The following is a 57,671-nucleotide window of genomic DNA, read 5'->3' on the forward strand; positions in this document are numbered from 1 at the left end:
GCGACCGTCGACTGGGCCACCGCCTCGGATGCGCCGACGGCTCTCACCTTCGACCCGGTCCGCGGCTCCAGGCTGCGGCTGACCCTGACCAGCAGCGCACCCGGCACGCCCCAAGGAGCGGTCCGCATCACCAAGCTGGAATCCTGACCGGCTGGACCGGCTGGACCGGCTGGACCGGCTGGACCGGCTGGACCAGCAGGAACCGGCTGACCTGCTCACCGGCTGGTCTCCCTCGGCGCCGAGGCGGGACCGGCCGGTCTGCACCGCCCGGCCCGGCCCGCCATGCTGGAACCGCCTGCTCCGGTCTGTTCCGGGCCGGGCCGGGCGGTCCGGTCCGGAACAGACCGGTCCGGACCGCCCGGCCCGGCGCTGCCGCCGTCCGAGCATCCCGCGCCCGAGGCGCCTCAGCCCGCGTCCGCCGCCTCGAAGGTCACCTTCGCCGTGTCCACCGTGCCCGCGCCGCGCCCGGGTGCGCTCTGCCACGACCAGTACAGGTTGGTGTGGGCTATCACCTGCTCCGGCGCCGGAGCGCCGTACTTGCTCAGGTCCTCCGTCGTGTGCGCGTCGCCGACCAGTGTCACGTCGTAGCCCCGTACGAAGGCGCCGTGCAGCGTCGAGCGGATGCACGCGTCGGTCTGCGCCCCGGTGACGACGACCCGGCCCACCCCGCGCTCCGCGAGCACCGACTCCAGCTCGGTGTCCTCGAAGGAGTCCTGGTAGTTCTTGTGGACGAGGGGCTCGGCGTCGAGGCGGACCAGTTCCTCGACGTACTCCCAGTTCTCGCTGCCCCGTTCGAGGTCGTCGTCGGAGTGCTGTACCCAGACGACCGGCACGTCCTGCGCGCGGGCCGCGTCGATCAGGGTGTGGATGTTCGCGATCACCTCGTCGCGCCGGGGCGCGCCCGCGACCACGCCCTTCTGGACGTCGATCACGAGCAGGGCGGTGTTCGGTCGGCCGGGCAGGGTGGTCATGGAGACCTCCGGTTCCTCGTCAGGGGCGTGATCGGTGCTCGGACGGTCCACATTAGGGCGCACCACTGACAACGGCCTCGAAGCCATCTCGTCAAGACCGTTGACGGGGTGTCATGACTCCAACAACCATGTCCTGCGACCCCGCTCTGGGAGCGCTCCCACGAGATGGCACCTCCATCTCGAAGCGAGCGTCCCGCACCTCCCCGAGGAGCCTGGACGTGAAACGACGCAGAACCACCCTGCTGTCCCTCGCGGCCCTGCTGGGCGCGGCGCTCACCGCGCTGCCCGCGCAGCAGGCCGGTGCCGACGAGGTCGAACAGGTCAGGAACGGCGGCTTCGAGACGACCGCCGACCCGTGGTGGACCAGCAATGTCACCGCCGGTCTCACCGACGGCCGGCTGTGCGCGGACGTGCCGGGCGGCACCGTCAACCGCTGGGACTCCGCCGTCGGTCAGGACGCGATCACCTTGGTGAAGGGGTCGTCGTACCGGTTCTCCTTCAGCGCCTCCGGAGTGCCCGAGGGGCATGTGGTGCGGGCGATCGTGGGCCTCGGTGTCTCCCCGTACGACACCTGGTACGAGGCGACCCCGGTGCTGGGCGAGTCGGGAGACGCCTACACGTACACGTTCACCTCGCCGGTCGACAGCACCCAGGGGCAGGTCGCCTTCCAGGTCGGCGGGAGCGCCGATCCCTGGCGGTTCTGCCTGGACGACGTGTCGCTGCTGGGCGGGGTGCCGCCGGAGGTGTACCAGCCCGACACCGGGCCACGCGTGCGCGTCAACCAGGTCGCCTATCTGCCCGCCGGACCGAAGAACGCCACCCTGGTCACCGACGCCGCCGCGAAGCTGCCCTGGCAGCTCAGGAACGGTTCCGGGGTGACGGTCGCGCGCGGCTGGAGCGTGCCGCGCGGCCTCGACGTCTCCTCCGGACAGAACGTCCACTCCATCGACTTCGGCGGCTACCGCACCCGCGGGACGGGCTTCACGCTGGTCGCCGACGGCGAGACCAGCCGCCCCTTCGACATCGGCACGGCCGGCTACGACCAGCTGCGGCTGGACGCGGTGAAGTACTACTACACGCAGCGCAGCGGCATCGCGATACGGGACGACCTGCGGCCCGGTTACGGCAGGGCGGCAGGCCATCTGGACGCGGCCCCCAACCAGGGCGACTCCGCGGTCCCGTGTCAACCCGGGGTGTGCGACTACACCCTCGACGTCACCGGCGGCTGGTACGACGCCGGTGATCACGGCAAGTACGTCGTCAACGGCGGCATCGCCACCTGGGAGCTGCTGAGCACCTACGAACGTTCCCTGCTCGCCCGCACCGGCGACCCGGCCGCTCTCGGCGACGGGACGCTCGCCCTCCCGGAGAGCGGCAACAAGGTGCCGGACATCCTCGACGAGGCCCGCTGGGAGCTCGACTTCCTGCTGAAGATGCAGGTACCGGACGGGCAGTCGCTCGCCGGCATGGCCCACCACAAGATCCACGACGAGCAGTGGACCGGCCTGCCGCTGCTGCCGAGCGACGATCCGCAGAAGCGCGAACTGCACCCGCCGACCACCACCGCGACCCTCAACCTGGCCGCCACGGCCGCCCAGGCGGCCCGCCTGTACCGGCCCTACGACAAGGCCTTCGCGGCGAGGGCGCTGACGGCCGCGCGCAAGGCCTTCACGGCGGCCCTCGCGCATCCGGACGTGTACGCCGACCCGAACGACGGCATCGGCGGCGGTGCCTACAACGACGACGACGCGACCGACGAGTTCTACTGGGCGGCCGCCGAGCTGTATCTCAGCACGGGGGAGAAGCAGTTCGCCGACAAGGTCGTGAACTCCCCGGCGCACACGGCCGACATCTTCGTCCCCAGCGGCTTCGACTGGTCCCGCACGGCCGCCGCCGGCCGCCTCGACCTCGCGACCGTCCCGAACAGACTGCCCGGCCGCGACAAGGTCCGCGGATCGGTCGTGCGAGGCGCCGACAAGTACCTCGCCACACTGGCCGGACAGCCGTACGGCATGCCCTACGCGCCCGACGGCAACCGCTACGACTGGGGATCCAGCCACCAGGTCCTCAACAACGCCGTGGTCATCGCCACGGCCTACGACCTCACCGGCGCCTCGAAGTACCGGGCCGGGGCCGTCCAGAGCATGGACTACGTCCTCGGGCGCAACGCGCTCAACCTGTCGTACGTCACCGGCTACGGCGAGGTGAACTCCCATCACCAGCACAGCCGCTGGTACGCGCGCCAACTGGACCCGAACCTGCCGGACCCGCCGCGGGGGACCCTGTCGGGCGGCGCGAACTCGAGCATTCAGGACCCCTACGCGCAGAGCAAGCTCCAGGGCTGCGTGGGCCAGTTCTGCTATATCGACGACATCCAGTCCTGGTCCACGAACGAGACCGCGATCAACTGGAACGCGGCGCTGGCCCGACTGGCCTCCTTCGTGGCGGATCAGGGATAGGGCCGGATCAGGGATGGGGCCGGATCGGCAATAGGCCCTGTCTGATCAGGAGCGTGCAGGGTCGACCACCCTTCGGTACCGCGCGGTCATCAGTTTGACCTGGGGATATTTACGAGTAAGTACCCGCGCGGTACCGTGAAGGGCATGCCAGCCCTCAATGTGGAATTCAGCGATCGCGAGCTGGAGGACCTGCGGCAGATCGCCAAGGAACGCGGTACGTCGATGAAGGCACTCGTACGGGAGGCGGCCGCGGCCGACATCGCGCGGCACCGGGCGCTCCAGGAGGGCGCGGAGGCCTTCCGCAGGTTCTTCGCCTCGCACGCGGACGAGTTCGCCGCCGCCTTCCCCGACGACGAACGCTCCGTGCGGGGCGAGGGGCGGGTCGCCTGACCGATGACCTCCGTCATCCACATCGACGTGCCCTGGCTGCTCCAGCGCCATGAAGAGGTTCTGCCGGAGCAGCCCACCATCAACGACTTCTCGGCGCTGGTCGCCGCCGTCGCCCGGCACCGGGTCGATCCGCCCAAGCTCGGCGTGGACTCCGACCCGGCCTGGCGGGCCGCCGCGCTGCTGCACACCCTCACCCTGCTCAAGCCCCTGCCCTCGGCCAACGCCCGCTTCGCCTGCGCGACGGCGGTGGCGTACATGTTCACCAGCGGGGTCGGTATCGATCCGCCGTACGGCGCGCTCGTCGACCTCGCCCGCGATCTGCTGGACGGGAAGACGGACGTCTACGGCGCGGCGGACCGGCTGCGGTCCTGGCAGATATAGGCAAGCGCAAAGGGTTCAGGGCCGCCGGCCGAGGGCGGGAGGAACAAGGCCGGCGGCCGTTTCGCGCAGGAGAGCCGCCGTCCTGCGCGGGGCCTCCGAGGAAGTGGCCGGTTCCAGCCAACTATGCGGGCCGGTGCGCCGGGAGCGTGCGTGACGCCTTGGTGTGTGTGCGTGTTTCACACGGGGCGCAAGGGTGAATTCCGGCCGGGCCGGCAGGGGTCGTGGAAAGGCGGGATGCCCGGTGTGAGCCGGCCCCGCCTATCGACTTTCTATCAACAAGGCGCAGCTTCAGCCGTCGCCTTGTTGTGCGCGACTCAGTTGTGCAAAGGTGAACCGCCCGTGCGGGGGGTCATGACCAAACCCCCCGCGTTCGTCGGCGGAGGCGAATTCACGCTCCCTGCCGCACCGGACAGGTACGTACCAAAGGAATGCGCTCAGTGCCCACCCCTCAGCCTCCTCGTCCGCCCTACCCTCCGCCGGGCGGGGGTCCCGGAGAATCCGACGAGTCGCTCGCCGCGGGAATACGCGGCGGCGCGGACAGCGAGGTCGCCCAGTCCACCGCTCTGCTGATCGCCCGGCACTGGCGGCCGGTGCACGAGTACGCGGTCATCTGCCTCGCCTCCTCCGGGAGTGTCGCGTCCATGGTCACCGCGGCCGCCTTCCACCAGGTCCTCGACCGGTTGAAGCTGGGCGAGCCGGGGACCGCGCTGCGGCCCCGACTGCTGGTGACCGTGCGGGACATGGCCCGGCTGTGGTCCGCCGACGAGGGACTGTCCGGCGTGCTGCCGGTGCTGCGCAAGCCGGCCGGCGCCCGTGGGATGCGGGCCGCGAAGTCCATGATCCCGGAGAACCGGGTGCTGGCGGAACGCTCGTTCCAGGGCCTTCCCGCGGTCGCCCGCTGTGTCCTGTGGCATGTGGAGGTCGAGGCCGAAGAGGTCACCGTCGCCGCCGGTCTGCTCGGTATGGACACCGACACCGTGGCCGCCGTCCTGGAGCAGGCCCGGGACAAGCTGCGTGAGGGCGTCGTCCGCGCCCACCGGGAGCTCGCGCCGAGCAAGGACTGCCGCTTCTACAACCGGCTCCTCGACGTCCCGATCCGGCGTGGCGGCGACCTCCTGCCGGACGTGCGCAAGCACCTGGACGAGTGCCGCTACTGCCGTGCCGCCGCCGAACAGCTCGGCCACTTCGAGAGCGGCCTCGGCGTGCTGCTCGCCGAGGCGGTGCTCGGCTGGGGCGCCCGCCGCTACCACGACACCCGCCCCGGCCGCGCCAAGCAGCAGACCGTACGGCTCAAGGGCTCCGCACGGCACGGCGGCCGTGGCGGCCGTGGCACCCGAGGCACCCGCGGCAGAGGCGGCAACCTGCTCTCGCGCATCCCCTCGCCCCGCCGGCGGTCGTCGGGGGAGGCGCGCTCACCGCGCGCGCTGTTCACCGGTGTCGGCCTGGCCTCGGCGGGTCTGCTGACCACCCTGCTCGCCGCCGGCATGTGGTCCGACGACGGCGGCGCCGACCCGGCCGCCTCCACCAGCGGCAGCGTCCCCGGCATCGACTCGCAGGCCGCCACCGCCTCGCCGACCGCTCCGGACACCGCCCAACTGCCCACCGCGCCACGGCAGACCAGGCTGCGCAACGCCGCCGCCGACCTCTGCCTGGACGTCCGGGGCGAGGCGCGTGCGGGCGCCTCCGTCGAACTGGCGGACTGCTCCTCCGACGCGACACAGCAGTGGTCGTACGACGACGACGGGCAGTTGCGCAGCGTGGCCGGGCCCGGTCTGTGCGTGGACTCCCACGCGGACGCCGGGGTGGTCATCCTCGGCGCGTGCGTGGACGCCACCGACGCCCGCGGGGACGACGTCCGCTACGACCTCACCGTGCAGGGCGAGTTGCTGCCCCGCTGGGACGACGCGCTCGCCCTCGCGCCGGCCGGTGAGGAGCCGGGCGCCGACGTGGTCGTCAAGGTCCGCGACCACTCCACCGGCCAGCGCTGGCTCACCGACGTCGCCTCCGCCACCCCCGGTTCCCTCGCGGTCACCGGCACGGACGCGCCCGCCTCCGCCCAGCCGGTCGACCTGGCGGACGGCACCGCCTGAGGGACGAGCGACCCGAACCCCGGCGGGCGCGCGGGCGCCCGCCTGCCGTCACCCGGCGTCCTCGACGAGGTCCGCCGGGCCCACGGTCGCCGGGCCGGCGTGGCCGGACAGCGCCAGGGTGAGGTCGAACTCGGCGAGCAGACAGCGGATCACGTGCTCGACGCCCGGCTGCCCGTCCAGGCCGAGGCCGTAGACGTAGGGACGGCCGAGCAGCACCGCCCGCGCGCCGAGGGCGAGCGCCTTGAAGACGTCGTCGCCGGTGCGCACCCCACTGTCGAACAGCACCGTCAGCCGGTCGCCGACCGCCCGCGCCACCCGGGGCAGCGCGTCGGCGGCCGCGACCGAACCGGCGACCTGTCGGCCCCCGTGGTTGGAGACCACCACGCCGTCCATTCCGGCGTCGGCGGCCAGCCGGGCGTCGTCGGGGTGCAGAACACCCTTGAGGACGATCGGACCGTCCCAGTTCTCCCGCAGGAACTCCAGGTCCGGCCAGGTCTTGCCGGGGTCCGCGAACAGGCTGACGAAGTGCAGGACGGCCGCGTTCGGGTCCTCGTGCACCGGCTTGGCCAGGCCCGCCAGGAAGGCCGGGTCGGTGAAGTAGTTGGCGGTGCCCACACCGTGCAGGAACGGCAGATAGGCCTGGTCGAGGTCGCGGGGCCGCCACGCGAGGAGCGGGGTGTCCAGGGTGACCACGAGCACCGTGAACCCGCTCGCCCGCGCCCGCCGAAGAAAGCTGCGGGTCACCTCGCGGTCCTTGGACCAGTACAGCTGGAACCAGCGCTCGGCGTCCCCCATCGCCTCGGCCACCTGCTCGATCGGCGTGCTGGACGCCGACGACAGGACGAACGGCACCCCCTGCGCGGCCGCCGCCCGGGCCGCCGCGGACTCGGCCTCCGGATGCATGATCGACAGCACACCGACGGGCGCGAGCGCGAGCGGCGCGGGCAGGGCACGGCCCAGCACCTCGACCGACAGGTCCCGCTCGTGCACGTCCCGCAGCATGCGCGGCACGATCCGGCGTCGCTCCAGGGCCGCACGGTTCGCCCGCGCCGTGCCGCCGTCCCCCGCGCTGCCCGCCACATAGCCGACCGGTCCGGGCCCGAGGCGCTGTTCGGTGAGCTCCTCGAGCCGGGTCAGGTCGGTGGGCAGCCGGGGGACCGCGCCCGTCATCCCGTTGAGATAGATCTCGTACTGGAAGTCCGCCCAGTGCTTCGCCATCCGTACGTCCCGCCTCTCGCCGTCCCGCGGTTCAGCGTCGTCGCCGTCGCAGGGCGACCATACCGGCGGGTCGGTGGCGGCGGTCCGGCGGTTCAGTCGACGGCCGACCCGGACGGTACGGCGGCGGGTTCGCCGGCGTTCGTGCCCGGACCGGTGATCGGCGGCACCGCCACCTCCACGGTCCTGGCCAGCCGCGCCCCCTCGGGCCCGTACACCGCCCGGGGTTCGGGGAACAGCCGCAGCAACGCCAGGTAGAGCACGGCGGCGACGGCCAGGGACAGCGGCAGACCGATGTCGATGCCGTTCGCCAGATCACCCAGCGGGCCGACGAACTGGCCCGGGATGTTCGTGAACAGCACACCGAGCAGCGCCGACACCCACCAGGCGGTCATGCCACGCCAGTTCCAGCCGTGTGCGAACCAGTAACGCCCGCCGCGCTGACGGCGGTTGAAGACCTGGAGGGCTTCGGGGTCGTACCAGCCGCGCCGGGTGTAGAAGCCCAGCATCATCACGACCATCCACGGCGTCGTACACGTGATGATCATCGTGGCGAACGTCGAGATGGACTGCACGAGGTCCAGGCCGAACCGGCCGACGAAGATGAACACGATCGACAGCAGACCGACCAGCACGGTCGCCTGCACCCGCGACAGCCGCGGGAACACCGACGAGAAGTCCAGACCGGTGCCGTAGAGCGAGGTCGTGCCCGTGGACATCCCGCCGATCAGGGCGAGCAGACACACCGGCAGGAAGAACCAGGTCGGTGAGATCGCCAGCAGCCCGCCCACGAAGTCGGGGGCGGCCGGGTCGACGTACTCCGGGGCCTTCGACGCGATGATGCTCGCGGTCGCCAGGCCGAAGACGAACGGCAGCAGGGTCGCGATCTGCGACAGGAACGCGGCGCCGACCACCCTGCGGCGCGGGGTCGTGGCCGGGATGTAGCGCGACCAGTCGCCGAGGAACGCCCCGAACGACACCGGGTTGGACAGCACGATCAGCGCCGCGCCGATGAACGACGGCCAGAACAGCGCGTCGGTGGCCGCGTCCGCGGAGTCCGTGAAGACGCCCGCGTACGACGCGTCGAAGTCGCCGGCGAAGGCGATCGCGCCGAGGAGGAACAGCACCGTGGCCGAGGCGACCGCGACCTTGTTGACGAACAGCATGAACCGGAAGCCGTACACGCACACCGCGAGCACCAGCCCGGCGAACAACGCGTAGGCGACGGCGTACGTCAGGTCGCCGCGGGAGAGGCCGAAGAGGCGGTGCGCGCCGCCGACCAGGGCGTCGCCGGAGCTCCACACCGAGATGGAGAAGAATGCGATCGCCGTCAGCAGGGAGAGGAACGAGCCGACCACGCGGCCGTGCACACCGAGGTGCGCGGAGGAGGAGACCGCGTTGTTGGTGCCGTTGACGGGCCCGAACACCGCCATCGGGCACAGGATCAGCGCGCCCACGAAGACCCCGAGCAGGGTGGCGGCGAGGCCTTGCCAGAAGGACAGGCCGAAGAGGATCGGGAAGGCGCCGAGCACGCAGGTGGAGAAGGTGTTCGCGCCGCCGAAGGCGAGCCGGAACAGGTCGAGGGGGGTCGCGGTGCGCTCGGCGTCGGGGATGCGGTCCACACCGTGGGACTCGACCTCGGTGAGCGACGGGGGAGACGCGGACGGCGCGGGTTCGGAGGACGGCGGGGTCAAGGGAGCTCCAGCAACAGGCGGTCGACGGTGGAGCGCGGGGTGGCGCGGCACGGTGAACGGCCGTCCCGTCGCGGGGTGGGCGACGCGGGCGGATGCCGTCACTGATCGGGGTCTGCCGAACCTACGGCGTGGGGCAAGACCCCGACCAGAGGATGAATCATCCTTCTTCCGCGTCGGGAGTGGACGAATCCGCCACCTCTCCGTGATCGGAGCCGGAGCCGGAGTCGGAGCCGGGGATCGTGTCCGGTCCCTGGGCCCGCACCCGCTGGACCTGTTCGAGGGAGTCGCGCAGCTCGGTGAGCCAGTCGTCGGTGTGGCGCTGGACCAGCCGCACGCACCAGGCGAGCGCGTCGCTGCGGCTGCGGGCCACGCCCGCGGCGATCAGGGTGTCGAGGACCTGGCGTTCGGGTTGGCGCAGCCGGGTCATGACGGGAGCGGCCACGTGGGTGAACAGAGCGCGCTCCCCGTCGCACACCACACCCCAGGACACCTTCCGCCGGAACCGGTGCTCGGCGTCGCGGGCCACGGCGATCCGGGTCTCCCGGGTGCGCTCCCGGAACTCCTGGATCCGGGCGGTGACGGCAGCCTCCCGCTCGGCGGCCGACGCGTCCTCCGTCAGCCGGGGCGCGGGGATGCGGCCGATCACGGTGATCTCCTCACGGTCGACCGTCACCTCGGCCGGCTCCTCGAAGAGGTCGTCGGGCAGGCGACCCGCGAACCAGCCCCTCAGCTTCTCTTTCTGCTCGTTCGTAATCATGTAATGACCATTACTCCGCTGGTACATGAACACAAGGGGTCGAGAAGAAGTCCGCCGAGAGCGGAACGGCGGGGTCTGTGGAGGGTTCTGGAGGGCTCCGGAGGAGGGATCCGGGGGCGCGAGCGGAATGTTTCAGGCCGATTAACGAAGCTATGGAAATCGGTCATCGAGCCGACCGAAGGGATCATGAAGCGCTTGTTTCCGGCGTTGGAACGTTCGAATTTCGTTACTTCTCGCCACTGATTCAATACGCAAGGTTACTGAAACCCATGGGGTCGATGTGAGATTCGGCGGCGGACTCGGCAGACTCGCGCTCGCCGCGTTCGACACAGACCGAGCCGGACCGGCACACCCCCGAATCGAGCGGAAGGATGCACACAATGCGGAACACCGCGCGCTGGGCAGCGACCCTCGGCCTCACGGCCGCCACCGTCTGCGGATCCCTCACCGGATCCGCGCTCGCCGCCCCGGCCGCAGCGCCGACCTCCCTCTACGCCCCGTCGGCCCTCGTGCTGACCGTGGGCCACGGAGAGAGCGCCGCCACCGTCAACGCGGCCCGGGCCGTCACCCTGAACTGCGCCCCGACGCCTTCCGGCACCCATCCCGCCGCCGCCCTCGCCTGCGCCGAACTGCGCGCCTCCGGCGGCGATATCGACGCCCTGGCGGGCCCGGGCGACGCCATCTGTACGAGGCAGTACGACCCGGTGGTCGTCACCGTCGACGGCGTATGGCAGGGCAAGCGCGTCTCCTTCGAGCGCGCCTTCTCCAACGAGTGCGTGAAGAACGCTGCCGGGAGCAGCCTCTTCGCGTTCTGAGACCGGGATCGCGTGGTCCCCGTGGACGCCGAGAGAGGCTCGTGAAGTGGGGAGTGCGAGCCCCTGACACGGGACCGGCGTGATCCCGATACCCGGAGGCCGGACGGGCGGTGTGGGGCTGCCCGCCGGCCTCCGGTGCGCGCGTTCTCGACAAGCGCGCGCCGGAGGCTCCCTAGGACCGCTCCCGGTGGCTGGTGTCGCACCAGGGATAGCGGCGGCTGCGCCGGCAGGTGCACAGGGCGACCCGGAAGCGGTCGGAGGTGACCGTGGTGCCGTCCTCCAGTTCCACCTCGACCGGCCCCTCGACGAGCAGGGGACCCCGGCGCTGGACGCTGATCCGACAGGGCCTGTCAGCAGGGGAGTTCGGCACGGACGACCACCAGTTCCTCGTTCTCGTCGTCGGCGGACAGCAGGCCCCGCTCCCGCAGCCAGTCCCTGCGCTCGCGCAGGACCGGGCCGAAGGGGATGCGGCGGCGTCGCGTCACGGACGCCTTCAGGCCGGACGTGCGCAGGACCGCCAGCGTGCTCGCGGGGTCACTGAGCGCGGAGTGGACCATCAGCAGCACCCCGCCGGGCCGCAGCAGCAGGGGCGCCTCGAGGCAGATCCGGTCGAGCAGGAGCCTGCCGTCACCGCCGCCGTCCCAGGCCCGGGCCGTTCCGCGCCCCGTACGATCGCCGGCCGGCGCGGGCACGTACGGCGGGTTGGTCAGGATCAGGTCGAAGGACTGTCCGTGCACCGGGGCGAAGAGGTTGCCGCGATGCACGCGCACCGGCAGCCGTTCCCGCCAGGCGTTGAGGCGGGCGGAGTACACCGCGCGCCAGGACACGTCGACGGCGGTGACCCGCGTGCCGCGCCGCGCGGCCTCCAGGGCCAGCGCGCCGGTGCCGGTCCCCACGTCGAGGACGTCGGCGCCCGGGAGCAGCGGTTCTTCGGACAGTGCCCCGGCCAGCAGGGCGGTGTCCTCCTGGGGGGCGTACACGCCCGGGAGTACGAGAGGATTCACGCCGACCAAGTACCCAGACAATCACTAAATATGGGCTTTTGTCTGATCAGGGAGCGGGGTACGCAGGGAGGACTCTCCCGCGCGCCAGGCCGTGAGCAGGCGGGCGGCCAGGCGGTCCTCCAGGTGCCCGGTGGCGTCGAGGCCGAAGGTGATGTCGGGGGCCAGATGCGGTTCCTCGTCCAGCAGGCCGCCGATGACGTCGTGGCGCACCACCTGCTCGTGTACGGCGTCGGCCTCGACGTGCTCGTCGTAGAAGTGCACGGCGGCGGGCCCGGCGTCCGCGCGGCGCATCGCCTGCGCGAGCCGTCGGGAACCGGGCGAGGAGGTGATCTCGACCGCCGCGAAGTGGCCCACGAGGGCGCCCCTGAGGGCCCGGTGCAGGCCGAAGAGGGACATCAGGTTGACCGTGGCCAGCGTCTCGGCGCACGCGGCGTCCAGATAGCGGCCGTAGGTGGTGTCGAGGCCCAGGTCCGTCATCAGGTCCGCGAACAGCCGGGCGTGGACGCGGTCGGGGCGGCCGCCGCCCCACTCGTCGAACTCCACCGCCGCCATCGCCGCCTTGGCCCGGCCCCACAGCCTCGGCAGCACCCACGCGTGCGGGTCCGCCTCCTTGAGGTGGTACAGGGACCGTTGGGCCGCGTACTCGCGCAGCTGCCACAACTCGCCCTCGGCCGCGAGGAAATGGCTGACGCCCGAGCCCTCGACGGGCTCGACGAGAAGCTCCGCGAGCGCGTCCTCGACGGAGTCGTGGACCGGTGTGTCCTCGCGCAGGGCGATCAGAAAGCGGTGCTCCAGCGCGGCCCGCACCCGCAGCAGACCGGGATCCCACTCCCGGTCCGGGGCCACCCCCGCGAAACCGCGGTAGTGCAGCTCGTAGCAGAGGTACAGGGCCAGCTGGAGATCATCGCCGTACGCGGAGGCGCAGGCGACCGTCTCCGCCGCCGGAAGCGCATCCGCGCCCGCCAGATATCCGCGGACGGCCGCGGACACCGGGCCCCGGGCGACCGGCAGCTGTGGTCCATGGGGGTCGTGTGCCATGCGCGCCGGGTACCCCACGGGCACCGAGCCACCCGCCCGCGTCCGGATCACGCGGAGCGCCACTCCGCACCGAACGGCTCACCCGGCCGGACCGGATCATGGCTGCTGACCAGTCCGGGTGCGGCCGAGTGGCCGCTGGGGCCGGCGCCCGGGGCACCCGCAGGCGGGTGCGGATCGCGCGGAGCGCCACTCCGCACCGAACGGCCGTGACGGCTCATCCGGCCGGACCGGATCATGGTTGCTCACCAGTCCGGGTGCGGCCGAGTGGCCGCTGGGGCCGGCGCCCGGGCCACGCGCAGGCGGGTGCGGATCGCGCGGAGCGCCACTCCGCACCGAACGGCCGTGACGGCTCATCCGGCCGGACCTGGCCATGGCCGCCCGCCGGCTCGGGTCGGCCAGAGTGGCGGCCGAGCTGCTCGGTCGAGGGAGGCGATCGGTCGCTGACCGGGCGCCCCCGGCTCAGTCGTCCCGTGACTCCGGCGGAGTCGTCGGCCGGTGACTGAGGGTGTCGGTGGCCTGTCTCGGCCGGGCCGCTCGGACTCAAGAGCGCCGATGCGGGGGTCAGCGAACTCGGTCTGCCGCAGGCTCTCCGGCCGCGCGCTGCGCGGGGGTTCCGGCCGGTGTCCGGGCAGGTGAGGGGCCGTGTTGTGCGAGGCGCAGGGGCACCGGCTCCGGGGCTGCCTCCTCCTCCTCGTCGGTGAGCCGGCTGACCTCGGCCCACCAGGCCGGGCCGTCCTCCATGTGCCGCAGCATGACGCCCTCGCGGATCGCCCACGGGCAGACGGTGACCGAGGTCAGTCCGGTCAGCTTCATCGCCGTGTGCCCGATCACCGCGCCGGCCAGGCTCTGCGCGGCGCGCGGCGCGGAGATGCCGGGCAGTCGGGAGCGTTCGGCGGCGGGCAGGGCGGCCAGGGTGGAAATGGCCTCGCGCAGGTCGCCGCGGCGCAGGGTGCGGTCCATGAAGGGGCCGTGCCGTCCGGGGGCGGCCCCGCACAGCCGGCCGAGCTGCTGGAAGGTGCGGGAGGTGGCCACCGCCGTACGCGGTCCCTCCCAGCGGACCCGGGCGGCCACGTCCCTGAGCTGGTGGCGGATCCTGCGCCGTGCCGCACGGAGGGCCTCCGGGGACGGCGGGTCGTGGTCCGCGAAGAAGTCGTGGGTGAGCCGGCCCGCCCCCAGGGGCAGTGAGGCCACGAAGTCCGGCAACCGGCCCCGGCCGAAGGCCACTTCGAAGGAGCCGCCGCCGATGTCCAGCAGGGCGAGCGGCCCGCAGCGCCAGCCCATCCAGCGGCGGGCCCCGAGGAAGGTCAGCTCGGCCTCCACCTCGCCCGGCAGGGTGCACAGTGCGACGCCGGTCCGGGACCGGACCTCGCGCAGCACCTCGCGCCGGTTGGGGGCCGCCCGCACCACGGCGGTCGCGAAGGCGAGTGGGCCCGCCGCACCCCACCGGTCCGCGGTCCGGGCCGCCGCGGCGACCGCTCGGACGAGCCGTTCCACGGCCTCGTCCGGGATGAGGTCGCCCGGCGCGACCTGCTCGGCCAGCCTCAACCGCCACTTGGCCGTGTGCACCGGCAGAGGGACCCCGCCCGCCGCGTCCGCCACCACCAGCCGCACGGTGTTCGATCCCACGTCCAGCACGCTGATTCTCATGGACCGCGAGTACCCAGGGCTAAACCTCCGCGCGTTCCGCCGCTCCGGGACATGACACGGAGGGGCCGCCGTCCCTCGTGGACGGCGGCCCCTCTCCCTGGTACGGCTCTGGCGGAAGGCCCGTCACATGTGGACCACCGGTGCCGCGTCCGCGTCCTGCTGCGGCACCCCGCGGCGGAAGAGCAGGAACGCGATGACCGCGCCCGCCGCGAAGAAGCCGGCCGACCACCAGAAGGCGGTGGTGTAGCTCTCGATGGTCGCCTGCGCCTGGACCAGCTTGTTCGCCGGGTTCTTCCCCACCAGGTAGTCGGCGGCGGCGCTCGCCGCCAGGGTGTTCAGCAGGGCCGTACCGATCGAACCGCCCACCTGCTGCATGGCGTTGACCGTGGCGGAGGCCACGCCCGCGTCCTCGGCGGCGACCCCGCCGGTGGCCATCTGCATGGCGGGCGGCATGACCAGGCCGAGGCCGATACCGGTGATGACCAGCTGCGGCAGCACCGCGCTCACGTAGTCGGAGCCGACGCCGATCCCGGTCAGCCAGGCCATGCCCACCGCGGCGATCGCGAAGCCCAGCGGGATGACCGCCTTCGGGCCCAGGCGAGGCACCAGGGCCGTGGTGCCGACCTGCGCCGCCACCATGAGCGCCCCGACCATCGGCAGGAACGCCAGACCCGTCTTCGTCGGGCTGAAGCCCAGGTTCAGCTGGAGGTAGTACGTGAGGAAGAGGAACACGCCGAACATGCCGGCGCCGGAGATCAGCACGGCCAGGAACGAGGCCGCCCGGTTGCGGTCGAGGAGGATGCGCAGCGGCAGCAGCGGGTGTGCGGCCCGCGTCTGCCACCAGGCGAAGGCCGCGAGCAGCGCTCCGCCCGCGATCAGGAAGCCCCAGGTCTGCGGCGAGTCCCAGTCGTGGGTCTCCGCGTTGGAGAAGCCGTAGACCAGGGAGAACAGACCGGCGGCGACCAGGACCGTACCCGGCACGTCCAGCTTGGAGTTCTCGGCGTCGCGGTGGTTGGACAGCAGCAGCCAGCCGCCCGCGACGGCGACGACGGCGATGGCCACGTTGACGTACAGCGTCCAGCGCCAGTCGAGCGCGTCGGTCAGGATGCCGCCGAGCAGCAGGCCCACCGCGCCGCCCGCGCCGGCGATGGCGCCGTAGACGCTGAACGCCTTGGCGCGTTCCTTGGCGTCGGTGAAGGTGGTGTTGAGCAGCGACAGCGCGGCGGGCGCGAGGAGCGCGCCGAAGGCGCCCTGGAGCGCGCGGGCGGTGACCAGCATCTCGAAGTTGGTCGCGGCACCGCCCAGGGCGGAGACGGCGGCGAAGCCGACGACGCCGATCAGGAAGGCCGTCTTACGGCCGAAGAGGTCGGCTATCCGGCCGCCGAGCAGCAGCAGGGAGGCGAACGCCAGCGCGTACGCGGTGACGATCCACTGCCGGTTGCCGTCGGAGAAGCCGAGGTCGGCCTGGGCCGAGGGGAGGGCGATGTTCACGATGGTGGCGTCCAGCACCACCATCAGCTGGGCCAGGGCGACGACCGCGAGGATCCACCACTTCTTGGCGGATGCTGCGGACGGCGCCTGGTCGGCGCCCGTGCGGGTGCCGTCCGTCAGGGTCTTCGGAGACATGGGGGAACCACTCCAGGGACGTGAGGGCAAAGAACACGTAAACGAAACGGTTTCGTACACATGGAGGCTAGACCAGTTTCTGCGAAACGGCAAAGTTTCGTTAGCGGGAGTGAGCCCGGGCCTCAGGCCAGCTGCCGCCGCACCAGCTCGTGCAGCCGTCCGCCGGTGTCCGCGAGGAGCTGGGCGGGCGGGCCCTGCTGGGCGACCTTGCCGTTCTCCATCACCACGACCCGGTCGGCGTCCATCACCGTCGACAGGCGGTGCGCGATGACGACCCGGGAGGCGTTGAGCTTGCGGGTGCTCTCGATGACCGTGCGCTGGGTCTCGTTGTCGAGGGCGCTGGTCGCCTCGTCGAAGAACAGGATGCGCGGCCGGCGGATCAGCGCCTGGGCGATCATCAGCCGCTGACGCTGGCCGCCCGAGACCGACCCGCTGCCCGAGACGATCGTGTGCAGCCCCATCGGCATCCGCTTGATGTCCTCGGCGAGACCGGCCAGCTCCGCGGCCGCCATCGCCTCCTCCGGCGTGTAGGCCTCGGTGCCGCAGATGACGTCCAGCAGGGAGCCGGTGAACGGCTGGGCATGCTGGAGCACCACCCCGCACTGGCGGCGTACCGCCGACTGGTCGAGCGCCGCCAGATCCTGTCCGTCGTACAGCACACTGCCCGAGACCGGCTTGTCGAAGCCGATGAGCAGCCGGAGAAGCGTCGACTTCCCGCAGCCGCTCGGGCCGACGATCGCCACGAACTCGCCCGGCCGCACCTCGAAGGAGACGTCGTCGAGGACGAGGGGACCGTCGTCGGAGTAGCGGAACGAGAGACGGCGGGCCTCGAGCGCGCCGGTCAGCGGGCCGGGGCGGGTGTTCGCCGTGCGGACCTCCGGCGTCGCCTCCAGCACCGGCCGGATCTCCTCGAACAGCGGCAGCGCGGCCACCGCCGAGACGAAGGCGCCGGTCAACGAGGTCACCGAGGTGAGCAGCATCGTCATGGACGTGTTGAAGGTGAGGAAGTCCGCCGCCGACAGAGCACCCCGCGCCGGACCGGCCAGCAGCATGAACATCAGCAGGGAACACAGCGGCAGATACACCGAGCCCAGCACCGTGTTGAGGTTCTTGATCCGGCCGAGGCGCTGCTGGAGCTCCCGGCTGCGCGCGAACTGCGCCGCCCAGGCCGCGTACGCGTAGTTCTCGGCGGCCGCCACCCGCAGCTTCGGCAGTCCCCGCAGGGTCTGGAAGGCCTGGTTGTTGAGCTTGTTGGAGAGCACCACGAGCCGCCGCTGCCAGCGCACCTGCCACAGCCCGAGCGCCAGGAACACGGACGCGATGACGACCAGCATGCCGATCGCGGCGAGGGCCATCGGCACGCTGTACCAGAGCAGCAGCCCCAGGTTCATCGCGCCGATGGTGACGGACTGCGCGACCGACGGACCGAGTCCCGCCAGCAGCCGGCGGATCGCGCTGATGCCCATGGCGGCACTCGCCAGCTCGCCCGTCGAACGCTCGGCGAAGAACTTCGTCGGCAGCCTGAGCAGCCGGTCCCACACCGCCGGCTGGAGTGTCGCCTCGATCCGGCCCTCCAGGCGCAGCATGGTCAGGTTCTGGAGCAGCATGAACGCCGCCGCCACCACGCCGCTGACCATCACCGCCAGACACACCTGCACGATCAGCCCCTGCTGGGCCTTCGGCACGTACTCGCCGAGCACCTTGCCGGTCGCGATCGGCACCAGCGCCCCGATCACCACCGTCACCAGCCCGCTGAGCAGCAGGTTCGTCAGGTCGCCCGCCGTGCCCCGCATGCTGAACCGCAGCAGCCCGAGGGGGCCGAGGCCCTGCTCCGGCAGCGGACGGTAGAACATGACCGCCCGCGGCTCGAACTCCTCCGCGTTGGCCTTCTCGACCGGGGTCTCCCGCCCGGTCGCCGGATGCACGGCGACATATCCGCCGCGCCGCCACAGCAGCGCGACCGGCGCCCCGGACAGGGCCCGGTGCCCGACCAGCGGGCCCACGTCGTCCCGCCACCAGTGGCCGTCGAGACGTACGGCCCGGGCGCGCACCCGCGAGGCGAGAGCGACCCGCTCCACCGGGTCCAGCCGGTCGCTGTCGGCGCCCATCTGGGACGGCTCGGCGAGGCTGATCCCGGCGGCCCGGGCGACGAGCTTGCACGCCGCGTAGGTGGCGTCGGCGTCGGCGGCCGTGGCGCGCTTGTCCGTGCTCCTGCCGTTCCTGTCACCTCGGCCGCTCTTGCCGATCGACGCGAGCAGAGTCCGGTCGGCCTGGGCGCGGACCGCCTCACCGGCCTTGATCCCGGCGGCCGTGCGGGTCTCGTGGGTGTGCTCCAGCTGCTCGATCCAGCGGTCCAGCGTGGTCAGCAGCCGGTACTGCTGGTCGACCATGCTCTGCCACACCGCAGGGTCCATCAGCAGGTCGGCGGCCGCCTCCGCGCCGTACAACGAGCCGTACTGCACGCTGCCCGGCGGCACCTGCATCCAGAACACGTCGTCGTCCTCCCCCATGCTCGAATTCGCTCGCACGGGGGCACCCCCATCCTCCGCGACCCGCTCGGTGGCCATCGGCGCCTGGAAGAGGATCGACAGACCGCGGCCGACGCCGAGGGCGAGCGCGTACTCCAGGGGGCTCGAAGTCGGCGGCACGTACTGGGGGTTGCCGTACTCGTCGTAGGACCAGGTCTGGGTGTTCGCGGGCTGGTACAGCTCACGCAGCCCGATGCGGTGCACGACGCAGTCGCGCAACGGGCGTGCCACGAGCGTGTGGTGGGGTCCGGTGACCGGACCGAGCAGCAGGGAGCCCGCCTCCAGGCGGCCCAAGTGGTGCCAGTGGCCCTGCTGTTCGGCGTCCACCGCGAACAGGTCCAGCGCGCCCGACGCGACCAGCCACAGCACCTGCGGGCCCTCCAGGTCGAGCCGGCTGAACCCCGCGCAGTCGATCCGCGCGCCCAGCTGCCCCAGCGCGGCGAGCACGACGTCGCCTTCGGACACGGCAGTCATCTCATCGCTCCCTGACCAGCGCCGCGTACGAGCCGCCGCGCGCCACCAGTTCCTCGTGCCGCCCGCGTTCCACGACCGTGCCGTGCTGGAGTACGACGATCTCGTCGCTGTCGCGCACCGTGCTGAGCCGGTGGGCGATCACCACGCACGCGCAGCCGCGACGGCGCAGGTTGTCCATCACCACCTGCTCGGTCTCCGCGTCCAGCGCGCTGGTCACCTCGTCCAGCACCAGGATGCTGGGCCGGCGCACCAACGCCCGCGCGATCTCCAGGCGTTGGCGCTGACCGCCGGAGAAGTTGCGGCCGTCCTGCTCGACCCTGCTGTGGATGCCACCGGGCCGCCGCACGACCGTGTCGTAGAGCGCCGCGTCCCTGAGCGCGTCGACGACGGCGTCGTCCGGGATCGACGGGTCCCACAGCGCCACGTTGTCCCGTACCGAGCCCTCGAAGAGGAACACCTCCTGGTCGACGAAGGACACCGAGGAGGCGAGCGCCCCGCGCGGAATGTCCTCCAGCCGCTGCCCGTCGACGCGGATCACGCCCTCCCAGGGCGCGTACAGACCCGAGATCAGCCGGGACACCGTCGACTTGCCGCTGCCCGAGCCGCCGACCAGCGCCACCTGCTGCCCCGGTCCGACCGTCAGGTCGAAGCCGGTCAGCAGCGGCTTGTCCAGCGGGCTGTAGCCGAAGGTGATGTTCTCCAGCTCGACATGACCGTGCAGCCGACGCGTGGAGTCGGCGCCCGCGCGGCGGTCGTAGAGGGGGTCGGCGCGGAAGTTCTCCACGTCCTTCAGCCGGGCCACGTCCGCCGCGAAGTCCTGAATGCGGCCCGCGACGCCGTTGAGGCGGGTCAGCGGGGCGGTGAAGCGGGTGACCAGAGCCTGGAAGGCGACCAGCAGACCCACCGAGATATGGCCCTCGATCGCCCGCATGCCGCCGATCCACAGGATCAGCGCGCTGTTGAGCGTCGCGAGCGTCGGCGCGACCACGCCCAGCCAGGCGCTCGGCACCCCGAGCCGCTGCTGCTCCTCCAGCGTGGTGGCGTGCTGCCCGGCCCACTTGCGGAAGTACCCCTCCTCGCCGCCGGTCGCCTTCATCGTCTCGATCAACTGGAGGCCGGTGTACGCCGTGTTGGTGAGCCGGGCGTTGTCCGCGCGCAGCTTCGCCGTCCGGGTCGCGCGCAGCCGGATGACGATCCGCATGGCGACGATGTTCAGCAGCGCCACGCCGATCCCGACGGCCGTCAGCTGCGGGTCGTAGGTGTAGAGGAGGACCGCGTACAGGACGACGACGATCGCGTCCACGCCCGCCGACGCCAGGTCGCGGGCCAGCGTCTCGGCGACCGCGTCGTTCGACTGGAGTCGCTGGACCAGGTCGGCCGGGCTGCGCTGGGAGAAGAAGGTGACCGGCAGTCGCAGCAGATGGCGCAGGAAGCGGGCGCTGGAGAGGGTCGAGGAGATGATCCGGCCGTGGTGCAGATTGGCCTGTTGGAGCCAGGTCAGGGCCACCGTGAGGGCCACGCAGGTGCCCATCGAGACGAACAGCACGCCCAGCAGCGAGGTCTGCCGTCCGATCAGGAACATGTCGATGTAGGTCCGGCTGAGCGCCGGCACGGCCGCGCCCACCAGGACCAGCAGCAGACTCGCCAGCACGGCCGCCGGCAGGGTGCCCGCGGTGCCGCGCAGCCGGGCAGGCATCGCGCCCAGCACACCCGGTCTGCGTCCGCCCCGCTCGAAGTCCTCGCCCGGCTCCAGCACCAGCACGACACCGGTGAAGCTGCCGTCGAAGTCCTCGATCGGCACGAAACGCCGGCCCTTGCCGGGGTCGTTGATGTACACGCCCCGGCGGCCGAACCGACGGCCCAGACCCTCGTAGACGACGTAGTGGTTGAACTCCCAGAAGAGGATCGCGGGCGACCTGACCCCGGCGAGGGCCGCCAGGTCCATCTGCATGCCCTTGGCCGTGAGGCCGTAACTGCGGGCCGCCTTCAGCAGGTTGCTCGCCCGCGAGCCGTCGCGGGAGACACCGCACGCGATGCGCAGCTCCTCCAGCGGGATGTGCCGGCCGTAGTGCCCGAGGACCATGGCGAGCGAGGCCGCCCCGCACTCCACGGCCTCCATCTGGAGCACGGTGGGCGTACGGACGGTCTTCGTCCGGCTCTTGGGAACGGTGCGCCGGGGCGGTGCGGCACGCCGCCGGGTCCGCGGCTGCTCGGTGGTGGTCACGGGAGCAGCCAATCGACGGGACGCTGGTCGGCCAGCCGGATCGAACCCGTGGCCATGGTCATGGAGGTGAGGGCGTACGGCGGCCCGTCCGCGGACGACCACGTGTAGCCGCTCTTCGTCGCCGAGGACTTGTCCAGACGGACCAGGACCGCCACCGGGCGGCCGTCCTCGGTGAACTGCTCGCCCAGCTGGCTGTCGCCGAGGAACGCGGCGATCGCCTGCGCCGACTGGGCCGCACGGTCCACCGACTTCACATGACCGCGCAGCACGCCGTACTCCTGCGAGGGCACGGTCTGCACGGTGAGGTCGACGGGCGCGCCCGACGGGATGGAGGCGGCGTTCTCCGCGGGGACGTACACCGTGGCGTACAGCGGGTCGTCGGCGCCGGCGACCTTCTCCACGGCGGCGACGTTCGCGCCGGTGGAGATGATCTGCCCGATGGTGGCGGCGAGTGCGGTGATCCGGCCCGCGGCGACCGTCCGCACCACGGCGTCGCCCTCCGCCGTACGCACCTTCAGCACGGGCGAGCCGGCGGGCAGCCGCTCGCCCTCCTTCGCGAGGACCGCGGTGACCTGGCCCGCGGCGGGGCTCTGGAGGATGTAGCTGCCCTCGCCGTGGGTGAGGACGGCGGGCGCGCTCACCGTGGAGGCGACCGAACCGGTCACCGCCCACACGGATGCGGCCGCCATGACGACCACGGTCACGGACAGCACCAGCCAGCCCTGGGGGCGCGCGAAACGCACCGGCAGGTCGAGTTCCTCCGGCGACTGGAGCTTGGCGAGGGCCTGTTGGCGGAACTGCACGGGCCTACCTAGGGAGTTTCAGGGCACCGATGAGTCCCGGAGCCGGGTGACGGCTCCGGGACTCAAAGGGGTCACGAAGGGTGCGATCAGAGACCGGCGACCAGGTTGGTGACCGGGGCCGTGTTCAGGCCGGTGACGCCCTCGACGGTGCCGACGGCCGTGTTGACCAGGCCGGAGACCGGGGCGATGCCGTCCACCAGGCCGGTGACGGTGCCGACGGCGTTCAGGGACAGACCGCCGGAGACGTTGTCCAGCTCGGCGTCGGAGATCTCGACGGTCTCAACCTGGGGGGTGGAGTTCATGGTGGAACTTCCCTTCACATGGATATTCATAAGGGGGGAGCGGCCCCCTCTGGGGACAGATGACGGCCGCGAGCACGGGCACCGGGCACCCGTTTCCGGGAGACCGCGGTGACCCTGCGGTGCGATGGATCAAAGCAGGTCCGCGGTCGGCGCAGCCAATCAATCCCTGCGTTCACCTGGGAACTTGTGTCACGGGAGCGTGAAACGGTGCAGGCGCGCCCACGGCTTGTCGGCGACTTCTTCACACCATGGGCGGTTCTGCTCGGATGAGCGTCCGGCGGTCTCGCGGCGAATCCGACACTCCCGCCCCAAAGGCGTGGCGGGCGCCGAGCAGTTGTGCAGAACCCCCGCTTCCGGTGACCTGCTTGGGCATTCGATGTGCAGATTCTCCGAAGCGGGGATTCGGCCCGCGGATCTGAACGGAATGTCATCGGTCGACCACGAGACGTGTCGGTCGACACATGCCCGAACGGGGAGCGCATAGCTCGTGCACAGGTTGGCGAACGTCTTCCGGGGTCGGGCTTCGGCCGAACCGCTCGGTTCAGGACATCCGAATCGGTCACCGCGCACCGGAACGAAGTCGGTAGGTGTGCCGTCTTCCTGTTTTCAGGGCCCTGCGAGCGGCCGACACGGTGATCCGGACGGCCGTGTCCGTGGCCGCCGCCGCCACCTGTCCCGGAGGTCTCCCGCCCTCCCGTGCCGGTGCACCTGACCAGGGAGGACGTCGAACCGGCGGTGCTGGTCGACGAGTTCGGCGAGCAGGCCCGGAGCTGGCGCCCGGAGTGCGAAGCCGACCGAAAGGATCTTGTCGGCTTCGGCGGTCGTCATCGCCATATGGGCGTTTGTTCCCGGGGTCGCGAGGTCGGACTCCGGTCATGGCCGATTCACGTTTGAGCAAAGGAAGTTGGCAAACGCGATTGAACGCACCCCTCGACCCCTGCGTACTCATGGCCAACCAGGCGCCGCTGTACGGAGCTGCCGAACCCCGGCAGCCAGACCCCGTCCCCCAGGAGGTCGAGTTTTTTGAGTCACAAGCGAGTTACGAAGCGCAAGGCCATCATCGCCGCAGGCGGTGTGGCTGCGCTCGGAGCGGCAGCCATCCTGCTTCCCCAGGCCAACGCCTCCCAGGACGGCGGTTCCGACAACGCCGCCACGGTGAAGACGCTCAAGGCGGGCGACGCCTCGGACCTCGCCGCACAGCTCGAGAAGCTGCTCGGTGACGCCTTCGCCGGCTCGTACTACGACAGCGAGGGCAAGCAACTCGTCGTCAACGTGATCAACGTCGAGGGCGATGACATCAACATCGACGGCGACGAGAACCAGGTCATCGTGCAGGCCAAGAAGGCGGGCGCCAAGATCCGCCAGGTCGACAACAGCACCGCCGAACTCGAGGCGGCCGCGAAGACGCTGAAGAAGGAAGCGACCATCCCGGGCACCGCCTGGGCCGTCGACCCCAAGACGAACAAGATCCTCGTCACCGCCGACTCCACGGTCACCGGCACCAAGTGGGACCAGATCGAGTCGACCGTCAAGACCCTCGGCACGGGCATGGCGACGATCCAGAAGTCGGCCGGCACCTTCACCACGAAGGTCGCCGGAGGCGACGCGATATTCGGCGGCGGGGCACGCTGTTCCCTCGGCTTCAACGTGACGGCCGGCGACGGCTCCCCGGCCTTCCTGACGGCCGGTCACTGCGGGGTGGCGGCCGAGCAGTGGTCCGACTCCGAGGACGGCGAGCCGATCGCCACCGTCGACCAGGCGACCTTCCCCGGGGACGGCGACTTCGCGCTCGTGAAGTACGACGACCCCGCCACCGTTGCCGCGAGCGAGGTCAACCTCGGCGACCAGACTCTCGCGATCACCGAGGCCGCCGAGGCGACGGTCGGCACGCAGGTCTTCCGGATGGGCAGCACCACCGGTCTCAACGACGGTCAGGTCCTCGCCCTCGACGCCACCGTGAACTACCCCGAGGGCACCGTCACGGGCCTCATCCAGACGGACGTCTGCGCCGAGCCCGGCGACAGCGGCGGCTCGCTCTTCACCCAGGAAGGCCAGGCGATCGGCCTGACCTCGGGCGGCAGCGGTGACTGCACCGTCGGTGGCGAGACCTTCTTCCAGCCGGTGACCACCGCGCTCGAGGCGGTCGGCGCGACCCTCGGCGACGGCGGCATCGGCGCCGGTGACGCGGTCGGCGGCGAGGAAGCCGGTGCCGGTGCGGTGGACGAGAACGGTGACGGCATCGACGACAACACCGGCGAGGCCATCGTCGGCGGCGGCGAGGAAGCCGGTGCCGGTGCGGTGGACGAGAACGGTGACGGCATCGACGACAACACCGGCGAGGCCATCGAGGGCGGCGGCGAAGAGGCCGGTGCCGGTGCGGTGGACGAGAACGGTGACGGCATCGACGACCAGACCGGCGAGGCCATCGTCGGCGGCGGCGAAGAGGCCGGTGCCGGCGCGGACGAGAACGCCGACGGCGGCGCGGACGAGAACGCAGGCGGCCACGACCAGAACGACAACGGCGCGGAGGACGGCTCGGGTGTGAACGAGTCGCACTGACACCGCATCATCTGAACGGTCCGACCCTCCGGCGGGGGTCGGACCGTTCATGTCTGCGCCCGGCGGCGGTCCTCACGCGTCACCCCGCGCCCGCAGCAACAGCAGCGCCACGTCGTCCATCCGCTCGTCCGCGGCGGCGTAGTGTCCCACCAGCTCGTCGGCCAGCTCCGCCAGCGGACGGTCCCCGGCCTCGCCGAGCCGCCGCCCCAGGTCGGCGATCGCGTCCTCGATGTCCACCCCCGGCGTCTCGATGAGCCCGTCGGTGTAGAGGGCGAGGACACAGCCGTCGGTCAGCTCGACCTCCGTCGTCGGATATGTCGCCGAGGCGTCGATGCCCAGCAGCGGACCGCCCGCGAGGTCGAGAACCCGCACCCGGCCGTCCGGCCGGCGCAGCAGCGGCGGGGGATGCCCGGCCCGGGCCATGACGGCCCGCCCCCGGGCCGGATCCAGCCACAGATAGAGACAACTCGCGAACAGGTCGGAGCCGAGGTCGATCAGCAGCCGGTTGGTGCTGCGCATGACCTCCGCCGGCTCCTGCCCCACCGTCGTGTACGCACGGACGGCGGTGCGGATCTGGCCCATCAGCCCGGCCGCGGTCACGTTGTGCCCCTGCACGTCACCGATCACGGCCGCCGCGTGCGGGTGCGAGGGCACCAGGTCGTAGAAGTCCCCGCCGATCTCCATGCCCCGGGTGGCGGGCAGATAGCGGGCGGTCGCCTCGATCCCGGCCAGCGTCGGCAGCGAGTGCGGCAGCAGCGCCGCCTGAAGCCCGTGCGCCAGCTGGTGTTTGACGTCGTAGAGCAGGGCGCGGTCCAGAGCCTGCGCGATCAGCCCGGCGAGGCTGGTCAGCACCGCACGCTCGTGGGTGGAGAACGCACGCGGTTCGGCGTAGGCCAGCACACAGGCTCCCACCGGGCGGCCGGAGGCGATCAACGGCAGGAAGGCCCAGGCGGCGAAGCCGTCGGGGGAGGAGCGCCGGGCCGGGTACAGGCGCTCCAGATGCTCCCGGGAGTCGAAGAACGCCGGGACGCCGTGCGCGACCGCGTGCGCGCCCGGCGTCGGGGAGGAAAGCGGCGTCCGGTCGAACCGCTCCACGACATGCGGGTCGGGGTACCCGTGGTGCCCGAGCACGTGCAGCCGCCCGGCCCGTGCGCCGAGCAGCGCCAGCGCCTGACTGCCCACCGCCGGCGCGATCTCGTCCGCCACCAGCCCCACCACGTCCTGCACGCTCACCGTCTCGGTGAGCGCTCCGGCCATGCTCAGCGCCTGTGACATCGACACCAGCCGGGTCGGCGCGTCCTCCGAGCGGGGACCGGTCGGGCTCATCTCCGACACCGCCCGGGCCCGGCTGATCCGCACGCTGATCCCGGTGGTACTCGGATACAGCCGGAACGACAGCCACTGCGAGGGCGGGCGCAGCGCCACGAACGAGGTGGCCTCCTGGCTGAGCAGCGCGGCCCGGTAGCGCTCCTCGTACAGGGGATCGTTCAGCCAGGGAACCGCAGCCCACAGCTGCGAACCGAGCAGCCCGCCCACCGGGACGCCGAGCAGCTCGGAGGCCGCCTCGTTCGCGAAGCCGATCCGTCCGCTCACGTCGAGCGAGCACATTCCGTACGGCAGCCGCGACACCATCCGTGCCGCCTCGATCGTGCCGAGCGTGTCGGCGACACCGCCCAGCCGGCCCGCGTCCAGCAGATCGGTCTCGGCCCGCACCGAACGGTTCTTCGACGCGGCGCGCTCCAGTCGCAGCGCGAGCCGCTCGCAGGCCGCCGTCAGCTCCTGGCGCTCCCGGTCGGCGAGCTCCGGCGGGTGCGAGCCGGGCCAGGTGACGAAGACCGCGCCGTACACCCGGGTCGCGGTCAGCACCGGCAGCGCGGCCAGCGCGAAGGGATAGGGCAGCACGACGGCGATCCGCGGATAGCGGCGGGCCATGTCCTCCGCCCCGCCCACCCACACCAGCCGCCGTTCGCGCACCGCCTCGGCAACCGGGATCGGCGCGCTCAGACCCACCCGCTCCCAGGGCGCCGCGAAGGACCGGGGCAGCCCCGCCATCACCGCCATCTCCAGCACCGACTCGTCGACGGGAAGCAGGTAGACGGCACCGGAGTGCGCCCCGACGGCGTCCATCATCGACGTCAGTGCCAGGGAGAGCACCGGCTGGCCGACCGGCGCCCATACGGCCGCGGGCGCCTGACCGGACGACATCTGCCCGTCCGACACGGCGACCACCTCCTCGCCCGGCGCCGCGCGAGCCTCAGGGTCCAAATCTGCCCCCTGGCGGCCCGGCGCGCACGGCGAGCGACGCGCCCGCCGAAGGCTGCCCCGTACCCCGTCGGACCACCCTCATGCCCCCTCGGCCGAAGCGCGCGGCGGCGTACGGGCGCCCCGCGTGCGCCCCCGCGCAACCCGATGGCCGGATCTTCGCGCTGAGAAACGGTCCCGGAGCCGAAGAATGGGCACGCGTTCCACACCACGGACAACAGCACGAACAACACCACGGAACCGGCGTACGGCGAGAGCTGAAGGGGCGGCAGTGATCCGCGTACTACTGGTGCACGACGCGTGTCTGGTCAGATCGGTCCTCGCACAGTGGCTGTCCCGGGAACCCGATCTTCGGGTGGAGGACGTCCCGTGGCGCAGCGCGGCGGGCCGCGTCGGGGCGGTGCGTCCGGACGTGTGTGCGGCGGACCTCGACTGCTCCGACGCCTACGGCCTCCCGCCGCTGGGCGACTTGTGCCCGCGGGGTGGCGGCCTGGTGCCGCCGCGTCTGCTGGTGCTCGCCAGCGCGAACCGGCCGGGCCTGCTGAAACGGGCCCTGGAGGCGGGGGCGCTCGGCTATGTCGACAAGGCGGGCACACCGGAGCAGCTGCTGCGCGGCATCCGGAAGGTTGCCCAGGGGGAACGTTTCGTCAATGACTCGCTGGGCTTCGGCTTCCTCAAGGCCGCCGAGATGCCGCTGACCCGTCGGGAGCTGAGCGTGTTAACCCTCGCCGCCGAGGGCGCCTCCGTCGCGGAGATCGCCGGGAACCTGCATCTGTCCCACGGGACCGTGCGCAACTACATGGCGGCGATCACCCGCAAGACCGGCGCCCGCAACCGGGTCGACGCCATCCGTATCTCCCAGGGGCAGGGCTGGCTGTGAGCCGTCCGCCGTTCCTTCTGCTTCCCCTGCTTCCCCTGCTTCCGCCGCTTCCCCTGTTTCCTCCGCTCCTTCCCAGCCGCCGACGAGATCGCGGTACAGGGAAGAGCGTCGCACCACCTCGTCGTGGGTGCCGTACGTGGTCCGCGGCCCGTCCATGACCAGCACCCGGCCGGCGCGCCTGGCCGAGCTGATGCGGTGGGCGACGACGACCAGGGTGCCGCCCGGCCGGGCGGCGAAGGCGCGCTCGGCGCGGGCCTCCGCCTCCTGGTCCAGGTGGCTGGTCGCCTCGTCGAGGAGGGCGAGCGGGGCGTGCGACAGGTACGCGCGCGTGAGGGCGATCAACTGGCGTTCGCCGGCCGACAGCGCCGCCGGATCCACCCTCGCCGCCGGTCCGCCCAGCGCGTCGAGCAGCGGGGTCAGGCCGACCGCCTCGGCCGCCGCGAGCAGTTCCGCCGCGGGCACGGGGTCCGGCCGCAGGTGCGTGAGGTTCTCGCCGAGGGTGTCGCTGAACACGTACGCCTCCTGCGGGATGAGCACGCGCCGAGCGGCCGCGTCGCTGCCCGGCACCGGCCGACCGCAGATCCGCATCTCCCCGCGCACCGGCTCCAGCAGCCCGGCGATCAGCCCGGTCAGCGTGGACTTCCCGACCCCGCTCGGACCCACGACGGCCAGATGCGCCCCGGTGGGCAGGGTGAGCGTGAGGCCGTCGACGACAGGTGCGGAGGCGGGACCGTAGGCGAAGGTGAGGGAGGTCAGGGAGAGCGCGGGGGGTGCGGGGCTCGGCGGGGCCACCGGAGGGGCGGACCGTCGGGGTGGGGCCTGCGGGGTTGCGCTCGGCCGGGGACGCTCGGTGGACGGGTGGTGGCCGGTGGACGGGTCGTGGCCGGTGAGCTGGCAGGGGGCGGCGGACGAGTGGTCTGGTGCTTCACGGGGCCGGGGCAGGGTCGGGTCGGTGCTTGCCGGTCGCCGTGTGGCGGGCGGTCGCTGGGGGCCGGGCGGTCGGTGGTGCCGCGTCGCCGGCCGGTCCGCGCCGTCGGCCGGGAGTTCCGGTGTCTCGCCGCGTGGGGCCAGCCGCCGCAGGACGACCGTCAGACGGGAGCCGCTCGTGCCCAGGCCGTGGACCAGGGCGGTCAGGGCCGGGAGCAGGGACTGGGTGACATAGGCGAGGGCGCCGACGAGAGCGCCGGGGGTCACGCCGTGGTCCAGCAGCCAGGGAGCGCCGGCCAGCAGCAGGACCAGCGGCAGATGACCGCCGAGCGCCAGGCATGCCACGCGGGCCACGCCCCAGTGGGCCAGGGCGCGGGCCGCGCGCAGCTCGGCGTCGACGAGTGCGCCGGTGTCCAGGGCGATCCGGTCCTCCGCGCCGGCCGCCGTGACGTCCCTGAGCCCCGGGCAGACGACGCCGAGGTGCCCCGCCAGAGCCTCGTCGGCGGCGAGGAACGCCTCCTGCCGTCGTGCCAGCGGCCGCAGGGTCACCGCGAACAGGCACACGCCGGCGGCGAGCGGCGGCACGACCACCAGCAGGAGCCGCGGCGCGAGCGCGCACAGGCCGACCAGAGCGCCGGCGGACGTGAACACGAACGAGCGCGAGACCATCACCAGGCCCGCGGAGCTGTCCCGCGCGATCTCCACCTGCTGGGTGAGCCCGGACAGCGCGCCGCCGTCCGCCTCCCGCACGCCCCGCCGCACCACCCGGGTGACCAGCCGGTCCCGCAGCGGTTCCACCAGCGCGGCGACCGCCCCGTACACCCGCCCGGTCCCGTACGCGCCCACGAGCACCCCGAGCCCGGCCACCGCGAGCCACCGCAGCCCCACCCCGGACCGCCCGGCCAGGAACCCGTCGTCCAGCGCCCGCGCCAAGGCGTATCCGAGCAGGAAGGTCTGCCCGGTCTCCAGCACCGACCAGCCCAGCAGCCGACCCAGGGCCCGCCGACGGCCCAGCAGAAAGCGGAGCCCCCTGGCCCCGAGCCCGTCCGCGTCGGACGCCCGACTCACCGCGGTGCCTCCGGGCCGGCCTCGGCCTCCGTCCGCGCACCGGCCTGGGCATCGGCGCCGGCTTTTTCAGCCGTCCCGAACACCGCCCGGTACCCCGCCGTCCGCCACAGTTGCTCATGCGTCCCCACCGCCCGCACCCGGCCCCCGTCCAGCCAGGCCACCGTGTCGGCGCGGGCGGCCGTGGAGGCGCGGTGGGCGACCACGAGGCGGGTGGCGGTCGTGGTGCGGCCGAACACGGACCGGGTGACCTGACGTTCGGTGATCGTGTCGAGGCTGGAGAGGGCGTCGTCGAGGATGAGGAGCCGGCCGCCGTGGGCGAAGGCGCGGGCCAGGCCGAGACGTTGGGCCTCGCCGCCGGAGTGCGGGGCGTCCGCGCAGGGCGTGGCGTAGCCGTCGGGCAGGCGGCGGACGAAGTCGTCGGCGCAGGCCGTACGGGCGGCCTCCCGGACCCGGGCGGGGGAGGCGAGGCCGAGGGAGACGGTGTCCTCGATCGTCGTGCCCAGCAGGGCCGGGCGGTCGAAGGCCTGGGCTATCGCGGCCCGCAGCTCGGCCCGGGGGAGGGCGGGCAGCGGCACGCCGTCCAGCAGTACCTCGCCGGCGTCCGGGTCGGTGAGCCTGCCCGCCAGCGCGGCCAGGAGTGACTTGCCGGCGCCCGAGCGGCCCACCAGGGCCAGTGTCGTCCCGCCCGGTATCACCAGGTCGACGCCGTCCAGCACCGTACGGTCACCGCGGCGGGCGGTCACGCCGCGCAGTTCGAGCCGTCCCGGGCCCTCCCGTGGCAGGCGGCGGTCGCCGTAGGGGGGAGCCGGTTCCGTCAGGACCTCGCCGAGGCGGGTGGCCGCCGTCCGGGACCGGACCAGGCCGGAGAGCTGTCCGACCAGCACGCCGACGCCGGTGGCGAGCACCGCGTAGCGGGACGCGGCGAGGACGTCGCCCGGCGACAGCCGGTGCCGGGTGAGCAGCAGGCCCGCGACGGCGACGACCGCGAGGTGCAGCAGGGGCGCCACCGCGGTCGCCTGCGCGGCGGCCCGGCCCTGGACCCGCCACATGCGCCGGCCCGCCCGGGACAGTTCGGGCAGCGGCCGCAGGATCCGTGCGGTGTCCCGGGCCGCCGTGCCCGCCGCGCGGATCGTGCGGGCCCCGCCGACCGCCTCCGTGAGCGCGGCCGCGATCCGCCCTTGTGCCCGCTGGTAGTCCGCCACGCACGCCGAGGTGTCCCGGGCGAGGGACCGCAGCAGGAGCGTCAGGACCGGCGCACCGGTCAGGAGGACGACCGCGAGCCACGGATCGATGAGGGCCAGCGCCGCCACGGCGCCGACCGGCCCGGCGAGCGCGGCCAGCAGCGCGGCGCGGGCGCCGGGCGCCGTACCGGCCTGGGCGGCGCTGCCGACGACCCGCGCGACGAGGTCCCCGGCGCCGAAACGGGCCGTGGCGCGCGGGCCCACGGCCAGGACGTGGCCGGTGACCCGGCGGCGCAGGAAGGCGGTGGTCCGGGCGTCGAGAGTGCCGCCGAGGACCGTCTCGCACGCGTCGAACAGGGTCAGCAGCAGGGCGAGGGCCGCGCAGCACAGCACCCAGCGGGTCGCGGGGGAGTGGGTGAGCAGCAGGTCCAGGGCCCGGCCGAGGGCCGCGGGCAGCAGCAGCGCGGCGCCGGTCGCCGCCACGCTCACCAGACCCAGGGCCACGCAGCGGGGTCCGCTGTGCCGGGTGGCCGCGCCGAGCAGCTCACCGGTCGTCCGGTCCATCGGCATCCTGCTCCCGCACTTCCTCGGAGGTATAGGGGAGGCCGGGCCACGGGCGGCCCCCTCCCTGAGGAGCGGACCGCCCGGAGCCTTCAGCGTGTGGTGCGTGCCGCGCGTGTCAGAGACAGAGCAGAACGCTGGCCGCGCTGATGCAGGACAGCAGGCTCACGGTGCTGTTGCCGCCGCCGCTGGTGTGCTCGTCGGATTCCATCGTCTGAAGGTCGAGCAGGGCCATGGTGTGTCCTCTCATCGGTTCATCGGTTGGATGTCACGTCCCGTGGGGACGGGTTGCGTCACGACTCCGTCGGTTGGCGCGGAGCCGTGTCATGAGGGCCGCCGGTGCGGCGGCGGGAGGAACGGCAGGTGCGCGGTGGCGCCCGTGCCGTCCGGGTCGAGGGCGGCGGCGAGGGCCAGCAGACAGCCGGCCGTTCCGGTGCCGAGGTCCATGGAGAGCCGCATCATCTGGTGCCCGGGGAAGGCGAGTTGGCCCTGGTAGGGCATCGCGAACCAGCCCAGCGCGGCGATCTGCTCGTCGAGCCGGGTCCGGGTCGCGCCCGGCGTGGTGGTGCGGGCGAGGTGCAGGATCATCCCGGCGCGGCCCTGGAAGAGGCCGGGCTGCGCGTAGAAGCGTGAGGTGGCCGCGGTGAGGATGCCGGCGCGGGCCCGCTCGAACTCCCCCGCGGAGTCCTCGGCATGGGCCGCGTGGTCGTCGAGCACCGCCCCCACCCCCACGCTCCCGTCCCCGAGATACGGCAGGGTCCGCCACCCCTCGTCGACCTCCAGCGCACCGTCCTCGCGCTCCCTGCACGCCGCCAGGTCCCGGCGCACGGCGACGCCGGCCGCCTCAAGGAACCGGCGCTCGCCGGTCGCCTCGTACTGCCTGAGCAGGAACAGCGCGGGTCCGCTCGCGCCCCGCAGCAGCCCGGCCCGGCGCCGCCGGGGCGCGTCCGGCACCGGTTCGGCGAGTCGTCGTACGACGATGTCCGCGGCCTCGGCGGCCCGCTCGCGCAAGCCCGGCTCACCCGTCCGGCGCGCCAGGTCGCCGAGGACGAGTCCCAGTCCGGCCAGCCCGCCGTGCAGGTCCGAGGAGAGGTTCTGCCACCGCTCGCGCAGGATGCCGTCGACCAGGTCCAGCGCCCGCTGCCGGTGCCCCAGCAGGTCCAGCACGTGGGCGACGCCCGCGAGGCCGTCGTACAGACCGAGCGGGGTGCCCGTCGGGGCCGGGGCGGTGTGGTCGAGGAGCCAGCGCTCGCCGTCCTCGTGGCGTTCGGCGCCGGTCACCGCCAGCGCGTACAGCACGCCGGCCGCGCCGTGCGCCAGCCCGAGACCGCCGCCGTCGGAGAACTGGGCGACGTCCCCGGGGAAGAGCCGGTCGTCGCGCTCCGGGGTCGCCGACGCGAGGATCGCCTTGACCATCGAGTCACGGCTGTGCGGCCAGTCACCGGGCTCCACCCGGAAGGCCGGCGCCGACGGCACCCGGGCGGCGACCCGCACCGGCGCGCCGGAAGCGCCGCCGTCCGGGGCGGGCCCGTCCGCGCGGATGTCGCGGGTGATCTCCGCGACCGCCCCGTCCAGGAACTCCCCGGGTACGTCAGGGAACTGCTCGGCGATCACCTCGGCCAGATGGGCCGCCTTGCCCCGGTCCACCACGAACAGCGTGGTGACGGGCAGGAACAGGGCCAGCCGTAAGCAGGCCAGCGCGTACCGGTCGACGTCGGCGCCCCGGCGGTCGGGCGGTGCGAAGAAGCCGGGGTGCGCCACGACCTGGCGGCCGTTCTCCCCGGCGGGGGCCGCCGCCTCGAAGTCGATCAGGCACACCGACTCCTCGTCCGGGGCGACCATGATGTTGAAGACATGCAGGTCGTTGAAGACGATCCCGCGCGCGTGCACCTTCCGCACCGCCCGTTCCACCGCCCCGTGGATCCGTACCGCCCACCCCGTGTACGCGGCGACGGCCCGCGGATCGGGGTCGGGGGAGAGCAGCGGGTGCCGCTCGGCGAAGAAGGAGTTGAGCGGACGCCCCTCGACGAGGTCCATGACCAGGAAGCGGTGGTCGCCGAGGGTGAACCAGTCCCGCACCTCGGGCACCACGCCGGTCCCCGCCAGCGCCTCCAGCGCCCGCTTCTCCCGCTCCAGCCGGGTGATCGCGTCGGCCCCGTCCGAGGCCAGCCCCGCGTGCGGCCGGCCCTCCTTGAGGACCACCCTGCGCCCGTCCCGGGTGTCGGTGCCCGCGTAGACCCCGCCGCCGTTGGAGAAGTGCAGCGCCTTCTCGATGCGGTAGGGCAGTTCGCCCACCGTCGTCGTGTTGCGGGCCGCCAGGTGCGGCTCCAGGAACGGGGGCAGCGTCACCCACTCCGGTACCTGGAAGGAGGGCGCCCGCCGGTCCGGGACCAGGGTTCCCGCGCCGTCGCGCACCGCCGGCACCAGCGAGCCCCGGTCGTCGACGACGTAACTGCGCGCGAACGCCCCGTAGCGGACGTAGAGCGGGCCGTCGGACCAGCGCAGGTCGGTCAGGATGTACGGGCCCTCGAAGCCCTCCAGCAGGGCGCCCAGCTCGCGCAGCACGGTGTGCAGCTGCTCCTCGTCGGACGGGTAGACCGTGACGAACTTGCCGCTGGTGTCGCGGCCCGCGTACTTGGTGTTGCGCAGATGCAGCAGGTGCGGGCCCGGCACGAACTTGAACGGGACGCGGCGCGGGACGCAGTAGTCCCACACGATCGCCGCGATCCGCTCCGCGTTCGCCCGGGTGGCCGAAGCGTGGATCTTCCAGCCCTGGGCGGGGCCCGGGGCCGGGGAGCCGTCCGCGTCGAGCGGCGTCAGGGTCAGCCAGTCGCCGATCCGCGCCGAGGTCCAGCCCTCGGGGACGGGGCGGCACGCCGTGTCGAACAGCGGAGCGGGCCCGTCGCCGGTCAGCCGGTCGGGCGTCTCGTAGAAGTGCGCGTCCGCCAGCGCGTACACCTCGTACCGCTTGTCCATGCGTCCCCTTCCGTGGCCCTTTTCGTGGCCCGGCCAAGAGACTCGCAAGCGGACGAGGGTCGTGGACAGTCACGCCTGTCACGACATCCCTGTGCGGAACGCACGCGTAAAGACATGTTCGGTCCGTTTCGAGCGCGGCCGGCGGCGCCCGTACCCCTTGTCGCCTCCACGAAACGGCCACAGGGGCTGCGCGGGGGCCCCTTTGGCGCTGTAATGGCGGACGTGGTCAGTGAGGGTGCCGCGGAGCGCAGAACGGGGCCCCTGCGTGCCGAAATCGCGCTCAAAACGATCACAGCCGATCCCGTCTCACCTGAACGGGTGAGGCGCACGCTCGAACAGGCGCTCGTCTTCGCGGGCGCGGTTCTCGTCGCGGTCTACACACCCGGCGGGGACGGCGACCTGCTCCGGCTGGTCGAGTCGGCCGGCGTCCCGAGGACCCTGTACGGGCTGCGCGAGAGCTACCCGCTCGACGGCCACTCGCCGGCCGCCGACGCCCACCGCGCCGGACGGCCGGTGTGGCTGGGCCCGGCGGAGCTCGCCGACTGCGCGGAGGCGCGGCGGATGCCCGCCGGGCAGGACGTCCACCTGGCCGTCCTGCCCGTGCACGGTGGCACGGGCGGCTGTCTGCTCGCCGTGAGCGAGCGCCCCGACGGCTTCGGCGCCGACGACCGGGCCTGCCTGGAGCTCGTCGCCGAGGCCGTCGCCCTCCCCGCCCCGGCCGTCCCCGCCGAGGACGAGGAACTGCGCCCCAACGCCTTCAGCCTGGCCATGGACACCGGCCGGGTCGAGGTCGGCGACGCGCTCCTGGAACTGTTCGGGCTGAGCAGGGACCGGTTCGACGGCCGGGTGGAGACCCTGCTCGGGCTCACCGTCCCCGAGGACCTGCCCTCCCTGATGTCCGTCGTCGAGGCCGGCCACATGTCGATCGGCGAGCGCGAGCTGGAGTTCCGCGTCCTCCAGCCCGCCGGACCGCCGCGGTGGCTCAGGCTGCGCGGCCGGCTGCTGCCCGGCGACGGCAGGCCGGCGCGGCTCGTCGGCACCGTCACCGACGCCTCCACCCTGCGCGGCGAGGTCACCGACGTCGGCCGCGTCCAGCGGTTGGCCGCCGCGCTCGCCACCGCGGGCACCGTCAGCGACGTCGGCCAGGCCGTCGTCGCCGCGCTGCGCAAGCCGCTGCGGGCCGACCGGATCGCGCTCGCCGAGCTGGAGAACGACCGGCTCGTGGTCACCGTCCTCGACCCGCCCGAACCCGAGTCCTGGCCCGAGCTGTGGCAGCTGGAGTGGCGCGCCGAGTGGCCCGACGCGCCCGTGCGCGCCATGCCCACCCTCGCCGCCGCCCTGCGCGAGGGCCGCGCCCGGATCTGGCCCGCCGGCACCGCCCTGGAACCTGCCCTCGCCGAGGTCGGCCCCGGCGGCCTCGCCGTCCTGCCGCTGTCCGCCGGCGGACGCATGGCCGGCGCCTGTCTGATCGGCTGGGACGAGCCGCACGACTTCGGCCCCGACGAACGCGCCCTGCTCACCGCTTCCGCCGGCCTCGCCGGTCAGGCCCTGACGCGCGCCCGCGCCTTCGACGCCGAGCACGAACTCGTCGGCATGCTCCAGCGCCAGCTGCTCCCGCGCCGCCTGCCGGAACTCCCCGGCGCCGTCGCCGTCGCCCGCTATCTGCCGGCCACCGCGGGCCTCGAGGTGGGCGGCGACTGGTACGACGTGATCCCGCTGTCCGACCACCACGTCGCCCTCGTCATCGGCGACGTCCAGGGACACAGCGCGGGCGCCGCCACCCTCATGGGCCAGATGCGCACGGCGCTGCGCGCCTACGCGGCCGAGGGCCACCCGCCGGACGTCGTGGTCTCCCACTCCAACCGGCTCCTGATGGAGCTGGAGACCGACCTCTTCGCCACCTGCTGCTATGTCGACGTCGACATGGAGGAGGGCACCGCCTGGTGCGTACGGGCCGGGCACCCGCCACCCGTCCTGCGGTACCCGGACGGATCGACCGACATCGCCGAGACGGACGGCGGCCCGCCCCTCGGCGTGGTGACCCGGGCCGAGTTCCCGATGACCCCGCTGCGTCTGCTGCCCGGCACCGTCATCGCCCTGACCACGGACGGACTCGTGGAGTCCGCCGAGATGGACATCGACACCGGCCTGGACCGCCTCGCCCACGAACTGGCCGTGTCCGACCCCTCCCACCTGGGACTGGTCGCCGACGCCCTGCTCGGCAACGCCCACCGCGGCGACGACGTCGCCCTGCTCCTCATGCGCTACGACGGCATGGCCGTCAAACCCCTGCGCGAGGGCTGGACGGTGTGGCGGGTGCCCGAGGCGGCCCGGCAGGCCCGCCGCTTCACCCGGCGCACCCTGCGCGCCTGGGGCGTGCCCGCCGAGGCCATGGACACCGCCCTGCTCGTCGTCTCCGAACTGGTGACCAACGCCCTGGTGCACACCGACGGCCGGGTCCGCCTCGACCTCGTCCTGATCGACCGCCGGCTGCGCGTCGCCGTGACCGACGCCTCGCCCCGTACCCCCGTCAAGCCGACCAGTCTGAGCTGGGAGGCCACCGGCGGCCGGGGCATCCTCCTCGTCGAGGCCATGTCCGACGCCTGGGGGACGGTACCGGTCAGCGGCGGCAAGCAGGTGTGGAGCGAACTGGCGCTGGAGCACTGAGCCGCCGGACCACTGAGCCGCCGGACCACTGAGCCGCCGGACCACCGAGCCGCCGGGCCGCCGCGTGTCCCGGAACACGAACGGGGTACCCGCCGCCCATGGACACCTTCGCCTCCGCCTTTCTCGCGGCATCCGGAAAGTCCGTGCTGGCCACCGTCGTCTTCATCGTCGTCGGGATCGTTCTCGTCGGCGGTCTGATCTGGGCCTTCCGGCTCGGCATCAAGGTCCGGGCCCGCGAGCCCGCGCCGCCGAAGCCGCACGAACAGCCCCGCAGGCCCGGCTCCGGCCCGGCCCACGAGACCCGCCGGGCCCGCGAGCCCAACGAGATGCCGCCGGCGACGGACGAGAGCGAACGCCTCACCCCGCACGAGCTGCGGCCCACCGGCAGCCGGGACAGCGCCGACCAGCACCGCCCCCGTTGGGATGAACGGTCGTGACCGCGTACATCCAGGAGAAACCGGCGACCCACCGGGCCGAGACCGGCTGGGCCACGGCCCGTCGGCTGCGCCGCGGAACGGCCGCGCCGCGCACCTGTCTGGCGGCCGTCGCCGTCCCCGGGGCGGTCGTCGGGATGCAGTCCGGCCCGGAATGGAACATTGTCAGGGGTGAGGACTGACCGGGCACAGGGTCGGCACGGCGAACGAATCGGTTGCGGCCCGGCGACCGGGGCTGGAGTTGAGGCTCATGAAGGCTCTCGTGCTGTCCGGCGGCGCCGGGACACGCCTTCGTCCGATCACCCACACCTCGGCCAAACAGCTCGTACCGGTCGCCAACAAGGCCGTGCTCTTCTACGGCCTGGAGTCCATCGCCGCCGCCGGCGTCACCGAGGTCGGTGTGATCGTCGGTGACACCGCGGCAGAGATCCGGGAGGCCGTCGGCGACGGCTCCCGGTTCGGCCTCGACATCACCTACATCCCGCAGGACCGGCCCCTCGGCCTCGCCCACGCGGTGATCGTCGCCCGTGACTTCCTCGGCGAGGACGACTTCGTGATGTACCTCGGCGACAACTTCATCGTCGGCGGCATCACCGACCTCGTCGACGAGTTCCGCAGGACCCGGCCCGACGCCCAGATCCTGCTCACCCGGGTCCCCGACCCCCGTGCCTTCGGCGTCGCCGAACTCGACCCCGCGGGACAGGTCGTCGGCCTCGAGGAGAAGCCCGCGCACCCCAAGAGCGACCTCGCCCTGGTCGGCGTCTACCTCTTCACGTCCGCGATCCACGACGCCGTACGCGCCATCGAGCCCTCCCGGCGCGGCGAGCTGGAGATCACCGACGCCGTCCAGCGGCTCATCGACACCGGCGCCCGGGTGCGCTCCACGATCATCAAGGGCTACTGGAAGGACACCGGGAACGTCGTCGACATGCTGGAGGTCAACCGGACCGTGCTGGAGGGCGTCGAGCGCCGCATCGACGGCGAGGTCGACGAGGCCTCCGAGACGGTCGGCAGGGTCGTCGTGGAGGCCGGCGCCCGGGTGGTGAACTCACGCCTGGTCGGGCCCGTCGTCCTCGGTGCGGGCAGCGAGGTCCGCGACTCCTACATCGGCCCCTTCACCTCCGTCGGTGAGAACTGCCGGATCACCGACAGCGAGCTGGAGTTCTCCATCGTGTTGCGCGACTCCTCCATCGACGGAGTGGGCCGCATCGAGAACTCCCTGATCGGCCGGCATGTCGAGGTCACCCCGGCGGCCGGCGTGTCCAGGGCCCACCGGCTGGTCCTCGGCGACCACAGCAAGGTACAGATCCACACATGAACCTCCTCGTCACCGGGGCCGCCGGATTCATCGGCTCCACGTATGTGCGCGGCCTGCTGGCCCGCGACCCCGCCGTGCGCGTCACCGTCCTGGACAAGCTCACCTACGCGGGCAGCCGCACCAACCTGCCGGCCGGGCACCCCCGGCTGGACTTCGTGCACGGCGACATCTGCGACGCCGGCCTCGTCGACAAGCTGACGGCCGCCGCCGACCAGGTCGTCCACTTCGCCGCCGAGTCCCACGTCGACCGCTCCATCGACGGCGCGGGCACCTTCGTCCGCACCAACGTCCTCGGCACCCAGACGCTGCTGGACGCGGCCCTGCGGCACGGCGTCGGCCCGTTCGTGCACGTCTCCACCGACGAGGTGTACGGCTCCATCGAGACCGGCGCCTGGACCGAGGACCACCCGCTGCGCCCCAACTCCCCGTACGCCGCCTCGAAGGCCTCCTCCGACCTGATCGCCCTCTCCTACCACCGCACCCACGGCCTGGACGTCCGCGTCACCCGCTGCTCCAACAACTACGGCCCGCACCAGTTCCCCGAGAAGGTGATCCCGCTCTTCGTCACGAACCTCCTGGACGGCGAGCAGGTCCCCCTCTACGGCGACGGACGCAACGTCCGTGACTGGCTGCACGTCGAGGACCACTGCGAGGCCGTCGACCTCGTCCGTACGAAGGGCCGCCCCGGCGAGGTCCACAACATCGGCGGCGGCACCCAGCTGAGCAACCGCGAGCTGACCGGTCTGCTCCTCGACGCCTGCGGGGCCGACTGGGACCGGGTCGAGTACGTCGAGGACCGCAAGGGCCACGACCTGCGCTACTGCGTCGACTGGACGAAGGCCCGTACCGAGCTCGGCTACCGGCCCCGCCACGACTTCGCCACCGGTCTCGCCGAGACGGTCGCCTGGTACCGGGACCACCGCGACTGGTGGGAACCCCTGAAACGCAAAGCGCGGACGCCATGAGATGGCTGGTCACCGGCGCCGGCGGGATGCTCGGGCGGGACACGGTGGAAGAACTGGCCCGGCGCGGCGAGGACGTGACCGGCCTCGACCACACCGGCCTGGACATCACCCGGCGCGAATCCGTGGCCCGGGCCTTCGCCGCGCACCGGCCCGACCTGGTGGTCAACTGCGCCGCCTACACGGCCGTCGACGACGCCGAGACCGACGAGGCCCGCGCGCTGCTGGTCAACGGCGAGGGACCCCGGCTGCTGGCCGCCGCCTGCGCCGCGCACGGCGCCCGCCTGGTCCATGTCTCCACCGACTACGTCTTCGACGGCGCGGCCCGCGCCCCCTACCGGGAGGACCATCCGCCGTCCCCCCGCACCGCCTACGGCCGCACCAAGCTGGCCGGCGAGCGGGCCGTGCGCGCCGTACTGCCCGATGCCGGCGTGATCGTGCGCACCGCCTGGCTCTACGGCGTCCACGGCCGCAGCTTCGTCCGCACGATGCTGGAACTGGAGGCCCGCCGCGACACCGTCGACGTCGTCGACGACCAGCGCGGCCAGCCCACCTGGAGCGCGGACGTCGCCGCCCGCATCGCCGACCTGGGGCCGAAGGTCGGCGGCGGCGCGGCGGGCGTCTTCCACGCCACCGCGGCCGGCGAGGCCACCTGGTACGACCTGGCCCGCGAGGTGTTCCGCTCCGTCGGCGCCGACCCGGACCGGGTGCGCCCCACCACCGGCGACGCCTTTCCCCGCCCCGCGCCCCGGCCGGCCTGCACCGTCCTCGCGCACGGCCGGTGGCAGGAGGTGGGCCTGTCGCCGCCACGGGACTGGCGCGCCGCCCTGGGGCGGGCACTTCCCCTGATCCGCAAGGCGTCCTTCGACACGGTGTCCCTCAAGGAGTCCCTTCGTGAAACGCCATGAGTTCCTGCGGGAACTGCACAAGGCCACCGCCAACCGCAACTACCTGGAGATCGGCGTCAACGACGGCCGCAGCCTGCGGCTGTCCCGCGTGCCGAGCATCGCGGTCGACCCCGCGTTCAAGGTGACCTCGGAGATCCGCTGCGACGTCCACCTGGTGAAGGCCACCAGCGACGACTTCTTCGCCCGCCGCAACCCGCTCGCCCACCTCAAGGGCGGCCGCCACCCGCTGCGCAACCTCGCCCGGGGCCGCCACCCCCTCGGCCACTGGCGCCGCACCACCCTCGACCTGTCCTTCATCGACGGCATGCACCTGTTCGAGTACGCGCTGCGCGACTTCATCAACGTCGAGAAGCACTCCGACTGGTCGAGCGTGATCGTCCTCGACGACATGCTGCCCCGCGGCGTCGACGAGGCCGCCCGCGACCGGCACACCACCGCCTGGACCGGCGACGTCTACAAGCTCATCGAGATCCTGTCCCGCTACCGCCCCGACCTGGTGGCCGTCCCCGTCGACACCCAGCCGACCGGCCAGCTCGTCGTCTTCGGCGCCGACCCCCGCAACCCCGTCCTGCGCGAGAAGTACCACGAGATCATCGCCGAGTTCGACCTCCCCGACCCGCAGAAGGTCCCCGAGGCGGTCCTGGAACGGGTCCGCGCGGTACGGCCCGAGACCCTGCTGCGGGCGGGCTTCTGGAAGCCCCTCGTGCGGGCCCGCAACCGGGGTCTCGACCGCTCGCGGGGCTGGGAGCCGCTGCGCGGAGCGCTGGAGCGGGCGGCTGTCAGCCGCTGACCCTCAGCTCCTGGTAGCGGTCCCGGCAGGAGGCGTACGAGGGCAGCAGCCCCGACGCCTCCGCCCGGGCCAGCGACGGCGCCTGCGCGTCCTTCGGCGACAGCACCGGCTCCACGCCCCGCGGCCAGTCGATGCCCAGCGCCGGGTCGAGCGGGTGCACCCCGTGCTCACGCTCGGGCGCGTACCCGGTCGAGCAGAGGTAGACCACGGTGGCCTCGTCGGTGAGGGCCAGGAAGGCGTGCCCGAGGCCCTCGGCGAGGAACACCGCGTGCCGGGTGTCGTCGTCCAGCCGGACCGCCTCCCACCGCCCGAACAGGGGTGAGCCGACCCGCAGGTCGACGACCACGTCGAGTACCGCCCCGCGGACACAGGTGACGTACTTGGCCTGCCCCGGCGGCACGTCCGAGAAATGGACCCCGCGCAGCACACCCCGGCGGGAGACGGAGCAGTTGGCCTGGGCGAGCCCCAGGTCGTAGCCGGTGGCCGCCCGGAACTCCGGAGTCCGGTACCACTCGTGGAAGCTGCCCCGCCCGTCGGGGAAGATCTTGGGTTCCAGCACCCAGGCGCCCTCGATGTCCAGTGGCCGCATCGTCACTTCCTCCGGGGTGTGATGCTCTGGAGTGCCCGGTACAGCGCCCGTCGCACCCTGCGGGCCAGTCGTCGCACACCTGCGGGCTGGGGCGCCGGCACCACGAGGACGCCGTCCGACGCGACGTGCAGGGCGAAGGGCAGCGGGTGGAAGCGCGCCCCGTCCGCGTCCGGGGTGAGGCACACCGTCGTCAGCCAGGTCCTGCCCAGCAGATCACCGACCGGCAGGACGGCCGCCAGCCGGCCGCCCGGCGAGAGCGTCCCGAAGACCTCGCGGGAGGCGCCGGACTTCGCCCCCGTCAGCCGCAGCAGCACGGCGGCGGCCTCGGGCACGTGCAGCGGCAGGACCACCTGGAGCCGGTCCTCCGTGACGGCGACGTCCCCGGCCGCCACGCGGCCCAGGCCCAGCCGCTTGCCCGCGTGGCCGACGTCCAGCGCGAGGCTCGCGTACCGCTCGGTCCAGTACGGCAGCACCACGCGCCCCGCGACGACTCCGGCGGGCGGGACGGGACGGCCGTGGCGGGGCGCCGGGCCCAGCCGCAGCTCCTTCGTCCAGCCGCCCAGACCGATGCGCACGTACACGTCCCACAGCCCCTCGCCCGCCGGCCCGCCGCTCAGCGCGGTGGCGGGATCGATGGTGGCGGTCGCCCGCAGGACGAGCCGCACCTGGCTGCCGTCACCGGCCGGGACCGTCTCCCGGACCACGTCCACCGGCTGGAAGTACTGCGCCGAGCTGGCCCGCTCCCGCAGCAGCAGGTCGGGCACGGTCCGGTCGAACCGGCCCACAATGTCCGTGCCCAGCCACCGGACCGCCTCGGCGACGTCCCGCGGCGGCCACTGCGGGGAACCCCCGGCGGACGGGAAGGTCATCGGCCCGCCGTCGTGCGTCAGCTCGGCGGCGAAGGCGATCCGCAGCACGCCGCCCTGCCAGGTGACGTCCTCCGGGTCGACGGCGAGCGCGACGCCCGCCTCCCACTCCGCGAACGCGACGACGTCGTCGTACCGTCCGTCGGCGGCCAGCGCGGCGACGACCCGCTGGGTGGGCTGGAGCGGCGCCGCCACACCCGGCCCGAACCGCTCGACGACGACCCCGTGGATCTCCTCGAACAGCTCCCTGCGGTAGTCCTCGGGCAGGCCCAGGAAGCGTTTGCCGCGCAGCCGCTCGACCATCTCCACGCGCAGCCACCGCCGGAACAGCTTGTCGCGCAGCGGACCCGGCTCGGTGTACCGCTCGACGACGTCGAGGGCCTCCCGGAGGTTCTTGAAGTACCCCACCGGGTCGAAGCGCTGGAAGCCCGCGTTCGCGGCGTCGTCGCGTCGGACGTGGTAGTAGCAGACGTAGTCGCTGAGCACCGAGACGTTGTCCGCGCGCAGAAAGGCCTCGGTGACGAAGACATGGTCCTCCAGGCGCCGCCGCCCCTCGGGAAAGCGCAGGCCGGTGCGGTCCAGGAAGGCTCGGCGGACCATCTTGTGCGGGGTGAGACTGTCGATCAGCGGCGCGTTCTCGACGGTGGCGTGCGGGCGGTTGGTGCGGAACAGCTCGACCGGCACCGAGCGTCCCTTGCCGGCCATCTTGCCCACGACGACATCGGCGTCGTTCACCACCCCGTAGGCGTACATCCGCTCCAGGGCCTCGTCGCCGAGGCGGTCGTCGTTGTCGACGAACATGACGTACTCGCCCCGGGAGACGTCGATGCCGACATTGCGGGGCTTGCCCGCCCAGCCGGAGTTCTCCTGGTGGACGACCCGGATCCGGGGGTCCTCGGCGGCGGCCGCGTCGAGGCGGGCGGGGGTGGCGTCGGTGGACCCGTCGTCGACGAAGATCACCTCGTACTCGTCCGGCGGGAGCGACTGCCTCAGCAGCGAGGCGAGACAGTCCTCGATGTAGGGACCGGGGTTGTAGACGGGGACGATGACGCTGACCTTGACCGGCATCGGGCTCCTGGCCCCCTTGCTGGATCGCTCTGCCGTGCGCGGGACGGAGGGTGCGCGTGGCCCGATGCTAACCCCGCCGCCGACGCCCCACCTGTCCGCATTGGTCCGGGTCGGGGATTTTGTAGTCTGACGCCGTGCGCCTGCTGATGATGTCCGACACCCACCTCCCCAAGCGCGCCAAGGCGCTGCCCGCCCCGCTGCTCGACGAGCTCCCGCGCGCGGACGTGGTGATCCACGCCGGGGACTGGGTCGACACGGACACCCTCGACCTGCTGGAGAGCCGCAGCCGCCGGGTCGTCGGCGTGTACGGCAACAACGACGGGCCCGACCTGCGCGCCCGGCTGCCCGAGGTCGCCTTCGCCGAACTGGGCGGACTGCGCTTCGGGGTCGTCCACGAGACGGGCCCCGCCCAGGGCCGGGAGGCCCGCTGCGCCGCCCGCTTCCCCGACCTGGACGTCCTGGTCTTCGGCCACAGCCACATCCCCTGGGACACCACCGCCCCCGGCGGACCGCGTCTGCTCAACCCGGGTTCCCCGACCGACCGACGGCGTCAGCCGCACTGCACCTACCTGACCGCCACCGCGGCCGACGGCCGGCTCACCGATCTCGTCCTGCACCGGCTGCCACCGCGCCGGTGACAGAGAACCGGGCCGCGCCCGGCCGAGAGGGTCGGGGGCGGCCCGGAACTTGCGAGTGTGCGTTGCTTCAACGGACCTCCTTCCTTCGCGAGACGAAGGACAGAGGACATGCTTTCTGTCCGTTATGTGCGCCTACCCGGTCCGTGCGCGCTTCACACATCCTGCTTCGCACATCCTGGCGGGCGGCTCGGGAACAACCGGGGCGGAAGCGGGCCGGCCCGCCTCACTTCGCGCGGTGGATCGCCCCGGCCGTCGCGGTCAGCGGAGTCCCGCTGCCACCCCAGCGCAGCGCGACGATCTCGGCGGCCACCGACACCGCGACCTCCTCGGGCGTACGGGCCCCCAGGTCCAGCCCGACCGGTGAGCGCAGCCGGGCCAGCTCGGCGTCCGTGAGGCCGGCCTCGACGAGTCGCGCCCGGCGTTCGTCGTGGGTACGGCGGCTGCCCATCGCCCCGATGTACGCGGCCGGCCGGCGCAGCGCCACCTCCAGCAGTGGCACGTCGAACTTCGGGTCGTGGGTCAGCACGCAGATCGCCGTGCGGCCGTCGGTGTCCGTGCCGCGCAGATACCGGTGCGGCCACTCCACGACCACCTCGACGCCCGGCGGGAAACGCTTCGGGGTGGCGAAGACCGGCCGGGCGTCGCACACCGTGACCCGGTAGCCCAGGAAGTCGCCGACCCGGGCCACGGCGGCCGCGTAGTCGATCGCGCCGAACACCAGCATGCGCGGTGGCGGCGCGAAGGAGTGCAGGAACACCGCGACGGCGTCCTCCCGCCGCTGGCCGCGCGGCCCGTAGTGCCGGACGCCGGTGACGCCGAGGGCGAGCTCGCCGCGCGCGTCGGCCGTGACAGCCGCGTCCAGACCCTCCGTGCCCAGCGTGCCGGAGGTCCGGTCCGGCCAGACGGCGAGAGTGGCCCCGCGGGGCGCGGGACCGTCGGTCACCGTGGCCACCGTCACCGGCTCGCCCGCGGCGACCGACTCCGCGACGGCGCCGAACGACGGGTCGAGGCCGGGCGTGACCGGACGGACGAGCAGCGTGATCTCGCCGCCGCAGGTCAGCCCCACGGCGAAGGCGTCCTCGTCGCTGTAGCCGAAGGTCTCCAGCCGGGCCGCCCCGTCGGCCGCGACCTCCCGGGCCAGCTCGAACACCGCGCCCTCCACACAGCCCCCGGACACGCTGCCCACGACCTCGTCGTCCGGTCCCACCGCCATCGCCGCGCCCGGATCGCGCGGCGCGCTGCGGCTGACGGCGACCACGGTGGCGAGCCCGAACGGCGCACCGGCCGCGTACCACCTGTTCAGCACCGGGAGAATCTCGCGCACGATCGGTTCCCTTCCGGCCGTGACGGCCGAATCGGCCGTTTCCCCTGAACGGTAATCCGCAGCGGTGCTGCCCGCCGGTCCGCACCGCGAGGGACACCTGGTGAACCGGCGGAGTCTGGTTGCCAACTGGCTTGACGGGGAATGAACTTACTCGCGGGTCACAAGGTATTGACGGTGTCCGGAAATCACCGGACTGTAGTGGACATGCCGAATATCCGGGCACGTCTGCTCGCTGTTCTGGTGGTCCTCTGCGGACTCTGTGGCTTCCTGACGGTGGCGGGCTCCCCGACCGCCGGCGCGGCCACGCTCCCCGACTCCCTCTCCTTCGACGGCACGGCGCTCACCGTGTCGGGCGGCCGCTTCCTCGACGCCAACGGCCGCGAGGTCGTACTGCGCGGCTACAACGTCTCCGGCGAGACCAAGCTCGCGGAGAACAAGGGCCTGCCCTTCGCCTCCGTCGCCGACGCCCAGAAGTCCGCGACGGCCCTGCGCGCCCTCGGCGGCGGCAACTCCGTCCGCTTCCTGCTCTCCTGGGCCTACGCCGAACCGGCGAAGGGCCAGGTCGACACCACCTACCTGGCCGCCGCCACCGCACAGATGCGCGCCTTCCTGGACGCGGGCATCCGGGTCTACCCCGACTTCCACCAGGACCTCTACTCCCGCTACCTGTTCAACTCGGGCAGCTGGTACACCGGCGACGGCGCCCCCGCGTGGGCGGTGGCACTCGGCGGCTACCCCGCCGAGTCCTGCGGCATCTGCTTCCTCTGGGGCCAGAACATCACCCAGAACGGCGCGGTGAAGGCCGCCCAGTACGACTTCTGGCACAACAACCACGGCCTCCAGGACTACTTCCTGGCCACCGCCCAGAAGACCATGGCGTACATCAGGACGAACCTCACCACCGAGGAGTTCGCCGGCGTCCTGGGCTTCGACCCCTACAACGAGCCCTACGCCGGCACCTACGACTCCGGCCAGGCCAGCCGCACCTGGGAACGTGACCTGCTGTGGCCCTTCTACGTGAAGTTCCGGGCCCGGATGGACGCGGCCGGCTGGACCGACAAGCCCGCCTTCGTCGAGCCGAACCTCTTCTGGAACGGCAACGTCAGCAAGGAGGAGGGCGGCCTCCTCGACGCGGGCACGCTCGGCTCCCGCTACGTCTTCAACACCCACTTCTACGACCAGAAGGCCATCTCCGGCGTCCTGATGTGGGGCAACGCGGAGGACGGCCAGTACGTGACCGACTTCGGCAACGTCCGCGACCGCGCGTCGGCGGCCGGGACGACGGCGATCGTCAGCGAGTTCGGCCACCCCCTGAACGGCACGACCGCCGGCAAGGCGCCGACCGTCCTGAAGGCGATGTACCAGGCCCTCGACTCCCGCGTGAAGGGCGCCAATTGGTGGACCACCCCGGCGACCTCGGGTCCGGTCCTGTCCGGTTCGCAGTGGCAGTGGGACATCTACAACGGCCGCCACCACGAGCTGATGAACGGCAACGCCGACAAGGTGCTCACGACCGGCGACGCCTGGAACGACGAGGACCTCTCCGCCGTACGCCTGGACGACAGCGGCACGGCGACCCTCCGTCAGGACGCCCGGCTGCTCGACCGGATCTACCCGAGCGCCACCTCCGGCACGACCGTCGCCTTCACCTATGAGGACCGCTCCCGCGACGGCTCCACCACCCTCACCTGGAATCCGGTCCCCAGCTCCCTGCCCAACACGAAACAGCTCGTCGGCTCCGGCCAGTACGGACTGCTGGTGTGGCGCTCGAACGGCGGCACGGCACCCACCGATCTGCATCTGCCGGCCTCCTTCCCGACCGCCACGACGACCGTCGTCTCCGACCTCGGCACGGTGTACGCCCCGCCCGCGTACACGACGACCACGAAGATCGCCGCGGCCGCCGAACCGGGCGGCACGGGCAGCCGGCGCCTGCTGCTCAGCGCGCCGGACTCGGGCACCGTGCACTACGCACTGGTCACCAACGGGGCGACCGCGCCGTCCGCGACCCTGCTGGCCGCCGCCCGCACGGAGCTGTCGGCGTGGGTGACCCAGAAGGTGGGGTAGCCCCGCCGGGCACGACAGCACGACAGCAGGGGTGGGTGGCGGTCACCGCCACCCACCCCTGCTGGCCGAGAAGCCGTCAGCCGGCGCCTGTTCCGCTCCAGTCCGCCGCGACATGGCCGATCCGGACCCGCTGCGGATGGTCGCCCACCGGCACCGACACGACCTTCTGCCCGGTGGCGAAGTCGATCGCCGTCACCTGGTCGGCGCCGCTCTCGGAGATGACACAGCTCCGGCCGTCACCGCTGACCGTGGCCCAGTAGGGCTTGGAGGCGGAGACCAGCGGGCCCTCCTGGAGGGTGGCGCGGTCGACGACCGTCGCGTAGTCGTCCATCGTGCCCGCCACGCACAGCTTGCCGCCGTCGGGGCTCATCGAGATGCCGTGGTGGCGCGAGTCGTTGACGAACGTGGTGCGGTCGTCGCTGGTCGCCGGGTTCTTCGGCAGGGTCTTCGTCCGGGTGATGCGGTCCGTGGCGAGGTCGTACTCGAAGAAGCCGTTGAAGAACGAGACCTGGAAGTACAGCTTGGACTCGTCCGGTGAGAAGACCGCCGGACGCACCGCGTCCGAGTAGTCCGTGAGGCCGATCGCGTCCAGCTGCTGCCGCATGTCGATGACCCTGACCTGCTGGAACGTGGTCGCGTCGACGACGGTGATGCGCCGGTCGCCCTTCGTGAAGTCCTGCCACGGGGCGTCCTGCGAGGTGTTCACGTCGCCGATCGACATGTTGTAGATGTACTTGCCGTCCTTGGTGAAGATGTTCTCGTGCGGCTTGTCGCCGGTCTTGAACGAGCCCAGCTGCCGGCCGGTGGTGATGTTGAGGACGTGCACGGTGTTCGAGATCGACGCGGAGACCGCGACCCGGGTGCCGTCGGGCGAGACGGCCATGTGGTCGGAGCGGTAACCGGACACCGGGAAGCGCCAGTTGATGTTCCCGGTGGCCAGGTCGATGGAGACGACATCGGCGAAGCTGGGCCGGGAGACGACCACCGAGGTGCCGTCCGGCGTGGTGTACATGTCGTCGACGAACTGGTCGTGACCCTCGCCGACACCGTTGCGGATGGCCTGGAAGTAGATCCACTTGATCGGGTCGGCGTTGATCTCCGCCATCCGGGCGCTCTTGTCGGGGATCACGTTGATCCGGCCGACCTTGGCGAAGTCGCCGCTGGACCTGATGACGTCCGCGGTGCCCTCCCAGTTGTTGCCGACGAAGAGCACCTCGCGCAGTGCGGCGGCGGTCGAGGCGTCGGAGACGGCGGTGGCGGCGGTGGCGGCGGTGGCGGGGGCGGTGACGGTCAGGACGAGGGCGGCTGCTACGGAGCAAAGGTGCCTGGAACTGAAGGCAGGCATGGCTGCTCTCTCCTCTGGGGGCGAAAGGTGTGGGGGCAGGGCGGAAGAGGTCCGCCCGATCTGAACACGGATGCATTCAGATTTTCCTTACTGGAAAGTAAGGAAGGGGGGCCCTTCGCCACAAGACTCCGTACACGACAAAATCGGCGGTGGGGGAGCACGGAACGACGAGGGAGGGTCAGTGGCGGGCAGGCTCAGGGCGCCGACCGGCCGGTACGGCGGCAAGTCCGCCGAGCAGCGGCAGGTCGAGCGACGCGGGAGATTCCTGGAGGCGGCGCTGCGGTTGTTCGGGGACGTCCCCGGCTACCGCGGCACCACGGTCGCGGCGCTCAGCGAGGCCGCCGGCCTGTCGACCCGCCAGTTCTATGAGGAGTTCCGCACCCTCGAGGACGTCCTGGCGGCGCTGCACCTCCAGGTCAACGACTGGGCCGAGGAGGCGGTCCTGGCCGCCTTCGCCGCCGCCCAGGACACACCGCTCGTCGAGCGGGTCACCGCGATCTTCCGCGCCTACGCGGCCGACGTGACCTCCGACCCGCGCCGCATCCGGATCACCTTCGTGGAGATCGTCGGGGTCAGCCCCCGGCTGGAGGAACAGCGACTGGCCCGCCGCGCCCGCTGGGTCGACCTCATCTGCGCCGAGGCGTCGGCGGCCGCCGCCCGCGGCGAGGCGGCCCCCCGCGACTACCGCCTCGCGGCGACGGCCTTCATCGGCAGTGTCAACGGCCTTCTCCACGACTGGAGCGCCGGGTGGGTGGACGCGACCCTGGACGAGGTGGTCGACGAACTCGTGCGCCAACTGCTGGGCATCCTGCGGCCGTCGGGGTGGGTGCGGCAGCCATCCTGAACGGCATCGGGGACGACGGGGGGCTGGGCGAGTTGCAGGACGACGAGGACCGGGAACTGCCGGCGCCCGGTCTGGACGACGAGGGGGAGCGGGCGGCCTACGCACGGGCTCTGGAGAGGAGCCTGACGAAGGCTCCCGGCTCGGCCGACGAACCCTCGACTGTCTCAAGCGCTCAGGTGGCGATCCGTCTGGACCGGCGCCCCGGGGCGTTCCGGCAGGACGTCATGAGGGCGATGAGGCTGCGGGAGAACGTCGCCCGAGTGCGGCGCGCGCCGCTGTACCAGCAGGCACTGCTGCGCTACGAGGACGCGCGCGACAGGCTGGACGAGGCCGAGGACCGCATCACGCCGCTGCTGCCCCGCCTGACCCGGGACGTGCCGTTGGCCGTGGCCGCCCTGTCCTTGACGGCCCCGGTCGTTCTCTGGGCGACCGGGAGCGGCTGGTGGCCCGCCGGGCTCGGCGTCGCACTGACCGCCCTCGGCGGGGCCCTGTGGCGACCGGAGTCACGCGGTCGGGTACGGGCTTTCGTCATCCTGGTCTTCGCGCTGACGTCGAGGGCCGTGCGGGTGCGGGCGGTACGGAACCGGACCGCCGAACTCACACATGTCGCCGCGCGGGACGTCATGCCCCCGGTGGTGCAGAACGTGGTCTCGGAACTCCTCGGTGAGGATCCCGACTGTCTGCTTGTCGCCACGGAGTACGAGGGCATCAGAGACCACCGTGACCAACGGTATGTGGTCGACAACCAGGCCATGGCGGAGATCCGTCAGAAGCTCGACGCCCTGGTCGACGGGACCATCGCCGTGTGCGGACCACGCGGCTCCGGGAAGTCGACCCTGCTCGCCACGTGCGGCGACACGCACGACCTGAAGGTCTCCGTACAGGCGCCCGCCTCCTACGCGCCTCTGGAGTTCCTCACCTCGCTCTTCGTCGTCCTGTGCGAGACCTACCTGACGGACCACGGGTACGGCTTTCCCGAGTTCCGCCGCCTCAGCCCGCTGCGCACCGGGCTGCGCAGGCTCGGCGCGGCGGTACGGGCGCTCGCTCGAAGCCTCCTCGTCGGCCTGCTGGCACTCGGGCTGTTCCTGGTGGGTGTCTTCGCCGCTACGCGCGACTTCGTCGAGCACCACTCCGGAGCGCTCGCGCGAGCCGGCGACGACACGGCGGAACGGCTGCGGGACGGCCTGGTGGCCGTCCTGGAGGGCAGGCGGCCGTGGCAGGCGCTGTCTGCCGTCGTCCTCGGCTTTCTGGTCTGGAAGTACGTCAGGAGGTGGCGGTTCAGCGGCTTCACCAGCGTCGTGCGCCAGGTCCTTCTCGCGCCGGTCGGCCGGTTGCTGATGGTGCTGGGGCTGGTGACCGTGTGGTCGCCGAGGCCGCTGATCGCCTGGTTCGAGGACTGGCGCCACGACGAACCGGCCGTCTACTACCCCACGATGGCGGTCGTCGGGGTGCTCGCCGCCATCGCCGTCTGGCTGGTGGTCACGCCCTTCTGGGAATACGTGCGCGGGACCACCGCGCGGGTCGCGGCCCTGGTCTTCGTCCTCGGGTTCGCAGAGGTGTTCGTCGACGACCGGATGCGGCACGCGGCCTTCGGATGGGATCTGTCGCAACGAGTGGCCCTGATCTCCCTGGGCGCCATCATGATCAGGGCGTCCCGGTGGAGGCGCGGAAAGCGGGAGCCGACCCTGGCCAGACGGTGCCGGGACCACCTCTACCGGCTCCAGACGGTCCAGAGCGTGACATACGGCGCGAGCGGGGCCCCGGCAGGTGGGCTGCTCAGCCTGGGGTCCACCTACGGCACCTCGTTCACCGCGTCCCCCCTCACCCTGCCCGAGCTCGTCCAGCAGCTGAGGCGCACCCTGGCCGAAGCAGCCGCGGAACTGCGGCCGCAGCGACGGCGCCTGGTGGTCACCATCGACGAGATCGACCGTCTCGGATCCACCGCCAAGGCACTGGAGTTCCTCGGGGAGATCAAGGCCATCCTGGGTGTCACCGGCGTGCACTTCCTGATCTCGGTGTCGGAGGACGTCGGGGCGGCGTTCGTCCGGCGGGGACTGCCCGGACGAGATGTCGCGGACAGCACGTTCGACGACGTCGTCCATGTGCGGCCGTGCTCGTTGGAGGAGTCGAAGCGCATCCTGGGCCAGCGTGCCGCCGGTGTCTCGGAGCCGTTCGTGGCGCTCGCCCACGCCCTGTCCGGCGGTGTGCCGCGGGACCTGATCCGGTACTCCCGCGAGATGGTGTCACTGCGCGAGAGCAGGGGGGAGGTCGAATTGCGGAACATCGCCGCCTGGCTCGTCACCCGTGCGATGCGGGAGACGGTCGACGCCTTCAGGGCCGGGGTGAAGGAGGGCGCCCTCCCCACCCGGAGTACGGACGTGGTCTTCGGGGCGACCAGACGGCTGGCGGAATTCCTGCACGCCGACTGCCTGTGCGAACTCGACAGAATGCGAGGGCACATCGGCCGGTTCGCGCGGTGGGCGGACGGTCCCGGCGGTGTCGAACTGCGGGCAGACCTGCCCGCCGACGCCCTGGAGCGTCTGGAGGAGGCCGCCGCCTACGCCTACTTCTGCGTCACCCTCCTCGATGTGTTCGCGGCGCCGGGGTTCGAGCGCCGCCGTACGCAGGCGCACGTGCACAGACCGGACGGAAGCCTCGAGCGGCTGGCGGTCGTGCGGGGGGAACTTTCTCTCTCGCCGCACAGCGCCCGTCGGCTCCTCGACGACACCAGGGCGGCCTGGGGGCTGCCGCACGTGCCTGCTCCCGACCTGCCGGAGATCGTCGAGACCGCGCGCAGGTCCTGCCCGCACTACGCCGACTGAGGCCGCCGGTCACCTCTCTCCCAGCCGGCCCACCACATCCACCACCTGTCCCACTCCGTCCTCCTCGCGCACCCGCACACCCAACTCCCTTGCACGTAGGGAGAATTCAGGTTCCCGGGTGACCCGCAGAAGCGCGGCCGTCAGTGTCTGCGCCGTCAGTCGACGCAGCGGCAACGAGTTCGGTGCCACGCCGAGGTCGACCAGGCGGTCGGCCCAGAAGGGCTCGTCGAACTGGATCGGTACCGGCACGGCGGGGACCCCGGCCCGTACGCCCGCCGCCGTGGTGCCCGCCCCGCAGTGGTGGACCACCGCGGCCGTCTCCGGGAACAGCAACGAGTGCGGGACGTCGTCGACGGTCAGCATGTCGTCGCCGTCGACCGCGAGGCCCGCCCAGCCGCGCTGGATCACCCCGCGCAGCCCCGCCCGCCGCAGCGCCCGGACGATCTCGGCGCTCAGTCGCCGCGGGTCGGGCACGGTCGCGCTGCCCAGCCCGACGAAGACCGGCGGCGGCCCGGCGTCGAGGAACTCCCGCAGGGCGGGCGGGAGCCGGGTCTCCCGGTCGTACGGCCACCAGTACCCGGTGACGTCCAGCTCCGCCCGCCAGTCGCGGGGCCGGGGCACCACCAGCAGGCTGAAACCGTGCAGGACCGGCCAGCCGCGCCGGGCCCGGCGCGGCTGGCCGGTGCCCGGACGGCGTACGGCGGGCAGCCCCAGCCGGGCCCGTAGCGTCGGCACGACCGGCGCGAAGATCTGCTCGACGGCCAGCCCGACACCGTGCCCGGCGAGCCGGTTGCCGACCGCTCCCCATGAGCCGCCGCCCAGCAGCGGCGGCGCGAACTCCCTGGTGGGGGCGACGGGTTGGAGGTAGAGGCCGAGGCTCGGCAGGGACAGCCCCGCGGCGATGGTGTGCCCCAGCGGCGCCACCGAGGCGGACAGCAGCAGGACGTCGCTCGCCTGCGCGGCGGTCAGGAGGTCGTCGGTCATCCGCCCCACCAGTGACCGCGCCATGCGGGCCACCCGCAGCAGCTTGCCCGGGCCGGTGGTGCTGCGGTGCAGCCCCCGGCCCCGCTCGGACTCCAGCTCCGCCCGTGGATCCACCGGCAGGGCGTGGAAGCCCACCCCCGAGCCCGCCACCAGCGGCGCGAACCGCGCGTGGGTGACCAGGGTGACCTCGTGCCCCGCCCGCACCAGGCCATGGCCCAGTCCCGTGAAGGGCGCCACGTCACCCCGGGATCCCGCTGTCATGATCGCCACTCGCACGACGGACAGTATGGGGGCGGGGCGCCCGGTCCGGGTGAACGACCCTACGAAAGCGGCCACTTCCTCATTGAGAGCGGTCACATCACTTCTGTCGCAGCCGTTGACTTCACTCTCCGGCGGCTCTACTTTCGGCGCGCAACGCGTTCGGTTTGCCGACCCTTGTTCGATATTTCGAAGCTTGGAGCCGCCGTATGTTTCCCCCACCCCCCGCGCACCCGGTCCGGCGCTGGAGATCCGCCGCCGCACGGGTACTCGCCCTGCTGCTGACGGTGACCGCCGCCCTGCTGTTCGCCCAGCCCGGCCCGGCCCAGGCGGCGACCTCGCGGCAGATCGCCGTGCCCACCGCCCCGATGGGCTGGGCCTCCTGGAACAGCTTCGCCGCGAAGATCGACTACAACGTCATCAAGCAGCAGGTCGACGCGTTCGTCGCCGCGGGCCTGCCGGCGGCCGGATACAAGTACATCAACATCGACGAGGGCTGGTGGCAGGGCACCCGCGACAGCGCGGGCAACATCACCGTCGACACGGCCGAGTGGCCCGGCGGCATGAGCGCCATCGCCGACTACATCCACAGCAAGGGCCTCAAGGCCGGCATCTACACGGACGCCGGCAAGGACGGCTGCGGCTACTACTACCCGACCGGCCGCCCCGCCGCCCCGGGCAGCGGCAGCGAGGGCCACTACGACCAGGACATGCTCCAGTTCTCGCAGTGGGGCTTCGACTTCGTGAAGGTCGACTGGTGCGGCGGTGACGCCGAGGGCCTCGACGCGGCGACGGCGTACACCGCGATCAGCGGCGCCGTCACGAAGGCGACGGCCGCCACCGGCCGCCCGCTCACCCTCTCCATCTGCAACTGGGGCTACCAGAACACCTGGAACTGGGCTCCCGGCCTCGCCCCGATGTTCCGGACCAGCACCGACATCATCTACTACGGCAACAACCCGTCGATGACGAACCTGCTGTCCAACTTCGACCAGGGCCTGCACCCCACCGCCCAGCACACCGGCTACTACAACGACCCGGACATGCTGATGGTCGGCATGACCGGCTTCACCGCCGCCCAGAACCGCACCCACATGAACCTGTGGGCGGTCTCCGGCGCCCCGCTCCTCGCCGGCAACGACCTGACCACGATGACCACGGAGACGGCGAACATCCTCAAGAACCCCGAGGTCATCGCCGTCGACCAGGACACGCGCGGCCTCCAGGGCGTCAAGGTCGCCGAGGACACCACCGGGGCGCAGGTGTACGGCAAGGTCCTCGCCGGCAGCGGCAAGCGTGCCGTCGTCCTGCTCAACCGCACCTCCGCCGCCCAGAACATCACCGTCCGCTGGTCCGACCTGGGTCTGACCAACGCCTCCGCCACCGTCCGTGACCTGTGGGCCCGCGCCGACGTCGGCACGTACTCCACGAGCTACACGGCGAGCGTCCCGGCGGGCGGCTCGGTCATGCTCACCGTCACCGGCGGCACCGAGGCGTCGGGCAGCACGTACACCGGCACGTCCAGCTTCTCCGGCGTGGTCGCCGGGAACACCGGCCTGAAGGTCGTCGACGTCGCCTACACCAACACCGCCTCCACCGCCCGTACCGCGACGCTGAAGGTGAACGGCCAGACCGCGACGACGGTCTCCTTCCCGCCGACGGGCTCCACACAGGGCACGATCACCCTCCAGGTGGCCCTGTCGAAGGGCTCGGCCAACACGCTCGCCTTCACCGGCGCCCCGACCCTCGCCGACATCACGGTCAAGCCCCTCGCCGGCGCGAACGGCGCCCTCGTCGTCGGCAAGCAGTCCGGCCGCTGCCTGGACCTGTACAACAGCACCATCACCAACGGCACCCAGGCCGAGCTGTGGGACTGCAACGGCGGGTCCAACCAGGCCTGGACGTACACCTCCCGCAAGGAACTCGTGGTGTACGGGAACAAGTGCCTGGACGCCTACAACCTCGGTACCACCAACGGCACCAAGGTCGTCATCTGGGACTGCAACGGCCAGAACAACCAGAAGTGGAACGTCAACAGCGACGGCACGATCACCAACGTCAACGCGGGGCTGTGCCTCGACGCGAACGGGGCGGGCACGGCCAACCGCACCCCGATCGTGCTCTGGACCTGCGGCACCGCCGACAACCAGAAGTGGACGCTGACCTGACCCTCCGGGCGGGGGCCCGACCCACGGGTCGGGCCCCCGCCACCCCCCGGGGCAGTGGCGGCCGAGGGCCGTGGCGGGGAACCGGCCGGGCGTTTCCCGTGTCTGTCGACATGCCGGACCAGTCGACGCGCGGGACCAGGGGGGACCATGTCGGACACCAGCGAGGCCGAACCGGTCAGGAGCGGGGGCGGGCGCGTCCGGCGCGTGGTGTTCCGCCTCGTCATGGCCGTCCTGATCCTGCTGCTCGCCGGGCGCACCTACCAGGAGACGGCCGTCGCACTCGCCCGGTCGGAGGGATCCCTGCACACCGCCGCGGCGAGCGTGACGGAGCTGACCTCGCACACGGTGTCCGGATACTCGGGCGGCGGTCAGGACGGCGGCAGCGGTGAGTACTTCACCCACACCGAGTACACCGTCCGACTCGCCCTGGGCGAAGGGCAGAAGAGGGTCGACAAGGTCGCGGACCAGGTCGGGCAGGACCTCTGGGAGGGCAAGCGGGTCGTGGTCGGCCTGTGGCACGGCCGGGTCGTGGAGATCGACGGCCAGGACGTGTGGCCCGGCTGGCACTTCGGGACTCTGGACGTGACGCTGATCGTGCTGGCCCCGTTGACGACGGCCTGTTTGATCTCCCTAGCCGTGTCCGCCGCCGCCCTTCTGGCCGCCCGGACGGGCCGGGTCCGGGCGGGACGCGACGACCGCTTCGGGCCCTGCGCGCTCGGGTCGGCCGTCGCCATGGCGACGCTGCTCGCGCTCCTCGTCCTCGCGGCCTTCGGGCACGTCCTCGCGT

At 72.4% G+C, this 57,671-nt stretch carries 43 protein-coding genes and 1 pseudogene (2 of these 44 cut by a window edge); 21 read left to right on the plus strand and 23 right to left on the minus strand.

The window, feature by feature from the left end; genetic code table 11:
• On the plus strand, nt 1-147 hold the final stretch of the coding sequence (locus G9272_RS39965; RefSeq protein WP_171401096.1) for a glycoside hydrolase family 2 TIM barrel-domain containing protein. It extends 2,940 nt beyond the left edge of the window; 147 of the gene's 3,087 nt are visible here — the last part of the coding sequence; its start codon lies off the left edge, out of view; its stop codon occupies nt 145-147.
• 257 nt (nt 148-404) lie between these two features.
• Here the strand turns inward: G9272_RS39965 and G9272_RS39970 are convergent, their stop codons facing one another.
• Nucleotides 405-971 (minus strand): cysteine hydrolase family protein, encoded by a 567-nt coding sequence (locus G9272_RS39970; protein ID WP_171401097.1) that lies wholly within the window; start codon nt 969-971, stop codon nt 405-407.
• A 218-nt stretch (nt 972-1,189) separates the two neighbouring features.
• Between G9272_RS39970 and G9272_RS39975 the strand changes: the two genes are divergently transcribed.
• The 4 genes from G9272_RS39975 to G9272_RS39990 all read left to right on the plus strand — a co-directional run bounded on the left by G9272_RS39975 (nt 1,190) and on the right by G9272_RS39990 (nt 6,291).
• Nucleotides 1,190-3,430 (plus strand): glycoside hydrolase family 9 protein, encoded by a 2,241-nt coding sequence (locus tag G9272_RS39975; RefSeq protein WP_171401098.1) that lies wholly within the window; start codon nt 1,190-1,192, stop codon nt 3,428-3,430.
• Nucleotides 3,431-3,574: 144 nt separating this feature from the next.
• Nucleotides 3,575-3,820: a hypothetical protein gene (locus tag G9272_RS39980; protein ID WP_171401099.1), complete on the plus strand. Its 246-nt coding sequence runs from the start codon at nt 3,575-3,577 to the stop codon at nt 3,818-3,820.
• Between the two features lie 3 nt (nt 3,821-3,823).
• Nucleotides 3,824-4,201: a toxin Doc gene (locus G9272_RS39985; RefSeq protein ID WP_171401100.1), complete on the plus strand. Its 378-nt coding sequence runs from the start codon at nt 3,824-3,826 to the stop codon at nt 4,199-4,201.
• Between the two features lie 437 nt (nt 4,202-4,638).
• A complete protein-coding gene (locus G9272_RS39990) occupies nt 4,639-6,291 on the plus strand; it encodes an RICIN domain-containing protein (RefSeq protein ID WP_171401101.1) in 1,653 nt (550 codons plus the stop codon).
• A 48-nt stretch (nt 6,292-6,339) separates the two neighbouring features.
• Here the strand turns inward: G9272_RS39990 and G9272_RS39995 are convergent, their stop codons facing one another.
• The 3 genes from G9272_RS39995 to G9272_RS40005 form a co-directional block, all read right to left on the minus strand.
• Entirely contained in the window at nt 6,340-7,509 is a 1,170-nt protein-coding gene (locus G9272_RS39995; protein ID WP_171401102.1) for a lactate 2-monooxygenase, read from the minus strand.
• A 92-nt stretch (nt 7,510-7,601) separates the two neighbouring features.
• Nucleotides 7,602-9,200, minus strand: coding sequence for a purine-cytosine permease family protein (locus G9272_RS40000; protein WP_171401103.1), 1,599 nt, complete (start codon nt 9,198-9,200; stop codon nt 7,602-7,604).
• 157 nt (nt 9,201-9,357) lie between these two features.
• Nucleotides 9,358-9,957: a hypothetical protein gene (locus tag G9272_RS40005; RefSeq protein ID WP_171401104.1), complete on the minus strand. Its 600-nt coding sequence runs from the start codon at nt 9,955-9,957 to the stop codon at nt 9,358-9,360.
• Between the two features lie 380 nt (nt 9,958-10,337).
• Here G9272_RS40005 and G9272_RS40010 point away from each other — a divergent pair, with 380 nt between their 5' ends.
• Nucleotides 10,338-10,772, plus strand: coding sequence for a protease inhibitor (locus G9272_RS40010; protein ID WP_171401105.1), 435 nt, complete (start codon nt 10,338-10,340; stop codon nt 10,770-10,772).
• Between the two features lie 172 nt (nt 10,773-10,944).
• Here the strand turns inward: G9272_RS40010 and G9272_RS40015 are convergent, their stop codons facing one another.
• The 9 genes from G9272_RS40015 to G9272_RS40055 all read right to left on the minus strand — a co-directional run bounded on the left by G9272_RS40015 (nt 10,945) and on the right by G9272_RS40055 (nt 22,418).
• Complete coding sequence (locus G9272_RS40015; protein WP_171401106.1) at nt 10,945-11,142, minus strand: CDGSH iron-sulfur domain-containing protein; 198 nt, start codon at nt 11,140-11,142, stop codon at nt 10,945-10,947.
• A complete protein-coding gene (locus G9272_RS40020) occupies nt 11,123-11,785 on the minus strand; it encodes a HemK2/MTQ2 family protein methyltransferase (protein WP_171402374.1) in 663 nt (220 codons plus the stop codon). The genes G9272_RS40015 and G9272_RS40020 overlap by 20 nt, the downstream gene beginning before the upstream one ends.
• 15 nt (nt 11,786-11,800) lie before the next feature.
• Nucleotides 11,801-12,814, minus strand: coding sequence for an iron-containing redox enzyme family protein (locus G9272_RS40025; protein WP_171401107.1), 1,014 nt, complete (start codon nt 12,812-12,814; stop codon nt 11,801-11,803).
• Nucleotides 12,815-13,375: 561 nt separating this feature from the next.
• Complete coding sequence (locus tag G9272_RS40030; RefSeq protein ID WP_253268080.1) at nt 13,376-14,461, minus strand: Ppx/GppA phosphatase family protein; 1,086 nt, start codon at nt 14,459-14,461, stop codon at nt 13,376-13,378.
• 123 nt (nt 14,462-14,584) lie between these two features.
• A complete protein-coding gene (locus G9272_RS40035; protein ID WP_171401108.1) occupies nt 14,585-16,087 on the minus strand; it encodes an MFS transporter in 1,503 nt (500 codons plus the stop codon).
• 122 nt (nt 16,088-16,209) lie between these two features.
• Complete coding sequence (locus G9272_RS40040) at nt 16,210-19,089, minus strand: NHLP bacteriocin export ABC transporter permease/ATPase subunit (protein WP_171401109.1); 2,880 nt, start codon at nt 19,087-19,089, stop codon at nt 16,210-16,212.
• Between the two features lies 1 nt (nt 19,090).
• Entirely contained in the window at nt 19,091-21,313 is a 2,223-nt protein-coding gene (locus tag G9272_RS40045; protein WP_171401110.1) for an NHLP family bacteriocin export ABC transporter peptidase/permease/ATPase subunit, read from the minus strand.
• Nucleotides 21,310-22,116 carry an HlyD family efflux transporter periplasmic adaptor subunit gene (locus G9272_RS40050; RefSeq protein WP_171401111.1) on the minus strand — a complete coding sequence of 269 codons (807 nt, stop codon included), beginning with the start codon at nt 22,114-22,116 and terminating at the stop codon, nt 21,310-21,312. The genes G9272_RS40045 and G9272_RS40050 overlap by 4 nt, the downstream gene beginning before the upstream one ends.
• A gap of 86 nt (nt 22,117-22,202) precedes the next feature.
• Nucleotides 22,203-22,418, minus strand: coding sequence for a hypothetical protein (locus G9272_RS40055; RefSeq protein WP_020128984.1), 216 nt, complete (start codon nt 22,416-22,418; stop codon nt 22,203-22,205).
• 1,023 nt (nt 22,419-23,441) lie between these two features.
• Between G9272_RS40055 and G9272_RS40060 the strand changes: the two genes are divergently transcribed.
• A complete protein-coding gene (locus G9272_RS40060; protein WP_171401112.1) occupies nt 23,442-24,977 on the plus strand; it encodes a S1 family peptidase in 1,536 nt (511 codons plus the stop codon).
• Between the two features lie 72 nt (nt 24,978-25,049).
• On the opposite strand, the gene G9272_RS40065 is transcribed toward G9272_RS40060, so the two are convergent.
• Nucleotides 25,050-27,206 carry a SpoIIE family protein phosphatase gene (locus G9272_RS40065; protein WP_171402376.1) on the minus strand — a complete coding sequence of 719 codons (2,157 nt, stop codon included), beginning with the start codon at nt 27,204-27,206 and terminating at the stop codon, nt 25,050-25,052.
• A gap of 223 nt (nt 27,207-27,429) precedes the next feature.
• On the opposite strand from G9272_RS40065, the pseudogene G9272_RS40070 reads away from it, so the two are divergent.
• Nucleotides 27,430-28,035: pseudogene (locus G9272_RS40070) on the plus strand (LuxR C-terminal-related transcriptional regulator); the annotation flags it as partial.
• On the opposite strand, the gene G9272_RS40075 reads toward G9272_RS40070, so the two are convergent.
• From G9272_RS40075 to lanKC, 4 genes are all read right to left on the minus strand, one after another.
• Nucleotides 27,958-30,114, minus strand: coding sequence for an ATP-binding cassette domain-containing protein (locus tag G9272_RS40075; RefSeq protein WP_367398572.1), 2,157 nt, complete (start codon nt 30,112-30,114; stop codon nt 27,958-27,960). The pseudogene G9272_RS40070 and the gene G9272_RS40075 sit on opposite strands and share 78 nt — an antisense overlap.
• Nucleotides 30,111-31,865 (minus strand): ABC transporter ATP-binding protein, encoded by a 1,755-nt coding sequence (locus tag G9272_RS40080; protein WP_171401114.1) that lies wholly within the window; start codon nt 31,863-31,865, stop codon nt 30,111-30,113. Before G9272_RS40080 ends, G9272_RS40075 begins: the two co-directional genes overlap by 4 nt.
• 109 nt (nt 31,866-31,974) lie before the next feature.
• Nucleotides 31,975-32,091: a SapB/AmfS family lanthipeptide gene (locus G9272_RS40085; RefSeq protein WP_020128989.1), complete on the minus strand. Its 117-nt coding sequence runs from the start codon at nt 32,089-32,091 to the stop codon at nt 31,975-31,977.
• A gap of 89 nt (nt 32,092-32,180) precedes the next feature.
• Entirely contained in the window at nt 32,181-34,832 is a 2,652-nt protein-coding gene (lanKC, locus tag G9272_RS40090; RefSeq protein ID WP_171401115.1) for a class III lanthionine synthetase LanKC, read from the minus strand.
• Nucleotides 34,833-35,045: 213 nt separating this feature from the next.
• On the opposite strand from lanKC, the gene G9272_RS40095 reads away from it, so the two are divergent.
• The 7 genes from G9272_RS40095 to G9272_RS40125 all read left to right on the plus strand — a co-directional run bounded on the left by G9272_RS40095 (nt 35,046) and on the right by G9272_RS40125 (nt 41,911).
• Nucleotides 35,046-37,499 (plus strand): SpoIIE family protein phosphatase, encoded by a 2,454-nt coding sequence (locus tag G9272_RS40095; RefSeq protein ID WP_171401116.1) that lies wholly within the window; start codon nt 35,046-35,048, stop codon nt 37,497-37,499.
• Nucleotides 37,500-37,597: 98 nt separating this feature from the next.
• On the plus strand, nt 37,598-37,936 hold the full coding sequence (locus G9272_RS40100) for a DUF6479 family protein (RefSeq protein ID WP_171401117.1): 339 nt from the start codon (nt 37,598-37,600) through the stop codon (nt 37,934-37,936).
• Complete coding sequence (locus G9272_RS40105; protein WP_171401118.1) at nt 37,933-38,115, plus strand: hypothetical protein; 183 nt, start codon at nt 37,933-37,935, stop codon at nt 38,113-38,115. Before G9272_RS40100 ends, G9272_RS40105 begins: the two co-directional genes overlap by 4 nt.
• Nucleotides 38,116-38,183: 68 nt before the next feature.
• The gene (locus G9272_RS40110; RefSeq protein ID WP_171401119.1) at nt 38,184-39,251 is read left to right on the plus strand and encodes a glucose-1-phosphate thymidylyltransferase; all 1,068 of its coding nucleotides are present in this window, start codon (nt 38,184-38,186) and stop codon (nt 39,249-39,251) included.
• Nucleotides 39,248-40,216 carry a dTDP-glucose 4,6-dehydratase gene (gene rfbB, locus G9272_RS40115; protein WP_171401120.1) on the plus strand — a complete coding sequence of 323 codons (969 nt, stop codon included), beginning with the start codon at nt 39,248-39,250 and terminating at the stop codon, nt 40,214-40,216. The genes G9272_RS40110 and rfbB overlap by 4 nt, the downstream gene beginning before the upstream one ends.
• The gene (gene rfbD, locus G9272_RS40120; protein WP_171401121.1) at nt 40,213-41,121 is read left to right on the plus strand and encodes a dTDP-4-dehydrorhamnose reductase; all 909 of its coding nucleotides are present in this window, start codon (nt 40,213-40,215) and stop codon (nt 41,119-41,121) included. Before rfbB ends, rfbD begins: the two co-directional genes overlap by 4 nt.
• Entirely contained in the window at nt 41,108-41,911 is an 804-nt protein-coding gene (locus G9272_RS40125) for a class I SAM-dependent methyltransferase (protein ID WP_171401122.1), read from the plus strand. The genes rfbD and G9272_RS40125 overlap by 14 nt, the downstream gene beginning before the upstream one ends.
• Here G9272_RS40125 and rfbC read toward each other — a convergent pair.
• The gene (gene rfbC / locus G9272_RS40130; RefSeq protein WP_171401123.1) at nt 41,901-42,500 is read right to left on the minus strand and encodes a dTDP-4-dehydrorhamnose 3,5-epimerase; all 600 of its coding nucleotides are present in this window, start codon (nt 42,498-42,500) and stop codon (nt 41,901-41,903) included. The genes G9272_RS40125 and rfbC overlap by 11 nt on opposite strands.
• Nucleotides 42,501-42,502: 2 nt before the next feature.
• On the minus strand, nt 42,503-44,434 hold the full coding sequence (locus G9272_RS40135; protein WP_171401124.1) for a glycosyltransferase family 2 protein: 1,932 nt from the start codon (nt 44,432-44,434) through the stop codon (nt 42,503-42,505).
• A gap of 134 nt (nt 44,435-44,568) precedes the next feature.
• Between G9272_RS40135 and G9272_RS40140 the strand changes: the two genes are divergently transcribed.
• Complete coding sequence (locus G9272_RS40140; protein ID WP_171401125.1) at nt 44,569-45,072, plus strand: metallophosphoesterase family protein; 504 nt, start codon at nt 44,569-44,571, stop codon at nt 45,070-45,072.
• 223 nt (nt 45,073-45,295) lie between these two features.
• Here the strand turns inward: G9272_RS40140 and G9272_RS40145 are convergent, their stop codons facing one another.
• A complete protein-coding gene (locus G9272_RS40145) occupies nt 45,296-46,396 on the minus strand; it encodes an XdhC family protein (protein ID WP_171401126.1) in 1,101 nt (366 codons plus the stop codon).
• A gap of 204 nt (nt 46,397-46,600) precedes the next feature.
• Between G9272_RS40145 and G9272_RS40150 the strand changes: the two genes are divergently transcribed.
• Entirely contained in the window at nt 46,601-48,463 is a 1,863-nt protein-coding gene (locus G9272_RS40150; protein WP_171401127.1) for a cellulase family glycosylhydrolase, read from the plus strand.
• Nucleotides 48,464-48,539: 76 nt separating this feature from the next.
• On the opposite strand, the gene G9272_RS40155 is transcribed toward G9272_RS40150, so the two are convergent.
• Nucleotides 48,540-49,808, minus strand: a complete 1,269-nt coding sequence (locus tag G9272_RS40155) for a YncE family protein (protein ID WP_171401128.1) — start codon at nt 49,806-49,808, stop codon at nt 48,540-48,542.
• A 181-nt stretch (nt 49,809-49,989) separates the two neighbouring features.
• Between G9272_RS40155 and G9272_RS40160 the strand changes: the two genes are divergently transcribed.
• Nucleotides 49,990-50,652 carry a TetR/AcrR family transcriptional regulator gene (locus tag G9272_RS40160; RefSeq protein ID WP_171401129.1) on the plus strand — a complete coding sequence of 221 codons (663 nt, stop codon included), beginning with the start codon at nt 49,990-49,992 and terminating at the stop codon, nt 50,650-50,652.
• Nucleotides 50,631-53,474 carry a P-loop NTPase fold protein gene (locus tag G9272_RS40165; RefSeq protein ID WP_171401130.1) on the plus strand — a complete coding sequence of 948 codons (2,844 nt, stop codon included), beginning with the start codon at nt 50,631-50,633 and terminating at the stop codon, nt 53,472-53,474. The genes G9272_RS40160 and G9272_RS40165 overlap by 22 nt, the downstream gene beginning before the upstream one ends.
• Nucleotides 53,475-53,483: 9 nt before the next feature.
• Here G9272_RS40165 and G9272_RS40170 read toward each other — a convergent pair whose 3' ends face one another.
• A complete protein-coding gene (locus G9272_RS40170) occupies nt 53,484-54,719 on the minus strand; it encodes a glycosyltransferase (RefSeq protein ID WP_171401131.1) in 1,236 nt (411 codons plus the stop codon).
• Between the two features lie 206 nt (nt 54,720-54,925).
• On the opposite strand from G9272_RS40170, the gene G9272_RS40175 reads away from it, so the two are divergent.
• Both G9272_RS40175 and G9272_RS40180 read left to right on the plus strand, forming a co-directional pair.
• Nucleotides 54,926-56,884, plus strand: coding sequence for an RICIN domain-containing protein (locus tag G9272_RS40175; RefSeq protein WP_171401132.1), 1,959 nt, complete (start codon nt 54,926-54,928; stop codon nt 56,882-56,884).
• A 147-nt stretch (nt 56,885-57,031) separates the two neighbouring features.
• A protein-coding gene (locus G9272_RS40180) for a hypothetical protein (RefSeq protein ID WP_171401133.1) crosses the window boundary here: on the plus strand, nt 57,032-57,671 show its 5' portion. 134 nt of this gene lie beyond the right edge of the window; 640 of the gene's 774 nt are visible here — the first part of the coding sequence; its start codon is at nt 57,032-57,034; its stop codon lies beyond the right edge, outside the window.

The sequence above is a fragment of the Streptomyces asoensis genome (genome assembly GCF_013085465.1).
Lineage (GTDB): Bacteria > Actinomycetota > Actinomycetes > Streptomycetales > Streptomycetaceae > Streptomyces > Streptomyces cacaoi_A.

What these genes read in the sequence shown, in the direction of transcription:
- G9272_RS40085 (WP_020128989.1), bottom strand. Translation starts at nt 32,091, where the DNA reads ATGGCCCTGCTCGACCTTCAGACGATGGAATCCGACGAGCACACCAGC.
- G9272_RS39995 (WP_171401102.1), bottom strand. Translation starts at nt 7,509, where the DNA reads ATGGCGAAGCACTGGGCGGACTTCCAGTACGAGATCTATCTCAACGGG.
- lanKC (WP_171401115.1), bottom strand. Translation starts at nt 34,832, where the DNA reads ATGGACAAGCGGTACGAGGTGTACGCGCTGGCGGACGCGCACTTCTAC.
- G9272_RS39980 (WP_171401099.1), top strand. Translation starts at nt 3,575, where the DNA reads ATGCCAGCCCTCAATGTGGAATTCAGCGATCGCGAGCTGGAGGACCTG.
- G9272_RS40040 (WP_171401109.1), bottom strand. Translation starts at nt 19,089, where the DNA reads ATGACTGCCGTGTCCGAAGGCGACGTCGTGCTCGCCGCGCTGGGGCAG.
- G9272_RS39985 (WP_171401100.1), top strand. Translation starts at nt 3,824, where the DNA reads ATGACCTCCGTCATCCACATCGACGTGCCCTGGCTGCTCCAGCGCCAT.
- G9272_RS40035 (WP_171401108.1), bottom strand. Translation starts at nt 16,087, where the DNA reads ATGTCTCCGAAGACCCTGACGGACGGCACCCGCACGGGCGCCGACCAG.
- G9272_RS40080 (WP_171401114.1), bottom strand. Translation starts at nt 31,865, where the DNA reads ATGCCGATGGACCGGACGACCGGTGAGCTGCTCGGCGCGGCCACCCGG.
- G9272_RS40030 (WP_253268080.1), bottom strand. Translation starts at nt 14,461, where the DNA reads ATGAGAATCAGCGTGCTGGACGTGGGATCGAACACCGTGCGGCTGGTG.
- G9272_RS40095 (WP_171401116.1), top strand. Translation starts at nt 35,046, where the DNA reads ATGGCGGACGTGGTCAGTGAGGGTGCCGCGGAGCGCAGAACGGGGCCC.
- G9272_RS40010 (WP_171401105.1), top strand. Translation starts at nt 10,338, where the DNA reads ATGCGGAACACCGCGCGCTGGGCAGCGACCCTCGGCCTCACGGCCGCC.
- rfbB (WP_171401120.1), top strand. Translation starts at nt 39,248, where the DNA reads ATGAACCTCCTCGTCACCGGGGCCGCCGGATTCATCGGCTCCACGTAT.
- G9272_RS40100 (WP_171401117.1), top strand. Translation starts at nt 37,598, where the DNA reads ATGGACACCTTCGCCTCCGCCTTTCTCGCGGCATCCGGAAAGTCCGTG.
- G9272_RS40055 (WP_020128984.1), bottom strand. Translation starts at nt 22,418, where the DNA reads ATGAACTCCACCCCCCAGGTTGAGACCGTCGAGATCTCCGACGCCGAG.
- G9272_RS40155 (WP_171401128.1), bottom strand. Translation starts at nt 49,808, where the DNA reads ATGCCTGCCTTCAGTTCCAGGCACCTTTGCTCCGTAGCAGCCGCCCTC.
- rfbD (WP_171401121.1), top strand. Translation starts at nt 40,213, where the DNA reads ATGAGATGGCTGGTCACCGGCGCCGGCGGGATGCTCGGGCGGGACACG.
- G9272_RS40110 (WP_171401119.1), top strand. Translation starts at nt 38,184, where the DNA reads ATGAAGGCTCTCGTGCTGTCCGGCGGCGCCGGGACACGCCTTCGTCCG.
- G9272_RS39970 (WP_171401097.1), bottom strand. Translation starts at nt 971, where the DNA reads ATGACCACCCTGCCCGGCCGACCGAACACCGCCCTGCTCGTGATCGAC.
- G9272_RS40005 (WP_171401104.1), bottom strand. Translation starts at nt 9,957, where the DNA reads ATGATTACGAACGAGCAGAAAGAGAAGCTGAGGGGCTGGTTCGCGGGT.
- rfbC (WP_171401123.1), bottom strand. Translation starts at nt 42,500, where the DNA reads ATGCGGCCACTGGACATCGAGGGCGCCTGGGTGCTGGAACCCAAGATC.
- G9272_RS40025 (WP_171401107.1), bottom strand. Translation starts at nt 12,814, where the DNA reads ATGGCACACGACCCCCATGGACCACAGCTGCCGGTCGCCCGGGGCCCG.
- G9272_RS40135 (WP_171401124.1), bottom strand. Translation starts at nt 44,434, where the DNA reads ATGCCGGTCAAGGTCAGCGTCATCGTCCCCGTCTACAACCCCGGTCCC.
- G9272_RS40170 (WP_171401131.1), bottom strand. Translation starts at nt 54,719, where the DNA reads ATGACAGCGGGATCCCGGGGTGACGTGGCGCCCTTCACGGGACTGGGC.
- G9272_RS40175 (WP_171401132.1), top strand. Translation starts at nt 54,926, where the DNA reads ATGTTTCCCCCACCCCCCGCGCACCCGGTCCGGCGCTGGAGATCCGCC.
- G9272_RS40150 (WP_171401127.1), top strand. Translation starts at nt 46,601, where the DNA reads ATGCCGAATATCCGGGCACGTCTGCTCGCTGTTCTGGTGGTCCTCTGC.